Source organism: Paenibacillus sp. 1-18, from assembly GCF_000520755.1.
GTDB lineage: Bacteria > Bacillota > Bacilli > Paenibacillales > Paenibacillaceae > Paenibacillus > Paenibacillus brasilensis.
Genome location: NZ_ASSB01000197.1, coordinates 1 through 51,027, shown reverse-complemented (window position 1 = coordinate 51,027; position 51,027 = coordinate 1). Strand labels below are relative to the sequence as shown.

Here is a 51,027-nt window from a genome sequence, read left to right as displayed (position 1 = left end):
TTAGGTGTTCTACGGAGTGATATTTTCAGGATAGACGATAGTTTGTCTTGATGGATATAAATCGTCTTAAAGCCGGTTTTAATGATCTTTTCTTTGACAAGCCCCTGTAGAGCAGTAGTTACAGTCTCACGGGTGGCCCCGACCAGATTCGCGATTTCCTGATGAGACAGGGGGAAATCAATTTTGTAATACTCACCATGACTTTGTAGGGTAAATTGATCGCTTAATTTTTGAAGAACATATAAAATTTTATCCTGTAAATTTCCCAAAGCCAGATGCTGGGCCAAACTGCTCATACCTGAGATTCGATCGCTTAACACCTTGATCATATTCATCATGAATCGAGGATGTTGGATTAAAAAATGCTCGAATCGGTCTTTGTCCATCCGGCAGATATCACATTCTTCGATGGTTTCTATGTACATATCCCGTGTCCCTAGTGAAATCATATCCATTTCACCAAATACATTTCCCTCGCTGAGGATATCCAAAGTAAATTGCTTCCCGTCGGCATTCAGCTTGTAAAGACGTACCTTCCCCTTTTTCACAAAATAAAGCCCGAAGGAGAAGGTATCGGGGGTTTGAATAAATGTGTTTTTCGGTAGGGTCGTAATGGAGGTCATTTGATCCATTTCAACCAAATCTTCTAATGAGAGATTATGAAGCAAATTAAATTGGGATAGATACTGAATGCTATTCATATATTCTCCTTTTCGTCGCTTGTGGCGTATAGAATCATAAAACAATTATAGCTTTTCCAGGGAGCTTTGACCTTATGGTGCTGACCTGCTTGGATAAAAGTGTACATGAATTTTAGGGAATCAGGCGGATTTATGTAAAGGAGAGGTTGGTATAAAATAGAGATCATGAATATTAGATACATAAAGAGCGAGGGAATGGCAATGATCTGCGAATTGTTCGCAACAGCTTTTAGTCATGGTAAAATGGTGCGGGTCCTTTCAGAATGTTTATGAATGTTTATTGCTGAATTCCTATGTAAGAAGAATGAATTTACATAAAAATGGATGAGCCTTCCTTACAATGTAAACGCAACCATGATGATCAGGGCAGGAATTCACCATTTTGTAAAAAAATGAACTTGAGGTGAAGTTTTTTGAATTATTTTGAATAAAAATGATTGTTTTTTACGAGGTTTGTGGTACGATATGAACAGTTGGGGGAATGAAAATGCTGACGGAAGAAAGATACAATTTAATAATACAGCGCTTACAAAAATGTGGTGTTGTAAAATTGCAGGAATTAGCTGATCTGTTGGGGGCTTCTGAGTCAACGATTCGGCGCGATTTGATAGATCTTGAAGGCCGTCAGTTGCTAAAGCGGATTCATGGCGGGGCAACCTTGCTGAATCAAAAAAGTCAGGAACCTGGCATGGAAGAAAAAACGTTCAAAAACGTTCAACAAAAAAATCTAGTCGCCCGTATAGCTGCCAAAGAAATTTTGGATGGCGAATGTATTTATCTGGATGCGGGAACAACAACGATGGCGATGATTCCTTACATTGAAGCTAAAGACGTGACGGTCGTGACTAATGGCCTATCCCACGTAGAAGCACTGGTAAGCAAGCGAATCAGAAGCTATCTACTGGGAGGGATGATGAAAATTCATACCAAAGCCGTAATCGGGAGTATTGCTCTGCAGAATTTGGACAATTTTCGATTCGACAAGTGCTTTCTGGGAACGAACGGGGTAGATGTGGAAATGGGGTTTACCACTCCTGATCCTGAAGAGGCGTTGATTAAGCGACGAGCCCATCAGCTGTCCGGCAAAACTTATGTGTTGGCGGATTCCAGTAAAATTGGAGAAGTTACCTTCGCCAAGCTGTTCGAACTCAAGGAAGCTATTCTTATTACCGAATCGGTGCCTGAACGCTCACGCCGATCCATTGCTCAGAAAACTAAGATAATCGAGGGATAACAATGATATATACAGTAACGCTGAACCCTTCTATTGATTATATCGTGGAAGTTGACGATTTGAAGCTTGGTGATTTGAACCGGATGAAACGAGATTTGAAATTGCCGGGTGGCAAGGGTATTAATGTATCCCGGATACTGAACCAATTGGGAGCAGACAGCACGGCGATTGGCTTTCTCGGCGGATTCACAGGCAGGTTTATCAACGATACATTACGGGAAGAATCCATTAAAACTGATTTTGTAATCATCGAGGATGACACACGGATCAACATTAAACTCAAGCATGGCGATGAGACGGAAATTAACGGCTTGGGACCTGAGATTTGTGAGCATGAGGCGGATGCGTTGGTGCAAAAGCTGTCGGGTCTCCAGAAAAATGACATTGTTGTCTTGTCGGGAAGTATTCCGCCGTCACTTGGAGGAGACTTTTATGATCGACTGATTAGCGTATGCCAGCAAACCGGGGCTGAATTCGTCATCGACACCACAGGTGAAGCGCTGATGAAGGCACTGGTCCATAAGCCGCTGCTCGTCAAGCCGAATCACCATGAGCTGGCTGAATTGTTTGGCGTAACCATTCAATCAAAGGAGGAGATCGTTACTTACGGCCGTAAGCTGCTGGAAGCAGGTGCAAAAAATGTACTGATTTCCATGGCAGGAGAAGGGGCATTGTTCATTACGGCAGAGGAAGTGTATCACGCAAATGTACCAGCAGGAACGGTTAAAAATTCTGTAGGCGCAGGTGATTCAATGATTGCTGGATTCGTGGGTACGCTGGCTCTTCTTGGCGATCCGATCGAAGCATTCCGTGCAGGAGTGGCATCCGGAAGCGCAACCGCGTTCTCCGATGATCTGGCTACTAGAGAGAAAATTGAACAATTACGGCCGCAAGTTACGATTTCAAATTGGTAATCCCGCTACATCATGAGCTTATTATGCGTGTGTCCACACGCTGACCGAACTTAGGAGAGTGTGAAAAATGAGAATAACAGACCTGATGATTAAAGAAACGATGATCATGGATTTGCAGGCAACAACAAAAGACGGAGCGATTGAGGAACTCATCACCAGTCTTGAAGCAAGTGGCCGCATCAATGACCGGGTATTGTTCAAAGAAATGATTTACAAACGCGAAGCAGAATCCAGCACAGGAATTGGTGGCGGCATTGCGATGCCGCATGCCAAGACCAAAGCTGTAAATGAAGCGACTGTAGTGTTCGCCAAGAGCAGCCAAGGCGTAGAATTTGAATCGCTGGATGGCGAGCCTGCGAAAGTGTTTTTCATGATTGCAGCTCCAGAGGGTGCAGCTAATACACATCTTCGTACACTCGCAGCTCTTTCCCGGCTGCTAATTGATACCGATTTCATCGACAAGCTGATGAAAACGCAAACACCGGAAGAAGTATCAGGGTTGTTTGATGCGAAGCAAGCGGAAGAGGAAGCAGCTAAAGAAGCAAAAGAGGCGAAGAAAGAGGCTGCCAAAGCACAGCAAACGCCGGGCGTTATCGTTGGTAACCCGAATTCAGACGAGTTTGTTGTTGCGGTGACTGCCTGTCCTACAGGTATTGCGCATACGTTTATGGCTGAAGACGCTCTCATTAAGAAAGCAACAGAGATGGGTGTAAACATCCGGGTAGAAACGAATGGCTCGGAAGGTGCGCAAAATGTACTGACAGCGGATGAAATTCGTCGTGCCAAAGGTGTAATCGTTGCTGCTGACAAAAAGGTTGAAATGGCCAGATTTGACGGTAAGCCTGTATTGCAAAGACCGGTAAGTGACGGTATTCGTAAACCTGAAGAGCTGATCCGCAAAGCGCTCAATGGCGATGCTCCAATCTATCGTAGTGAAGGTAAGGGGAACGCAGAGGAGACGAAAGCAGAAAAAATCAGTGTCGGCAGTAAAATTTACAAGGATCTAATGAACGGCATCTCTCATATGCTACCGTTCGTTGTAGGCGGCGGGATTTTGCTGGCCATCTCCTTCCTGTTCGAACAGATGGCGGGCGCAGAGAATCCAATCGTTAAGCTGCTGCAAACGATTGGCGGCGGAACAGGTGCGTTCCACTTTCTGATTCCGATACTGGCCGGATTTATTGCGATGAGTATTGGGGATCGTCCGGCACTGATGCCAGGTATGGTTGGTGGTCTGATGGCTGTAAACTCTAATGCAGGCTTCCTTGGCGGTCTGGCAGCAGGTTTCATGGCTGGTTATGTGGTTATTCTTCTGCGTAAAGCTTTGTCAGGTCTGCCGAAGGCGCTGGATGGTTTAAAACCAATCTTGTTATACCCGGTATTCGGACTTCTAATTACTGGTGCAATTATGTTCTACCTGTTCGATCCGATTTTCGGTGGTATTAATACATGGCTTGTCAATGTTCTGAACAATTTGGGTACGGGCAATGCAGTTATTTTGGGTCTGATTCTGGGTGGAATGATGTCGATTGACATGGGAGGACCTTTCAACAAAGCGGCTTATGCATTTTCAATCGGTGTCTTTACTTCCAGTGGTAACACGAACGGAGCTATGATGGCTGCTGTTATGGCGGGCGGTATGGTACCTCCGCTGGCGATCGCTTTGGCTTCGACGTTCTTCAAAAATAAATTTACGGAGCAAGAGCGCAAATCTGGTTTGACGAACTATGTACTCGGTTTATCCTTTATTACAGAAGGAGCAATTCCATTCGCAGCTGCTGACCCTTTGCGTGTCTTAACCTCTTGTATTGTGGGTTCAGCGATTGCTGGTGGTCTGACGCAGTTCTGGAAAATCAATCTCCCAGCTCCACATGGCGGCATTTTTGTAGCAGCGCTTGCCAATCATGCTTTGCTGTTCTTGCTTGCAGTGGCGATTGGCTCCGTGATATCTGCACTCATTCTGGGACTGTGGAAAAAAACGCTCGAAGCGAAATAACTGGCATCAACACATTTCCCTCTTCATAAACGTAAAACCGCTAAACACATGTAAACGATGTGTTTAGCGGTTTTTTTGATGTTGATTTGGGTTCGGGAACTGGCTTGTATCCCCCATAAAAAATCCGGTTTAATTAGACCTGGGCAGTCTGGACTGACCATTGCTCCTTAACCAGCTGCATAAACAGCTTTCGGGCTGAAGACATATATTGCTGATCCTGGTTGTTCTGTAATATTCCAATGGGAATATTCGGGTCTTTTAGTTGGAGGGGGATGGTGACCAGTTCATTCGGCAAAGGTAGTGACGATAAAACCACTCCAACTGAAGAGATTGTTTTTACGAATGAGGGTATAGACGAAATTTGGCTGATGGTATACAAAAACGGCATCGACGGGAAGCGGGAAAACTCTTTTTCCAGCCGCATAGAGTACAGGCAACTTCTACCTCCAGCTATAAGCGGGTATTCATACAAATCCTCCAGATGAAGCTCACTTTTTGCTGCGAAGGGATGATTACGGGACACGATAAAAGCGATTTGTTCGTGATAAATGGGTTCAAAGTGTAAAGAGGGAATCGAGTGAGGTTCCCCGCAGATTGCAAAATCCAGCGTATGGTCCATCAGAGCGTTCGAGAGCGTATCCGTGTTTCCAACTGTAAAATGGCACGTAATATTCGGCTTATGCTCCCGAAACCGCTGTAGAACCAAGGGGAGTATGGTAGCCGCTACCGTTTCAATCACACCGATATGGAGCGTGCCGACTTCCTCCTTTTTCAGAGATTTGGCCTGGTCCAGCACATAATTCCAATGCTGAATAAGCCCATCTACCTCTTCTGCATACACTTTGCCTGAGGCCGTTAATTCCGCATCCCAACCTCTTTTAAAAAGCTGAAATCCCAGCTCTTTCTCGAGCCTCTGGATTTGGTTTGTGACTGTAGACTGCGCGTAGTTTAATTTGGCAGCAGCTTTTGAGAAAGTTCCTTCTTCGATAATGGTACGAAATGTAGTTAGCTCCTTCAGATCCATGCATATCCATCTCCATCGACAAAAATGAATTTAATTATGATTATTTTCAATTATACAGATAAAGATAGAAGGAGTACAATCATCTTATTCCAATGGATAGGAGAGATGAACATGCCATTTGTACGCGTAGGTTACATGGAGCAGCAATACACAGAGCAAGAGCTGCCCTGCATTAGCTGCTGTATTTTGAAGGCCCTGATTGAGCATTTTCAGGTACCGGAAAAGGATTACTTTCAGGTTTTTCATGCTCATAAGCAAAGCGAGTTTTATTATAGCCCGGATTATTTGAATGTACCCAGAACAGACAAGCTGTTGTATATCCAAATTACAATGGGATCGGGTAGAACTACGGAGCAAAAAAAGAGTTTTTACCACAGGCTAGCCGAGCTCTTATCTATTGAATGTAAGATTAGGCAGGAGGATGTATTTGTAACACTGGTGGAGACTGAATTTGAAAATTGGTCCTTTGGCAACGGACTTGCCCAGATGATTTTATAGCTGAAAACTGCACACTGCACAATTAGGAAGGAAAGGAAGCGTTGAACAAATGAAGCACAAACTAATCACATCGAGCGCTCGGGAAACGCTAGGAGATTTAGCGCCTGCATTTGCAGACTATACGGAGAAGGTTCTTTTTGGGGATGTTTGGAGGAGAGAAGCATTGTCTCTCAGAGAACGGAGTCTCATTACAGTTGCCGCTTTGGTAGCGGGTGAGCATGTGAATCAGCTTCCCTATCATCTGTTTCTAGCCAAGCAGAACGGTATTTCCGAGGAAGAACTGGTTGAGGTCATGACACACCTAGCCTTTTATGTGGGGTGGCCCCGCGCAGCTTCAGCTATTCAGGTTGCCAAAGACGTATTTTGCAAAGAAAAAGAGGCTGACGCATAAGCCTAAAAAAATCTTTATTTAATCGGACACCGTCCAAGGGTGTATTCGATCAGAGCCTATAAAAAGCCACTTTTTCGAAAGTGGTTTCTTTTATTTTTTGACGGGTGCTCAAGTGTTATATAATAAAGAAAACACAAATCGAGAGGACATCAAGCATTGACCTTACAACAATTAAAATATGTCATCGAGATTGCCAATCGTGGCTCCATGAATGAGGCGGCGAAGCGGTTGTTTATTTCCCAACCCAGTCTGTCGAACGCGATTCGGGATCTGGAGGAAGAAATTCATATTACTATTTTTGAACGAACCAATAAAGGAATCTCTTTGTCCAAGGAGGGCGTAGAGTTTCTCGGTTATGCGCGTCAGGTTGTTGAACAGGCGGAGTTATTGGAAAGTCGCTATCTGGATGCCAAGCCTTCACCGCAGCATTTTGCCGTGTCTACACAGCACTATGCTTTTGCTGTAAATGCATTCGTAAATCTGGTGAATGAATATGGACAGGATGAATATGAGCTGGCTTTGCGGGAGTCGAAGACTCATGAAATCATACAGGATGTCAAAAGCTTGCGCAGTGAGATTGGAATCCTGTATCTGAACGAGTTTAACGCGAAGGTCATTAATAAGCTGCTAAAAGATGCGAACCTGCAATTTAACAGCCTGTTTACGGCGAAGCCGCATATTTTTATCAGCAGCAAAAGCCCATTATCCTGCCAATCCATTGTAACGATCGACCAGCTTCACCCCTATCCGTATTTGTCCTTTGAGCAAGGGGAGTATAATTCCTTTCACTTTTCTGAGGAAATTCTCAGCACGTTGTCGCATCCCAAAAGCATCCGTGTCAATGACCGGGCGACCCTCTTTAACCTGCTGATTGGCTTGAACGGGTATACTATTTCTACTGGGGTAATCAGTGCGGATCTGAATGGTAACGAGATTATTTCCGTGCCTTTGGAATGTGATGAGTCTATTAATGTGGGATGGATTTGTCATAAAAACGCTGCACTCTCCAAGCTGGCCACCGTTTATGTAGAAGCGCTGCATGAGGCGATAGGGGAATAAAAGGCTGGGTATAGCTTTAGACTATAACTAGCTATAGTTTATTGGAGTTACCTTATAGCTGAAAATGTATGCTATCTTTTTTGCAAGAACTTCATTACCGAAGTAAAAAGGAGATAACCCTAATGAGCAGCATCCTTGACAATGCATCCCAACGTAAAGTGACCCCTTTTAGACATGATATCGTCGGCAGCTTTCTGCGCCCGCAAGCGATTAAAGATGCCAGAATTCAATTTCAAAATAATGAAATCTCTGCGGACGAATTGAGAAAGATTGAAGACAACGAAATTATTAAGCTGGTAGAAAAACAAAAATCAGTAGGGTTGAAAGCCGTGACAGATGGCGAATTCAGACGTTCGTGGTGGCATCTTGATTTTATGTGGGGCCTGGACGGCGTGGAAAAGGTACAGCTTGCGAACGGCTACCAATTTCAAGGCGTAGAAACAAGAGCGGAAACCGCACGCCTGTCCGGTAAAATCGGTCATTCCCGTCACCCTTTTATTGAAGATTTCAAATTCCTGAAGCAAGTAGCAGGTAAGGATGCTATTGCACGCCAAGCGATCCCTGCACCGGCACAATTTTTGGCCGAGCTGTTGCGTGGAGAGAATAAAGAAACCACCGATACCTATTACAGCAACCTGGATGAGCTGGTTACCGATATTGCCAAGGCTTATAAATCCGTGATCCAAGCGTTATATAATGAAGGCTGCCGCAGCTTGCAACTGGATGATTGCACATGGGGCATGCTCTGCGATAAAAACTATTGGGAAGCCAGACAGCATGCGGATGAGAATATAGAAGAAACCAAAAAGCTGTTCGCTCGCGTGAATCAGGAAACTGTAAATGAACTTCCAGCCGATTTGGTCGTTACAACCCACGTATGCCGTGGTAACTACCATTCGACCTGGGCTTCCTCAGGCGGCTACGAGCCTGTTGCCGAAACCCTGTTCGGCATCGACAACATTGATGGCTACTATCTCGAATTCGATACTGACCGTGCAGGCGATTTTACACCACTCAAGCATCTGAAAGACCAGCAGCAGGTCGTATTGGGTCTCGTTTCCTCCAAAACGGGTGAGCTGGAAGACAAGCAGACGGTCATTAACCGCATTAAGGAAGCAACCCAATTCGTCGACATCAACCATATCTGCCTGAGTCCGCAATGCGGCTTTGCCTCCACGGAAGAGGGCAATATTTTGACGGAAGAGCAGCAGTGGAAAAAGCTTGCCTTCATTAAAGAGATTGCGGACGAGATTTGGAAGTAAGGGTTTAAAAGGAAACACGCCATTTGTGGGCGTGTTTTTTGTTTGAGAGTCTACCTATAGCATTTATTTGCAATCTTTATTGCTAATATGTAGCTAGCGCTGTAATATCTTCTTCAGAAATACCAGATATACATTTTGCTCTAAATCATCCTTAATATATAAAATTGTGAAGAAGGGGCAATCCAAATGTTATTTAGCTTTTTTATAATCCGATGGACTGAAACTTCAGCAGGCAGCGTTAACCATAGAAAAAGACCTTGCTTGGGAACATGAAAGGATAATCCAGTTGGGTTATGGTGCCTTGGAATAATTAGAACGCCTTAATAGGTTCCTTTTTAAAAATAGTTTCCAGTTCATCCAGATTAATTCCGTGAGCACTTCTTTGTATCCCTTTGCAATCAATATTAAGACTTTTAGCTATATCCAGAGCCAAATTATAGGTTGGCACTTCTATTAAAAGCTTGGGGCAGGAAATAAAGCCTTCAATGTTATATAAATTCCTTGTTGTGCTCCATGAGTGTTCAGGATTTGTGAACTTGATGTATATACACCATTTTATTCATAATCCCAATCTCCCAATACCATATATTTTTATTACCTGTAGTAGTACAGAATTAAAATCGGATGTTTGGACTATTTTTTCCGTTATTGTATATTAAAATGTAAAATTAATCTAATTATTTATTCTCTGGTTCTCTTGGCTGGATGAAATAATTTAGAAAGGAAGATTAAATAAGATGAAATTGTTGGATAGTCGGAATTATAAAAAAGTAATACCCATCATTCAATCTGCAGGTATAAATACCATGTTTGCTCTATCTGTTTTGGAAAGAAAGGTGGAAGGAAAGGTATTTATTGATGAAGAAGCTTCTCCTGTTTCATTTTATATCCAGCATCCTTATGGAATGGCTTTGCTTTACGGAGAAACTAACAAGGAAGATTTTTATGTACAGCTGGCATCCTATATGCTTAATGTCCAAAATGTCAGGAATGAATTTGAATGGCTGCAAGTATATCCTGCTTCATTATATTCAAAAATGGAAGCTATTTTGGGAAGCAATCTAATCAAAAAGAACCCGAATGAACCCTATAAAAAATCATTGTTAGTGGAAGAAGATAACAAAGTTCTGGAATATCAGAGAATAAATTTTGGTTTTAATAAGGAAAAGTTTTTAGCGGTTAAAAAAAGACAAACGAATATGAACTACAAAATTGTAACAACATCAGAAGCTATTTTTAATCAATTGGATGGGAGCGTAGTGCCAAAGTACTTCTGGAATAATTACAATGATTTCATGAAAAACGGAATAGGCTTTACTATATTTTCGGAGAATGACCATCCTGCTTCTACTGCATTTGCAGCATTTATAATAGATGATCAGCTTGAAATAGGAATTGAAACCTGTGAAAGAAATCAAGGTTCAGGTTTCGGATCTATCGTATGTACAGAATTAATTGATTATTGCATGGCTAATGGCTATAAACCGGTTTGGTCATGTCATTCCGGAAATATAGGATCTAGGAAGCTTGCCCACAAACTAGGGTTTGAGGAAGCAACAAGAGTGCCCTATTACCGTTTGCCAAAATAGTGTTAAAATAAGGTTTGAATAATGTATGAATTGATATTCATTTTGTTGATCAGTGATGCTAGATTTTTATTACAAGGGAAATACGGAGGAGAAATCAGTGAGCTACTTTTTATTAATTACTACACGAACAAACAAGTTCGATTCTAATGATATCCAAGGGCATTATGACCATCTGGAAAAGCTAAAAAAAGAGGAGCTTCTCGAAATGTATGGTCCGTTTGGCGATGCAACGGGAGGAGCCTATTTAATTAAGGCAGCGTCAATTGATGAGGCGACAAAGATTGGGAATTTAGATCCGCTCATTCAAAATGGCTCTTCCACATTGACGATAAAGGAATGGCTATTGCGTTAAATGCCCATCGGGGAAGAGTGATCAATGTCTTTCTGATATTGAATAAAAAATGAGGACTATGATTTTCTGAAAATGAAAAGCATGGCCCTTTTTTTATTTCCCAAGAGATTGCCCACAGATCTGCTTCACAAGGAATAGCGGCAGGAGAAATAATGACGGCTGTCTCCCCTTGGTCTTTGGTTAATTTGAATACTGGTCTCTTTCATTTCTTGAAATCTGGCTCTTTTGTAAAAGACAGTTTACATGATTTGATATAAGTATCACGTGCACGGATAAATATATGTTGGAGGTTCTGGCAATGAGTAATAATGAATTACCCTTGAGAGTAGGCATATTTTTGTTTGATGGTGCTGATACAACCGATTATATTGGCCCTTATGAGGCATTTTCCGCTGTGGATTACGTCTCGGCCAAAAAGCAGACAATGTATCAGACACCGCGTACAATGTATAACGTGTTCACTGTCAGTGAGACTAAAAAAGATCTGCACGCTATGGCGGGGGGATTAGTTGGGGGATTAGTTGTTAAGGCAGAATACGATTTTAATGATTGCCCCGAGATCGACATCTTAGTTATTCCCGGCGGCGCAATAACAGAGGAACTTTTAGCCAATGCCAATGTAATTAGCTGGCTGGAGGATCGGAGTAAAAACGCGGCTATTACCTTATCCGTGTGTACTGGGGCTGTATTACTGGCCAAGACAGGGCTCCTTAGCGGGCTGTCGGCGACAACACATCATCTGGCTTTTGATAAATTATTGGCTATTGAACCCACAATAATGCTGAAGAAAGATGAGCGGTTTGTTGACAACGGCCATATTATCACGGCAGCCGGGGCTACAGCCGGATACGATGCAGCAATGCATATCGTCTATAAAACAGCCGGAGGCTATGCTCTTTTAAAAGCAGGCGAGGTGCTAGAATATGGCAATGCCTGGAAAAGTGTGCAAAGAAAACTGGCCGGTCTGCCTGTACATCGTACAATTACCAATAGATGCATCAAATGCGGCAAGTGCGCGAAAAATTGCCCATTCAGTGCGGTTGTGGAAGGCGAAACACAGTTTCATATTCAAGTGGAACGATGTGTTGGCATAGGTCCGTGTGCCGGGCTATGTCCGGTAGGGGCTATTGAGTCATCATTCCTAGTTGGGCATTAGTGATCAGCAAAATGATAGTTTAATCTTGCTGAGCCAAAACTTATATAAATACTGCTCCAACAATATAAATCCACGCCTAATGTAAATAGTGCCAAGTGCAGAAGACCATAAAAAAATACGGTTGTTTGACGTGGCACAAAACTGTGGCGGCAAGCCTGTGATTTGGATCAACTATAATTCAAGCCAGGCCTGGCGCAACAGGCGGACAGCCGGGTCGATATCCTCGTTTGCAATGGCGCCGAAGCCCAAAAGAACACGGGCTGTTTTACCGGGTGAGGATTCCACCCAGAGATTGTCGCCGTGGATATATACACCGGCCTGGACCGCCTTGACTACTAGGTTCCGTGAGGACACCGGCTGATTTAGGTGCAGCAGGATATGAAGACCGGCATTTACCCCGGATATTGTAACGGTGTCGCCGAAGTGCTCCTGTAGCGCCCGCAGTAAAATCTCTCTCTTTTTTTTAAAGTGACGGAGCATTTTCCGCAAGTGACTTTCAAAAAAATTTTCCTGTAAGAACTGTTCCAGAGGTTTTTGGATGAGCAGGGGCACTGAGCAGGCATAGTTTTTGGTTTTCTGCTGCAGGCGCTGCACCAAGTTTTTCGGCAACACCGCATACGCAACCCTAAGGGAAGGCGAAAGGATTTTAGAAAAGCTGCCAATGTAGATTACTTTATCTGGCGCTAATCCCTGCAGAGCCGGTGCTGGTTTTACGTCATAGAGCAGGTGGCAGTCATAGTCATCTTCAATAATCAGAGAATCCTGTTCATAGGCCCAGTCGATAAGCTCTAGGCGCCTGGTTATGGACATAATGTGGCCTGTAGGGAATTGATGCGAGGGTGTCACATAGACAGCCTGGGCGGTGGTGGTCCGTAATGCTTTGACATTGAGACCGTGGCTGTTAACCGGAATGAGTGGTACCTGAAAGCCGTAATTGGTAAAAGTCAAGTAGGCGGCGGCAAAACCCGGATCTTCCATGGCAATGGTGTTTGCCTCAGTTCGTAGGATCTGACAGATAACCATAAGACAATGGATAGTTCCAGAAGTAATCAATATTTGATCGGCTGTACACCGGACATCCCGGTATTCATGCAAATACTTCACCAGTTCATTGCGTAGTCCGGGTTCACCCATGAAGTCACTGTAGTTCAAGAATTGTTCTTTGTCCTGTCGCAGACAGAGGTTAGTTAACCGCTGCCATTGCGGAAACGGAAAGGTCTGCGGGCTCAAATTGCCGTACCGGAAATCGTATAAAATTCCATCCGGCTGCGATTGACTAGGAGGCGTGTCCGGAACATTTTCTGTATACGCGGAGAATTTAGTGTTATGGAGTGTTTCTACGTAATAGCCGCTACGGCTTTTGCCAACAATATAGCCTTCGGATAAGAGTTGCTGATAGGTGGTGTCCACCGTATTTCTACTGATATGAAGCTCGGTCGCGAGGCGGCGGCTGGAAGGCAGTTTGGCCTGCGCGCTGAGTTCACCGCTTAGAATTTTGGTGCGCATTTGTTGGTAGAGTTGTTGGTAGAGCGGTTTTTTACTTTTTGCATCCAGTAAGTACATTATGGGCCTCCTTATAGAAAATGCCGCCTGACGGCAAGGGTAAAAGCCTGTGTGTAGACACAAAGTCGTTGGGAAAAATGTCCTTTCTTATAGAAAAATACATGAGGTTGCCCATTTTACATTGGGTTTATTTTGCTTCCATAATTTTTGGAAAATCTCCTTAGTTGATAATTTCCCTTATCACGTTCCTCGCCAAGCGTACTTTCTCTGGACTCGATTTTTCAAGTATTTCTACGATCTCTTGTATATCAGTTTCATGCTTTGTAACCTTAATATCCTCATTTACGTAAGCAAATAGCTGAATCAAATTAACATCCAGTGCGTCAGCAATTTTAGCTATGTTCAATAATGATACGTTCTTTTCCCCACGTTCAATCTGCCCTATGTATGAAAAATGAAATCCGCCTTTTTCCCCAAGCGATTCCTGAGATAATCCTTTTTCTTTTCGTAAAGCACGTATTCTGGCACCCACTAATTTTAGAATTTCTTTATCATCCATCATCTACACCTCACTATTCTAAGAGTGTAGACAAGATATCTAAAGGAAAACATCAAATGATGAATATAATAAATATTAATGATATCTATAAGTATTATTTTGATGTATAATAAGACCCATATTGAAATTCTCTGGAGGAATAGGTATGACAAGAAATCCTTCTACTCTTAACCAAAGCCGCACTCAGCCATCCAGATCCACACAACACCTACATAATTCAACAACCGATTTTCACAGCCTAGCCCAATACCACATGAAACTGGCCCGAATCCTGCAAAAACATAATCAGTCTCATTGCTGCATTATCCTATGTGACTGGGCGTTGACCTCGATGCTGAAAGCTCTATATATGAAAGAAAACAACACCCATTTTCCTCCAAGATTCCTGTCCATGGCTGACCTACTGCATTTAATACATACAGATACTAACCCGGGATTGGATGTTGTTGTGTTTACAGGCACCACCCAGTTTTTATCATCCCAATTAGAAACTCCACTCCTACATAATATGAAACATAAGGATGTGAACAGGCTGCTGCGTAGAACCGACGACATCCTCTGCCAGTTATCGCCAAGAGTCATAACTGATCCCTCCGAAACGTACCAGTCCATTTTCTAAAAAGTCCTATTATTTTCAATAAACTTTCCAATGTGCCCTGTCGCAAATCGTTTTTTTTCATACCATAAGAGTATGCTTTGAGTAAGGAGGGATTAGACATGGGTGAAGTTGGCTACGGTGGTGGCTGTGGAGTATGGACATCCACAGGCGCGATTCTGGTATTGTTCATTTTGCTGGTGATTATCACAAAATCTTTTTGGATCTAACAGTAGGTTAGTATTGATTACTTCCACAACGTGGCCTTCTTTCACTACAGTGAGGAAAGGCTCTTTTTGGTGCAGAATAGATGGTACCCCAATCATGATGTCTGGTCTAACAGGACAGTCTGTGGTGCTTCAGATGGTCATTGTGGTGATAAAACATTATGATAAGCATGATCCTGTAAAACAAACGGGCAAATACATATGAAGGATGGAGGAAATCGAATGAGTGGGTTGAAGCAGAAACTGGCCGCAGAGTGGCGACAGGAAGGGAAAAGGTATCCCACCTACCGGGCTGGCAGTTACACAAGATAAAGAAATATTAGCGGTTGGAACGTCGGATCGTTGGATCAACTGCATAAGCAGGAGCTATTGCGCTGGTAATACTAATATTCCGCAAATGATGATAATAGCAAATTCTGATAAGCTGAACTTAAAAACAAATAGTAGCACATCATATACTGTTAATAGAGAGGAAAGAGGTGCAAGGACATGGACAAGAAAGCGGATATTCGCACATCCATGAAGGAGTTATTTGCACAGATGGATGAAGCATTTTTTATGGAAGTGGTAGAAAATGTACCTTTCGAAATGCGTGACGGGGTCGTTGATAAGGAAGGGTGGATCAAGTGGAAGCCTCTTCCTTCAAAGATTACAGAAAAAGAGGTTCGAGAGCTGGAACAAACCTATCGTTTTGAGCTGCCTCCTCTGCTGAGAAGCTTCATCATGTCCTACCATTATGTATCTTTACAATTCGATAATGAAGCCATACCGGGGGTATACTGGAGCGACTGCACTTTTGTAGAATTTCCACGCCTGCCTGTGGGCCAAGGGCTAAAGGCATTTTATGATTTGATCAATCAATGGTCACCTCTGCTGTCAGCAGGCTACATTCCATTTGCGATTGCAGAGGATGATCAGGGTCCTGTTTGCTTGAATGCAGGCAGTAGACATAAGGACGGCGATTATCCTATTGTTTGGTTCTTTCACGAGGACTTGCAGCATTTGGACGAGGACGAGCTGCGGATCAGAAGAAACTTGCTCCCCCATGTGCAAGGATTGTTCCCGTCTTCTGTCGAAATGTTTAACATTATGTTTAAGCAGATCAGACACTAACCATTCCCTGCAATGGAATTTTACTGTATACCTAACTATGATATTGACATAAAAAATGAGGGATGTTATAAAAAAAGGTAGGCTGGCACTCAAATGGTGGGAGTGCTAACAAATTTGAATCGTTTGCATAGCTCATACCAGCTGGCCCTACATAGGTTCATATCTGAAAGGAGATATCAGAATGGAGAAAAAACAGTTTCAGGCTGAGTCCAAGCGTCTGCTCGAAATGATGATTAACTCGATTTACACGCAAAAGGAAATTTTCCTAAGAGAGCTGATCTCCAATGCAAGTGATGCGATTGACAAAATTTATTACAAAGCACTGACAGATGATCAACTGGTGTTTGACAAGGAAAATTACTATATCAAAGTCACTGCCGATAAGGAAAATAGAACGCTAACTCTACGTGATACCGGGATTGGTATGACTCAGGAGGAGCTGGAAAATAACCTGGGCGTCATTGCTAAAAGCGGCTCACTGGCATTCAAAAATGAAAATGAATCCAAGGACGGGCATGCTATCATTGGTCAATTCGGTGTCGGCTTCTATTCGGCTTTCATGGTCGCGGATGTTGTTACAGTGACCACAAAGGCCCTGGGTAGCGATACTGCTTACAAGTGGGAATCCACAGGTGCTGACGGATACACTATAGAGCAGGCTGAGAAGGACGAGGTTGGAACCGAGATTGTTTTGAAGATCAAAGCAAACACCGAGGATGAGTCCTATGATGAATATTTGGACGAGTATCGTTTAAAGGCCTTGATTAAGAAATACTCCGACTTTATCCGCTATCCGATCAAAATGGATGTTACAGGCAAACGTCTGAAAGAAGGCAGTGATAACGAGTTCGAGGATTACGAAGAAGAACAGCGTATTAACAGTATGGTTCCCATCTGGAGAAAGAACAAAAGCGAGCTGACCGACGAGGATTATCAAAATTTCTACGCGGAAAAACGCTATGGCTACGACAAGCCGCTCCAGCATATCCATGTTAGTGCGGACGGCGCGGTGGTGTACCAGGCTATTCTGTTTATTCCCGAAAATATCCCGTTTGACTTTTATTCCAAGGAATATGAAAAAGGACTGGAGCTGTACGCCAACGGCGTGCTGATTATGGAAAAATGTCCTGACCTGCTGCCGGATTATTTTAGCTTTGTTAAAGGTATGGTGGATTCCGAAAGCTTGTCGCTCAACATTTCCAGAGAAATGCTGCAGCATGACCGTCAGCTGAAGCTGATTGCCAAAAATATCGAAAGCAAAATTAAAGGCCAGCTGCTGACCCTGCTCAAAAATGACCGCGAAAAATATGATCAATTCTATAAATCATTTGGCAGACAATTGAAATTCGGTGTCTACAATGACTATGGCCGCCATAAGGAGACACTTCAGGACCTGCTAATGTTCTACTCTTCTACAGAGAAAAAGCAGGTTACACTGGACGAGTATGTATCTCGCATGCCTGAGGTTCAGAAGTATATTTATTATGCTTCCGGGGAGTCCAACCAGCGTATTGAAAAGCTGCCACAGACCGAAATGGTAGCCGACAAAGGCTACGAAATCTTGTACTTTACCGACGACATTGATGAGTTCGCTATTAAAATGCTCTTGAGCTACAAAGAGAAGGAATTCAAATCCGTATCAAGTGGCGATTTGGGCATTGAGACTGACGAGAACGAGAAAGAAACAGAAACGGAGCAAAACGACAATAAGGAGCTGTTCGAGTACATGAAGAGCTTACTGGAGGGCAAGGTATCCAGTGTCAAAGCCTCCAAGCGCTTGAAGACGCATCCGGTATGTCTGTCCGCAGACGGCGAAGTGACGATTGAGATGGAGAAGATCTTGAACGCCATGCCGAATAACGCCGATGTCAAAGCAAATAAAGTGCTGGAAATCAACGTAAACCATGCGGTGTTTAACTCTTTGAAAGAGGCTTTTGCCGAGGACAAGGAGAAGGTCAATCTCTATACGGCATTGCTGTATAATCAGGCCCTGTTAATCGAGGGCTTGCCGCTGCAAGATCCGGTAGAATTCACGAACGATATTTGCAAAATCATGGTTTAACAAATTTTTGTTCTGCACCAAGCCGTTCCCGTATCGGGGGCGGCTTTATTTATGATGGTAACACTTGGTTACACTATTCGGCCAATCATTTTGCCTCCTCATGCCTTCTTTATAAAATGGGGAGAGGGTGGTCTTTTATCTAGAAATAAGTTAATATTAACTTTTTAAGGCTTGGAGCTTTATAGCCAAAAAACTTCCGATAAATGTGCGCTGACTTCCCTTGGAGTGCATGGGAAAATGTTCTCTGTTTCCTTACTTACGGAATTTTTATTCCTGATTCTGGGGTTTGTAAAATTTTTGTGACATACTGGTGTGAAATTTAACACAGCAAATTGTCGTTTTTCTTGATTATTTGGTGGGATGTCTTTATAATCATTTTGTTTGCAAGAATGATTAGCGATTAGCGTATGGAATAAGGAGGTTATTTATTTTGGGAAAAGCATTGATTATTGGCGCCGGTGGCGTGGCCAGCGTTGTGGTGCATAAATGTTGCCAAAACCCAGATGTATTTGAAGAAATTTGTATCGCAAGCAGAACTGTTGAGAAATGCGATGCGCTTAAAGAGAAGCTGGGTGGAGGTCGTACTAAGATACAAACGGCTCAGCTGGATGCTGACAACACCGACATGGTCATTGACTTGATTCGAAGCTTTCAACCGGATGTAGTTATCAATGTGGCTCTCCCTTATCAGGATTTGACGATAATGGATGCTTGCCTTGAGACAGGTGTTCATTACGTTGATACGGCGAACTATGAACCGCCGGATACGCCGAAGTTTGAATACAGCTGGCAATGGGCCTACAAAGAAAGATTCGAAAAAGCGGGAATCACAGCTCTGCTGGGAAGCGGTTTTGATCCAGGCGTGACTGGAGTATTTACGGCTTATGCTCAAAAGCACTATTTTGATGAAATTCATACGATTGATATTGTGGATGCGAATGCAGGGGATCACGGATATCCTTTTGCAACTAATTTTAATCCGGAAATCAATATTCGCGAAATTACAGCGAAGGGCCGTTACTTTGAAAATGGAGAGTGGATTGAAACTGAGCCGCTGTCTGAGAAAAAGGTATACGATCTTCCTGAAATTGGACCGAAAAACATATATCTTTTGTACCATGAGGAACTGGAATCTCTTGCAGTGAACATTAAAGGCGTGAAAAAAATCCGCTTCTGGATGACGTTCTCGGACAATTATCTGAATCATTTGAATGTACTGCAAAACGTCGGCATGACTTCGATCGAGCCTATTGATTATGAAGGACAACAAATCATTCCACTGCAATTCTTGAAAGCTATTTTGCCGGACCCGGCTTCTCTGGGACCAAGAACAAAAGGCAAAACAAACATTGGCTGCATCATCCAAGGCGTGAAAGATGGAAAGCCAAAAACCTATTATGTTTACAACGTTTGTGATCATGAGGAATGTTATGCAGAGGTTGGCTCCCAAGCCATTTCTTACACAACAGGTGTCCCAGCTATGATCGGTGCAATGCTTATCATCAAAGGCCTCTGGAAAAAACCAGGCGTTTACAACGTTGAAGAATTTGATCCAGATCCATTCATGGAAGCACTAAATAAACACGGATTGCCATGGCAAGAGAGCTTTACGCCAACGTTGCTTGATTGAGGTCTGCGATGAATATTGATATTACCGGACTCCCATCACCTTGTTATCTTGTTGACGAAAGACTCCTTGTCAAAAACCTTGAGGTTTTAAATTCTGTTCAAGAGCGCACAGGCTGTAGTATTCTGCTCGCTCTTAAGGGATTTTCCATGTTTTCGACCTTTCCTCTGGTTGGGAAATACCTAAAAGGCGTAACCTCCAGTTCGTTGTTCGAGGCAAGACTCGGTCGCGAAAAAATGGATAAGGAGGTTCATGTATATGCACCTGCTTATGTTGACAGTGAATTTGACGAGCTGCTGGAGTATGTTGACCATATCGTTTTTAACTCCTTTGATCAACTGAAACGCTTCAAAAGCAGAGTTCAGGGCGTAACTTCCAAAAAAATCGACATCGGAATTCGGGTTAATCCGGAATATTCGGAAATTGAAACTCCGTTGTATGATCCTTGCTACAACAACTCCAGAATGGGTGTGACTTTGGCTAACTTTAGACCTGAGGACCTGGATGGCGTGGACGGTATTCATTTTCATACGATGTGTGAACAGAATTCAGATACGCTGGAGCGCACCATTAAAGTTGTAGACGAGAAATTTGGGCCATACATTAAGCAAATGAAATGGCTCAATTTCGGCGGTGGCCACCATGTTACCAGAGAAGACTATGATGTGGACACGCTGGTACGCTGTATTCAATATTTTCAGGATAAATACGGTGTGCAGGTTTACCTAGAGCCGGGTGAAGCTATTGCTCTGAATACCGGATATCTGGTTGCTACGGTCCTGGATACGATGAAGAATGGAATGGATATTGCCATTCTGGATACGTCGGCCGAATGCCATATGCCTGATGTACTGGCTATGCCTTACCGTCCGAATATCATTGGTGCAGGTAAGCCTGGTGAGTATGCACATACTTACAGACTCGGTGGACTTACTTGCCTGGCCGGAGACGTGATTGGAGACTATTCCTTCAAAGAGCCATTGAAGCCTGGAGACAAACTTGTATTCTGCGATATGGCCCATTACACGATGGTCAAAAACCACATGTTCAACGGAGTCAACCTGCCAGCTATCGCCAGCTACAACGACGAAGAAGGCATTAAGGTGATCCGACAGTTCTCCTACGAGGACTTTAGCTCGCGTTTGTCGTAAGGAATAAAGAGTGGGAAATAGTTGAGTATCATGATTGAACAATCAAAAGCCGTGCCCCTTAGGATAGGGACGCGGCTTTTCGATGTAGTTATTTTTTGAATTTTTTACGTGCCTTTGTATGTATCAAGTACAACATCAGGCATTAAATGATGATTTAACTACTTGGTGAGTGAGATGAATTTCATTTGCCTACCTTACAACTTGAGAAAGGACTTTATAGTCAAACATTTTTCCTCCGTATTGAAGCCCATACGCATTGACGACTAGGTAGTAATCTTTACCTTGTTCAAGAGTTGCATTTAAAAAATATTGACCATTTCTTGATCTTTTAACCCTTTGACCATTACTATCGTAAAGGGTTAGTTCCAACCAAGAATCAGGATATTTGTGGCCCTGAATTGTAAAGTGAACTTCGTTTGATTTATTATCAGCCATTATTTTATATACATCGTTGTTTTCCCACATCCCCTGCTTCTCTTCACCGAGGGTTCCAATTACAGCATCGCCTATAAAATAATAGTTAGCTTGTTCAAAACTATCATTTGGCTCTTGTTCATTATATTCAAGTAAAGGGGCAAGAGTTGATTCCTTGGCGGCTGGTACGGAATTTGCTTCTTCCGCTAAAGCGACACTAGCAGAAGTACTTAGCAGAAGTGTAAGACCTAATGAAGGAAAAACGGTTGAAACCTTTGAAACGAGGCATGTATGATATACTTATTTAATTGGGAATATATTTAAAGATGGATTTGATGAATGTAGTGCAACGATAGGTGGAGGTGAAAAATACATGTTCGACCCGACCGTTTTTGATAATTTAAAAGTTGCTATGGAAAATGCGGTTTACGATCTAGATAATCTGGATTCACGTATTGACATTACGCAACGAATCGATAGATTGGAAATGTCCGTGATGTCGCGTGAATTTGCTGTACAGTTCAGACTGAGGGAACACCCGAGTGTAACGGCAGAAATTCACCTAAAAGCGGATCTAAGCAATCTGGCAGCAGAAATTTTAGAAATCGAAGATCAAATTCCGGGGTGTAGCTTATTACTGCGTTTTAATAAGGAGATTCATGAGATTGAGACACAATGTAGCCGAATAGAGGATATACTGACCGAAATTTGGAAGCCCGATCTTCGGCCAGTACAAACACTTAGTTTAATTTATGGAGAAAAGGCTTCTACATATCACAACAGGATTGAACTCCGGTTTTCCAGACAAATTAACGAAGATCAGATGGAGGATATTCCAGAGTTGCTGGAACATATTTTGCTGACGCTTGTGGAATTGAACAAGGTCTAAAATGCTAGACTTCCTCGTAACAGGACATGGGCTTTACTATTGAGGAATTAGGCGGAAAGGAGTCTGGAGGTCATAAAATGAATGAACACGATTTCTCTGAAATATATGCGATCATGGAAGTTTCTTTTCCAGAATCAGAATGCAGGACATTTGATTCACAAAAAGCTTTATTGAAACATCCTGGCTATCGCATCATTACTGAGAAGAATGAGCAAGGCAATACGGTTGCTTTTTTGGCAGGCTGGGATTTTACGCAGTTTCGGTTTGTAGAGCATATTGCGGTGGATTCGAGTATACGTGGTGGCGGGTTAGGTAAAAAGCTCATGAGCAGGTTTATCTCAGAGTCTGATAAACCGGTGGTGCTGGAGGTTGAACCGCCAGTGGATGAATGGACTCGGAGAAGAATCGGTTTTTATGAACGTTTGGGGTTCCATTTGAACCATTTTGAGTATGTGCAGCCTCCTTTAAGAGAAGGACAGGCCGATTTGAGGCTTCAAATTATGAGTTATCCAGTTGAACTGTCAGAACAGGAGTTTGCTCCGTATAAACAGCTTTTATATACCGAGGTTTATGGGCTTAAATAAGAGACTATATAGTCAGTTATATTATATAAAAGTAAAAGGCTCTGCTTATGCCGTATTTCTACGGGAGCAGAGCCTTTTACTTTATTGGGCTGGAGATGCTCGATTATGTTAGTGTCTTGACCAAGTCATAACAAACTCTTTTTCACCCGTTTCTGAATCAACAGCTTCTTCTTGAATGATAAATCCATTTTTAGTATAGAAGTTGAATGCTTTTGTGTTCGACTGGTATACCTTTAATTGAATCTCGTCATGTTGCTGCTTGACCCAGTTCAGTAGCAGCTTACCATAGCCGTTTCTTTGAGAACCAACACGTACAAACAGAGCCGCTAAATATCCATCGATCATGGAAATGAAGCCGCCAATGGTATGAACATCCTGTATGATAACGTAGTTTTGGGCGAGAGGCAGGTATCTGTTCTCCATCTCGGTAACTTGTGATGTCCAATATTGCGGAGCAATAAAACAATGGGCTTCTATAGAAGCATCCAGCCAGATGGCTGCCAGTTCCTTGAATTCTTCCACTTTCGCTAGTCTAATAGACATGGCATCGCCTCTTTTCACAGTATGTATCTTATCGATCATTAAGTATGCTGTTGAAAATAAAAAAGACCGTCCGTGGACGGCCTTTCTACCCGTGGCGCTTGCTAAAGCCTTGATCCGTATCCCGCGCCTCCGCCAACCCTGAGAATTAGAGAATGACAGGTCGGGTAAGGGATACGCTCAACATATGATTACTAATGTTGACGCACCTCCTTTCCTGATGTATTCATCTTACCATATATGGTGTGTATTATCCAGTTCTTTTGTATATTTTCAGGGATCATTTATAAAAAATATAATATAAAAATCACTTGATTTTATAGTCTATGAGAGATATAATCTTAATTACGGTGATTGAAAATATCATCATGAATACACAATATGCGGTCGTGGCGGAATTGGCAGACGCGCACGGTTCAGGTCCGTGTGGGCTAACCCCCCGTGGAGGTTCGAGTCCTCTCGACCGCATCATTTTATTGATGACAGGTTTCTGATCTGCTTTTTCTGGCAGAGCAGGAACCTTTTTATTATTTAATATCTTTAAGCTAAGTGCTCATCACCTGGACAGAAGAAAGCTTGGAACTGTAATCCAAATGAGCGTAGACATTAGTTGTAATTCCTACCATCGACACTTTAATTATAACAGGAGGAAACAGGGCTATCTCGTCGTTGACGAGCCTTGATTGGGGTGCATTCATTTTCGCCCCAATGTAGGCGATTCCGCAGCCCTTCATTATTCCGGATGATTCGCAAGCATCTTTCCCACGAAGTTTCTCTCCAAGAATGTCCCGAACATACCCCCTCTCTCTAGCAGACTAAGCCTTTGCATGGGAGAGGGGCTTTACATTCTTCAAACCATAGATGAATCCTATTGAAATGATAATAATTATTGGATTGAACGATACCATTGATCAGATTATTCTAAATAGAAATAGAATTCAATATTCGCAAGGAATTGAGTGTCATTAACGATCACTGCCAAGCGAATTCGGATCCCATTTCATATTCCCGGTTGCAAGAAAGGAGCAGGGATGTTACATCTTGCAACACATGGAAGTCGGCCTTCCCATTAAAGGCATGGAAGGTTTAATTGCTCGGAACGTTAAAGTCGTCGTTGAGACGAAAAGCGATAAGCTAAAGGGGGCGTCAGAATGAATCATTTAGATCAACAAGATCCTGCAATAGCCGAAGCGATCCGGCAGGAGCTGGAACGGCAACACAATAAAATCGAATTGATCGCTTCTGAGAATTTTGTAAGCCGAGCGGTCATGGAGACAATGAGCACGGTCCTGACCAACAAATATGCGGAAGGCTATCCCGGAAAAAGGTATTACGGGGGTTGTGAATACGTAGATCTCGTTGAAGATCTGGCCAGGAATAGGGTCAAGGAGCTGTTCGGCGCAGAGCATGCCAATGTTCAGCCTCATTCGGGAGCCCAGGCTAACATGGCCGTTTATTTCGCTTCGGTAAAATCGGGAGATACGATTCTCGGTATGAACCTGGCACACGGCGGCCACTTGACGCATGGAAGCCCCGTGAACGCTTCCGGAATGATGTATAACTTTGTCCCTTATGGGGTTAATGCTCAAACCTTCCGCATCGATTTTGATGAAGTTCGAAAGCTTGCTCATCGGCATAAGCCCAGAATGATTGTCGTAGGCGCAAGCGCTTATCCTCGCACGATCGAGTTTGAGCCATTTGCCCAAATTGCCGAGGAGGTAGGCGCATTATTTCTCGTGGATATGGCCCATATTGCGGGCATCGTAGCCGCTGGTCTACACCCGAATCCTGTTCCACACGCTCACTTTGTCACGACAACCACTCACAAAACCTTGCGTGGGCCGAGAGGAGGAGTTATCTTATGTCGTAATTCCTGGGCGCAAGCGATCGACAAAGCGGTATTTCCAACTACCCAAGGCGGTCCGTTTATGCATATCATCGCGGCTAAGGCCGTGGCATTCGGCGAGAACGCCCAGCCTGAATACAAGCTATATATGCAACGCGTTATTCAGAACGCCAGACTGCTCGCGGAAAAGTTAATGGAGGCAGGTTTGCAAGTCGTCTCGGGCGGCACGGACAATCATCTAATCCTTCTGGATTTGCGCAATATCGGACTGACCGGACAAGCGGCCCAGCAATTGCTGGACGATATCGGAATCACGGTCAATAAGAACGCGATTCCTTTTGATCCGACAAGTCCTCGCGTCACGAGCGGCATTCGACTAGGAACACCCGCAGCGACCACCAGGGGGATGGGAGCTGAAGAAATGAACGAAATTGCCGTCATTATTGCGGAGACCTTAAAACAATCTCAACGTTCAGACATAAGGGAACAAATGAGAGGCAAGGTGAAAGACATTACGTCTCGATTCCCTTTATACAAGAACGAAATGATCAGGAATTAGGGAGGAGCTCCTATGAAGCGTAACACTTCTTGCGCCCAAGAAGCATTTTTGGAAGCAAATCGGGTGATTCCGGGCGGGGTGAACAGCCCGGTTCGCGCGTTTACTAGCGTTGGTACGACGCCTGTATTTGTGAGCCGGGGTCAGGGGGCTCGTGTTTGGGACATCGATGGGAACGAATATATCGATTACATCGGCTCATGGGGGCCGTTAATTCTGGGTCACGCTCATCCGAAGGTGGTCGAGTCTATTCAAATGGCGGCGATTCAAGGGACAAGCTTCGGTTTGCCCACGCAAATCGAAACGAAGATGGCAATGCAGATTTGCAATAGCCTTCCATCCGTCGAAATGGTCCGCATGGTCAACTCAGGTACGGAAGCCGCCATGAGCGCAATTCGCTTGGCCAGGGGGTACACCAAGCGGCAAAAAATCGTAAAATTTCAAGGGAACTATCACGGACATGCGGATGCTTTATTGATCAAATCAGGGTCAGGCGTGGCAACGTTGGGTTTGCCGGACAGCCCGGGAGTGCCCGATAACGTTACCATGAATACGATCACGATTCCTTATAACAGTCTGGAGAGTATCCGTCTTGCATTCGAACGGTATGGCGAACAAATCGCCGCCGTCATGGTCGAGCCGGTTGCCGGGAACATGGGTGTCGTTACGCCATTGCCGGGGTTTCTTCAGGAACTGAGAGAAATTACAGCGAAATACGGAAGTCTCCTGATCTTCGACGAGGTGATGACGGGATTTCGTGTAGGCTATCAGGGGGCGCAAGGATTGTACGGAATCGAACCGGATCTCACTTGTCTCGGCAAAGTGATCGGAGGAGGGCTCCCTGTCGGCGCATACGGCGGTAAACGCGAAATCATGGAGCAAATTGCTCCCGTCGGCCCCATTTATCAAGCGGGCACGTTATCGGGCAATCCACTCGCCATGTCGGCTGGATATCGAACGTTGCGACTGCTCGAAAAGCCCGGAATCTATGAAGAGTTGGATCGAAAAACGGCGAAACTGGCGGAAGGTTTTTTGCAAAATGCAAGGAGGGTCGGCGTGCCCTTAAAAGTGAATCGCGTCGGCTCCATGCTTTCTCCTTATTTTACGGAGCAAGACGTTGTGAATTATGAAACCGCGCAACGATCAAATATGCATCGGTTTAAGAGATACCATGCCGCGATGTTGGACCTCGGAATCTTAACTGCGCCCACACCCTACGAAGTTATGTTCGTATCGACCGCGCACTCGGACGAAGATATCGAAAATACGATAGAGGCCCATTATCAAGCCTTAAATACGATAAAGAAGGAAAGCGGGGATTGACCATGAATGCCGCTGAAATCCGTGAGTTATTTCCGATTTTAGACCAGAAGGTACACGATTGTCCTCTCGTTTATTTGGATAGTGCCGCCTCGGCGCAGAAGCCGATTCAGGTGATCGAGGCGGTGAAGCGATATTACGAATGGGACAATGCGAACGTTCACCGCGGCGTTCACACACTAGGCATGCGTGCCACGGAAGCTTATGAGGCAGCGAGAGTCGCAGTGGCTCGGTTTATTGGCGCTAGTTCGGAACGGGAAATCGTTTTTACCCGCGGAGCGACGTCGTCCCTAAATCTTGTCGCGAGCAGCTATGCACGAACGGTATGCTCAGAGGGGGATGAGATTGTCCTTTCGGAGATGGAGCATCACAGCAACCTGATTCCCTGGCAACAAGCGGCAAAAGCTTCGGGAGCCGTATTAAAATATATCCCTCTTAAATCGGACGGGACGTTTTCAATAGAAGATGTAGAGCAAACAGTCACGAACCGTACGAAAGTGGTGACGGTCTCGCAAGTCTCAAATGTACTGGGTATCGCTAATCCGGTGAAGCAAATGGCTGACATCGCCCACAAGAAAGGAGCCGTCCTGGTTGTTGATGGAGCGCAGAGCGCGCCTCATCTCAAGGTCAACGTCCGAGAGATGGATTGCGACTTCTATGCCTTCTCGGGTCATAAGATGTGCGCGCCGACTGGAATTGGTGCCCTGTATGGGAGAAAAGGTCTCCTTGAGCAAATGGAGCCGATTGAATTCGGAGGAGAAATGATCGATCGTGTCGGGCTGCAGGATGCGTCATGGAAAGAGGCGCCTTGGAAATTTGAAGGGGGAACCCCGATCATCGCGGGTGCAATCGGGCTGAGTGCGGCTATCCATTTTCTGGAGCAAATCGGATTAGACGCGATCGCGGAGCACGATAGGCAACTGACCCGCTATGCGGAAGAACAAATGAAGCGCATGGAGCATTTGACGATCTATGGCCCGACGGAAGGACGGGTGGGACTCGTTACCTTTAATTTGGACCGAATTCACTCGCATGATGTCGCTACAGTACTTGATACTTACGGCGTGGCCATCCGTGCGGGTCACCACTGCTGTCAGCCGTTAATGAATCTTTTAAATGTCGGTTCTACGGCTAGGGCCAGCTTTTATTTGTACAATACCGAAGAGGATGTTGATCGGCTGCTGTTCGCTTTGCAAAAAACTAAAGAGTACTTTAAGGAGTGATCCAATATGGATGTATCGGAGAGCGATCCACTCTTTCCGACGTACACGAAGTATCCCATAACGCTGCTGAAAGGTGAGGGAAGCCGCGTATGGGACGATCAAGGCAAAGAGTATCTTGATTGCATGTCAGGTATCGCGGTGTGTAATTTAGGACATGTCCCCGTGAAGGTGAAACAGCGAATTCAAGAACAGCTTGAGCAATTGTGGCATGTCTCCAATCTCTTTCATATCCCCAATCAGCAAAAACTGGCGCAAATGCTTGCCGCTCATAGCTGCATGGATCATGTATTCTTTTGCAACAGCGGGGCGGAGGCAAATGAAGCCGCGATCAAATGCGCCAGAAGATACCAACAGCGAGTGCTTGGGAACGATAAATACGAGATTATTACTTTCGAAAAGTCGTTTCATGGGCGAACGATGGCCACATTAACTGCGACGGGGCAGGATAAAGTCAAGGATGGATTTTTTCCTCTACCGGCTGGTTTTACGTATGCGCCTTATAACGAAATCGAGGGCGTAAAAGACAAAATCACCGATCGAACCGCGGCCGTCCTGTTAGAGCTCGTGCAAGCAGAGGGGGGCGTTTATCCTGCAAATCCCGGGTTCGTGACCGAGCTTTCCGCTTTATGCCGGGAGCACGGTCTGCTTCTCATAATCGACGAAGTCCAGACGGGAATGGGGCGAACGGGGAAATTGTTTGCCTACGAGCACTATGGGATCGAACCGGATATCGTTACGCTTGCGAAAGGACTTGCCAGCGGATTCCCAATCGGCGCGATGATGGGGAAGAAGAAGCTCCGGAACGCTTTTTCCGCTGGTACACATGCCTCGACGTTCGGGGGTGCCCCTCTTGCGGCCGCTGCTGGGTTAGCTACGCTTGAGACGATCCTGGAGGAGCGTTTGTGCTCGCGTGCCGAAGAGATGGGGGAATATGCCTTACGAAGACTGTCGGATCGGCTTTGCCATTATTCTGTCGTGCGTGCCATTCGCGGCATCGGCTTATTGCTGGGAATTGAATGCCGCGTACCTGTTGCTCCCATCATTCAAGAACTGCTTCACCAGGGCTTATTGGTACTGGCTGCAGGCACCAACGTCATCCGATTTATCCCGAATCTTTATATCACCGAAGAAGAAATCGACCAAGCAGTCGCCATCCTTACTGCGGTGCTTGAGCGGTATTAATCAAAGTGTTCGTTTTTTATCGTCGCGATTAATTGTTCCATAAACACTCGGCTAGCCGCGCATAAATATTTGTTTTTCCGATACACAATACCGATTTGCGTCGTCAGCGTCGGGTTTTGGATCGGGATCGTCCGAATTCCCTCATGTGCGATATAGTCAAGGTATGCCTTAGGCAGAATGGTTACGCCGACGCCTTGATTAACCATATTGATGATCGATTCCATCGTCGACAATTCCAATACCGGGTGAGGCGCGAAATCAAAGGAACGGCACGCCTCGTTAATCAATTGCCGCATATAATAAGTGCTCGGCAATAAAACGGAGGGGACGTCTTTCAACACGCCGAGGTGCACAAACTTTTCCTTGGCAATGGGGTGGTCTACGGGCGCCGCAAGGGCAAGATTCTGTTTGTAGAGCGGAATCATCTCCATATCTTCATGCTTCATCGGCAGATAGACGATTCCTAAATCCAGTTTGTTTTGCAGAAGTCTTTCATAAATATCGCCTGTCCGCAATCCGAGTACCGATAGCTCTACATTGGGATAGCTGTGATGGAACCCAATCACCGTCGGAGGCAGTAAGTAATTGACGACGGTTAGAAGCGCGCCTATCTTTAACGTGCCACGTTTTAAACCTTGAAGCTCGCTGATCGCCGCCTTTGCTTGCGAGAGTTCATGGAACACATTATAGCTATGGTCCAACAAGATTTTTCCCGCATCGGTTATCAACGTTTTCTTGCCGACGCGATCAAAGAGGGGGGTTCCCATTTCGTGCTCAAGCAAACGAATTTGTTGGCTCAGGGAAGGTTGAGCGATGCCGAGTTTCTCGGCGGCACGGGTAAAGTGCAGTTCCCGGCATACGGCCATAAAATACTCCAATTGCTTCAGTTCCATCGTGATCACTACTTTCCTTATAATGATAGGAGATTCCTATCATTATATACAGAATCATTATAAAAATCTAACTGGATGGAGATGAGACCAATCTATAATTTCAATGCAGGCCCGGCAGCCCTGCCTTCGGAAGTTCTGCTGCAAATACAGGAGGAACTTCTTGACTTACAGGGAACCGGCTTATCCATTCTGGAAATCTCGCATAGAAGTAAAGAATATGAGAAGATCAACAGCGAGACGCAGCAGTTGCTGAAGGAACTGCTGCATATTCCTCTCGATTACGAGGTGTTGTTCCTGCAAGGCGGTGCAAGTACGCAATTTGCCATGGTTCCAATGAATTTTTTGAGAGCCGGAAACGTGGCCAGTTATGTTTATAGCGGCACATGGGCAGGCAAAGCGATTGCGGAAGCGCAAAAGTTCGGCCAAGTTGCCATTGTGGCAAGCTCGGAATCCTCACATTTTAAGAAGCTTCCCGCTCTTGATAACATGAAGGTTCCTCCGGGAACGGCCTACATTCATCTCACTTCCAATGAAACGATTGCAGGCACTCAATACAAAAATTTTGTGGACACGGGCAGTATACCGCTCATCGCGGATATGTCCAGCGATATTTTATCCCGATCGATCAATGTTTCCGACTTTTCGCTGATTTATGCCGGCGCGCAAAAAAATCTGGGGCCTTCGGGCGTAACGGTCGTGATCGTCCAACGCGAGCTTCTGCAAAGAATCTCTACACCTATTCCGGATATTATGAATTATCGGATTCATGCGGATAGTCGCTCTCTCTATCACACGCCGCCCGTATTCGCGGTGTACATCGTTAATCTGGTGCTAAAATGGATTCAAGCAAACGGCGGGGTGCGCGGGGTAGAAAATCGGAATCGCGCGAAAGCCGATTTGATCTATTACGCAATCGACGACAGCGACGGTTTTTACAGCGGATTGGCTGATCGGGATAGTCGATCCCTGATGAACGTTACTTTTCGAATTTCTGACGAGGAGTTGGAAAAACACTTTCTTCTGGAGTCGGAGCGTAACGGTTTTGTAGGATTGAAAGGTCACCGGGATGCCGGTCATCTGCGAGCTTCGATCTATAATGCCGTTACTTATGAACATTGTAAAGCGCTAAAGGAATTTATGATAGACTTTCAGAAACGATTCGGATAAGGGAGGAGTCAGTATTGATTTCACTCTTGCGATGTGGGGAGTCAAGCATCCTCTGCATACAGTGACAAATATTATTTGTACTGTCCCGACGAAATAATTTGTATGTTGCACGCCGAGAATCGATAGGAATTCACTATGGTTTCTATATAAATAATATAATTGTTTTAGGTTGAAGTCGCTATTACACTCAATCATATACGTCGAAAATTCGCAAATAGCGTATGGAGGAATGTGAAATGGAAACGGGAACGAACAGAGTCAAAAGAGGAATGGCCGAAATGCAAAAAGGCGGCGTCATCATGGACGTGATGAATGCGGAGCAGGCAAAAGTCGCGGAAGCCGCTGGAGCCACCGCGGTCATGGCGCTGGAGAAAGTGCCAGCGGATATCCGCGCGGCGGGCGGAGTCGCCCGGATGGCTGATCCGGTTATTGTAGAGCAGGTGATGAAAGCCGTTACCATACCCGTGATGGCGAAAGCGCGCATTGGTCATTATGTTGAAGCTAGAGTCCTTGAAGCACTCGGGGTAGACTATATCGACGAAAGCGAAGTATTAACGCCAGCCGACGACAATTTCCATATCGACAAACAAGTATTTACGATTCCATTCGTATGCGGGGCAAGGGATTTGGGAGAAGCGTTGCGTCGGATCGGGGAAGGCGCATCCATGATTCGCACCAAGGGGGAGCCGGGAACAGGCAATATCATCGAGGCCGTGCGCCACATGCGCATGTTGCTGGGCCAAATCCGCAAAGTGCAAGGATTGAGCAAAGACGAATTAATGGTCGAGGCTAAGCAACTCGGCGCTCCTTACGATTTATTGCTCCAGGTCAAAGAAACCGGCAGATTGCCCGTAGTCAACTTTGCCGCAGGGGGCGTTGCTACGCCGGCCGATGCTGCGTTGATGATGCACTTGGGGGCGGATGGCGTTTTTGTCGGGTCAGGCATATTCAAATCCGACCAACCGGAGAAGTTTGCCCGAGCCATCGTGGAAGCGACGACGCATTATACGGACTTCGGGTATATTGCGGATATCTCCAAAAACCTGGGGACCCCGATGAAAGGGATTGAAATCTCCTCACTTCAGGCGAGCGAACGAATGCAGGAACGCGGTATGTAGACACATCTAGCGAACTCGTTAATTAAAATTTGGAGCGGGAGTGATCCGAATGGCATCTATCGAAATCCTTTCACTTAATGTCGGCATGCCCAAGCAGGTCCGGTTTAATCAGAAGGACGTTTCTACGGGGATATTCAAGTCGGCCACAGATGAATCTCTGTATTTATCTTCTCTAAACCTCGAAGGGGATGGACAGGGCGATTTGGTTCATCACGGAGGCAAAGAGAAGGCTGTATGCGTCTATCCCTACGAGCATTACCCGTTCTGGGAAAATGAATTGCGGAGACCGCTCGACTACGGCGCGTTCGGGGAAAATTTAACGACAAAAGGTTTGCTGGAATCCGACGTTTGCATTGGAGACGTCTTTAAGCTTGGCAAAGCAATCGTTCAAGTTAGCCAGCCCAGACAGCCTTGTTACAAGTTATCCATCAAGTACGGCGTACCGGACATGCCCTTGAAGGTACAACAAACAGGCTACACGGGATTCTACTTCCGCGTTCTGGAAGAGGGAGTTGCCTCTAAAACCGACGGACTGTCCCTCCTTCATCGTCATCCGAAAGCAATTACGGTTTCATTCGCCAATCGTATTATGCATCAAGAGAAGAATCATATCGAGGGCATTAAACAAATCCTCGAAGTGGAAGAATTGTCTATAAACTGGAGAAATACGCTTCTAAAACGTTTGGCGGGAACCGAGGCGGATTCTCGCGAAAGACTAACAGGCAACTCATAAGGTGGGAGTGATTCAATGAGTCTGCAAGATCGTCTGTCCGCAGTCGAACATCGCATCCGCCAAGCTTGCGGGCGATGCGGCAGAAGCGAAGAGGAAATCCAGATCATAGCCGTGACGAAATATACAACGGCGAAAGCAACGGAGCAAGTGTTGCTATCCGGATTAACCCATGTTGGTGAAAGTCGCGCCCAAGAAGCGCAGTCCAAATGGGAGGCCCTTCAGCCACGAGGAACGTGGCACTTTATCGGTCATTTGCAAACCAATAAAGTAAAAGAGGTTATCGGCAAATTCGAGTATATTCATTCGCTTGACCGCTTATCCTTGATGAAAGAAATAGAGCAGAAGGCTGCCCGACTCAATGTCGTCGTGAATTGTTTTATTCAAGTCAACGTTTCGGGGGAGAAAAGCAAACAAGGACTTTCTCCGGAAGCTTTATTTTCATTTGCGCAGGAAGTTTCGCGGATGAAGCAGATCCGGGTGGTGGGGCTGATGACGATGGCTCCACACGAATCCGACGCCGAAGCGACCAGACCGGTCTTTAGAGAATTAAAACGATTGCGCGATGAACTTAATACAAGAGAAATCTTTGCTTATCCCGTACCGCATCTTTCTATGGGGATGTCCAACGATTTTGAAGTCGCGATCGAAGAAGGGGCAACTTGGTTGAGGCTTGGATCGATCTTAGTCGGAAGGGGAGCGATTTAGGGAAAACGTGCACTAACCGATTGGAGTTATTGTTGCTATCTGTCTGATCTGGTCGTTGACAAAGAAGCTCAGAAATCCGGAGTAGGACGGGATCTTATTGCCAAGGTGCGAGAAGAAATTGGGGAAGAAGTCGCACTGATTTTGTTAGCTGCACCAAGTGCAGTGGCGTACTACCCTAAAGTTGGCTTTGAAAAAATTGAGAATGGTTTTATGATCAGACGCAAGAAATAAGGGCGGATGAACTGTGGAGGCCAGTGTTCATTAACATGATGAATTTATATACTGATAAGATATGCTGAAGAAGTCGGATTTTATTGTGTACTGACCCCGCTAAATGAAAATACGAGGGGCATTGGGAAAAACGCAGTTTTCAGTAATGATAAAAGGTTGTATTTTTGTTAATGTTGCAAGAACAAGAAATGGTAGGGGAATAGGTATTTGTAACTGTAATCCAGGTTGAGCCGCAGGCTATTTTACTATATAGTTATGACTGAACAACCATACTATCTATATTAAATGAATGCCTAAGTAGGGGGACCCTTGCAATGATTATTAAACCGAAAATCCGTGGTTTTATATGTACGACTGCTCATCCTGAAGGGTGTGCGGCTCATGTCAATCGTCAAATCGATTACATCAAAGACAACACAGCAATACAAGGAGCTAAAAAGGTACTCGTGATCGGAGCGTCTACAGGCTATGGGCTGGCTTCCCGCATTGCTGCAAGCTTCGGTATGGGAGCTGATACCATAGGTGTATCCTATGAACGTCCCGCTTCAGAGGGGCGTACGGCTTCGGCAGGCTGGTACAACACTGTGGCCTTTGAAAGAGCGGCCAGAGCGGCTGGCTACATAGCGGAAAGCATTAATGGAGATGCTTTTTCCCATGAAATTAAGCAGGAGACGTTGAAGCTGGTTAAGGAAAAGCTGGGCAAGGTAGACCTGATTGTGTATAGTGTCGCCTCACCGCGGCGGACCCATCCAGATACGGGTGAAACCTTCAATTCCGTTCTCAAACCAATCGGACAGCCGTTTACGAATAAAACGGTGAATACGAATACGGGTGTCGTATCGGAAATTACGCTGGAACCGGCTACGCAGGAGGAGATTGAGAACACCATCACGGTCATGGGGGGCGAAGATTGGTCCTTATGGCTCAAGGCGCTGGAGGAAGCCGATTTGCTGGCTGATGGGGTAACCACACTGGCTTACTCGTACATTGGTCCGGAGATCACGGAGGCCATTTACCGTAAAGGAACCATTGGGCAAGCCAAAAACGATTTGGAGGCCACAGCGCATACGTTAACGAAACAACTGGAGCGTTATCATGGTAAAGCCTACGTTTCTGTAAATAAAGCGCTGGTCACACAATCGAGTTCGGCTATTCCTGTTGTGCCTCTGTATATTTCCTTACTGTTTAAGGTTATGAAAGAAAAGGGATTGCATGAAGGATGCATTGAGCAGGCGCAGCGTCTGTTCGAGAAGCTGTATAGCGGGTCAACTGTGGAAACGGACGAGGAAGGGCGCATTCGTCTGGATAACTGGGAAATGAGAGAGGATGTGCAGGAGGCTGTCAAAGCTGCCTGGTCCGAGATCACTACGGAAAACGTGTCTGAACGGGGCGATCTTGAACAATACCGTCTGGACTTCCTTCAATTATTTGGATTCGGGTTTGATGAAATCGATTATGAGCTGGATGTCGATCCAGAGGTTCACACAAATTAAGAAACAAATAGGAGTCAAATAAAAACGGGTACTCTCAAGCGATGCAAATGGCTTGTGAGACCCGTTTTTTTACATATGCAAGGCAGAGATGCTTCACCCGCTTAATTTATCGGGAATTGGAGGCAGAAAGCGACTTTCGGTGCAGCAAGCGAAAAACGGCAATGGTAATGATAATTCCAGCAATACCAAAGACGGTGACAGAGGTCAGAGCTTGGTAGGCTTGCCAGCCGAACAAAAAAGCAATACCGCTGCCAAACGTAGTACCTGCCAGTAATCCAAGTGAGCAGGCAATGTCCGTTCTATATTTCATAATCATATTCCTTTCTAATGTATGAATTAAACAGCAACTTGTACTTTTCTCTGGACTTGGACATGAACTTGTGCGTACAATTGAGTGGTAATCGTTTTCAAACTGAATTTTTTATCATTATGGGTCATTCTTATGCAAATTATTCCTTTTCAGGAGGCTGATGAAATGAATATGAATGAGCAGATCAAGCAGTGGAACGCAGAGGCGCAGGCAAGCAACGCTGATCACCCTCATCGAAAGGTTGAACTGTTGATCGAGGTTCGGGATGGAGCGCTTGAAGCTGTCGTCCCTTATTTGAACCGACAAAATTATCGTCATGTAACCCTGGTAGAGGATGAGTATACCTCGGCAGCGGCAGGCCAAAGAGTGGCTAAGCTGATACATGAGGCAGGGTTGACGGTTGATGTGGTCCAGCTGCCTCCAAATGCTGTGGGAGATGTCATTGCTGATGAAACCTACATTATGAAGGTGCTGCTGGGCGTGAAAGATAAGAGTCAGGCTGTACTGGCTGTAGGCTCCGGCACGATTCACGATCTGGTCCGCTTCGTATGCTATAAAATGAATCGTCCGTTCTTGTCCATACCGACGGCCGCTTCTGTAGATGGGTTTACCTCGGCAGGTGCGCCGCTGATCGTAGACGGCAGCAAGCAGACGTTTCAGGCGGTTCCACCGGAAGCCATCTTTGCGGATCTATCCGTGCTGGCGAATGCACCACAGACGATGACTGCCGCAGGCTTTGGCGATATGCTCGGTAAATTCACCTCATTAGCGGACTGGCAGGGATCCAGAGATTTGGGAAATGAGCCGTATTCACCTGTGGCTAACCGGATTACCGAGGAGGCTTTACATGCTTGTGTAGAGCATGTCGATGAGATTGCGGCAGGCAGCAAGGCAGGCGTCGAGGTGCTGATGAATGCACTGATTGCATCCGGTATTTCAATGCTGATGATTGATCATTCGCGTCCGGCATCGGGGGGAGAACACCATATTTCCCACCGAATTGAAATGGATTTTATTGCAGAGGGACGCAAGCAGGTTTTGCATGGTGCCAAAGTGGGCGTAGCTTCCGCTTTGCTGTCTGGCATGTACAGGGAATTGGCTGCCAGCCAGGATGTGGAGGCTTTTAAAGTGTATCGGACTTTGCCTACATCGGAACAGATGCGTGCATGGCTGGTTAAGGTCGGTGGTCCGTCCACTATTGCCGAGCTTGGGGTGACGGAGGAACAGCTTGCTCGTGCTTTGCGCACGGCCCATACTTTGCGTGACCGCTATACGGGGCTTAAGTATATGAACGAACATCGACTGCTTCGTTCATAATATGCAGCATGAATACCAATCGTCTATAGATAGTTAGCCAAGCATATGTAGCAAGGAAGGGATTAGCGAATGGATTTCGGCTCCGGCAGCTATACATCGATGTCCTGCTCCCATAACATTTGTATGTACAAATGAACGATATGCTATAATCGTGGAATACGAACGGGTACACGATATTGCAAGTACGGAGGACACTATGGCGCCCAAATATATACAAGTTAAACAGGAAATTTTATCATGGATTCATTCATCCAAACTGGAGCCTCAAAGCCAGCTTCCATCTGAACATGAAATGTCTGAGCAATTTGCGGTTAGTCGGCAAACGGTGCGTCAGGCGCTCGGCGAGCTGGTACAGGAAGGCTGGCTGTTTCGCATGCAGGGCAAGGGAACCTTTGTTGCGACACGGGATCGTAAGCAACCTGAAGATCCACGGACGATTGGGGTGGTTACGACCTATATATCGGATTATATTTTCCCCTCTATCGTACAGGGAATTGAATCCAAATTAAGTCGTCAGGGCTACAAGCTGCTGCTGTCCAGCACAGGGAATGACCTCGAGCAGGAACGCCAGTGTCTGGAAATGCTGCTGAGTCAGCCACTGAGCGGAATTATTATTGAACCGACCAAAAGCGGGGAACGCAATCCCAATTTGAATTACTACTTGACGGTGGAGAATCGCCAAATCCCTTATTTGATGATCAATGCCCGTTATGAGGAGATGGATGCGCCTTGTCTGCGTGTAGATGATGAAAAGGGTGGTTTCCTGGCGGCTGAGCATTTGATCAAGCTGGGACACCGACGGTTGGCCGGTTTTTTCAAAACCGACGATATGCAGGGAATATTGCGAATGAAGGGGTTTGTGGCTGCTCACCGCAAATATGGGGTGACATTACACCCGAATGCAGTCACTACTTACCGAACCGAAGAAAAAAATGAGCTTCCGTTACAACGTGCATCAGAGCTGCTGGCGATGGAAGCAGAGGAGCGCCCGACCGGATGGGTGACATATAATGATGAGCTGGCTGTTCGATTACTGGATATTGTACGTTCAACGGGTCTGAGCATCCCCAATGATTTATCGCTGGTTGGATTTGATGACTCATTTTTGGCGACAGCAACGGAAACCAAGCTAACGACTATTCGGCATCCCAAAGAAGAACTGGGGCTGCGTGCTGCCGAAACGATGCTGTCGATGATTGAAGAGAAGGGCTATCGTGAAGAGGATCGTCAGTGGATTATACCGCCTGAGCTCATTATTCGCGAATCCACCGGGCCAGCTCCAGAAAATACCTAGGGACATGTAAGGACAAGTCAGTGGATATACAGCTTCAAACCTGCATATTTTATCATATGGTTCTCGCCATACTTCTCGTTACACCAAACAGCCTGTTTTCTGGATTGCAGAAAACAGGCTGTTTTTGCTGTGTTTTTTCTGGAAATAAGCGTAGAAATTGATCTGAAAAAGAGATAAAAAAGGCTGGCTAAGTTGTACGTACAAATGTATAATGAAAGCGGAACCAAGGATGAAGGGTCGTTATGACCCTCCTGTCATTTTCCATTTGAAGTTGGGTTCAGTCACTTCCATTGCAGATTTCAGAAATGAGAGTAAAAGGAGTGTCTTATACATGTTAGAACAATTGAAAAAGGAAGTATGGGAGGCCAATCTGGCGCTTCCAAAGCATGGTCTGGTTACTTTCACGTGGGGAAATGTAAGCGGTATCGACCGCGGGCAGGGACTGGTTGTTATCAAGCCAAGCGGTGTGGCCTATGAAGATCTGAAAGCCGAGCAATTGGTTGTGCTTAATCTTCAAGGCGATGTTGTTGAAGGTGACCTTCGTCCTTCATCCGATACGCCTACACATTTGGCATTGTACCGTGCTTTCCCGCAAATTGGGGGCATTGTGCACACCCACTCTTCCTGGGCTACAAGCTGGGCGCAAGCAGGGCGCGCGATTCCGGCATTAGGCACAACTCAAGGTGACTATTTTTACGGCACGGTTCCATGTACTCGTGCGATGACTTCGGAGGAGATTGCCGGGGAATATGAGCTGGAGACAGGACATGTAATCATTGAGACATTTAAGGATATTAGTCCAACAAATATTCCAGGTGTGCTTGTGAATCAACACGCGCCGTTCACTTGGGGTAAAAATGCCAATGATGCTGTTCATAATGCAGTTGTGCTGGAGGAAGTGGCCAAAATGGCGTACCGTTCCCTCATCCTGAACCCGGAATTAACCTCGATGGATCAGGCGTTGCTGGATAAGCATTTTCTGCGCAAGCATGGGGCAAATGCCTATTATGGGCAAACGAAAAAGGAGGAGGCACACAAATGAGCAAGTATACCATTGGTGTCGATTATGGAACAGAGTCCGGCCGTGCGGTCATTGTTGACCTGTCGAACGGAGCTGAAATAGCTACGCATGTAACACCTTATCGCCATGGGGTTATTGATGAAGTACTGCCTGGTAGCGGACGCAAACTGGAAATGGATTGGGCGCTGGAGCATCCGGCCGATTATATTGAGGTGCTAACCACTTCTGTACCTGCTGTCATGAAGGAAACAGGAATTTCTCCAGACGACATCATCGGGATCGGAATTGATTTTACGGCCTGTACGATGCTGCCGATCGACGTACAAGGGCAACCGCTGTGCTTTGACGAGAAGCTGAAGGATAACCCACACAGTTGGGTAAAGCTGTGGAAGCACCATGCCGCACAGGATGAAGCGGATCGTTTGAATGAAATTGCTTCGCAGCGCGGAGAGACGTTTCAACCCCGCTATGGAGGGAAAATTTCGTCCGAATGGATGATCGCAAAAATTTGGCAAATTCTGAATGAGGCACCTGACATTTATGATCAAATCGATCGTTTTGTGGAAGCGACCGATTGGGTTATTTCTCAGCTCAGTGGGGAGCTGAAACGTAATCAATGTACAGCTGGCTACAAGTCCATTTACCATCACCGCGATGGTTATCCGGACCGTGAATTTTTTAAGGCGCTTGATCCGCGTCTGGAAAATCTGACAGATACGAAGCTGCGTGGCGAGATTTATGACTTGGGTAGCCGGGCGGGCGGACTGACAGAAGAAATGGCCGCGAAATTAGGGTTGAATCCGGGAACAGCGGTAGCAGTAGGTAATGTGGATGCACATGCGGCTGTTCCAGCAGTAGGCGTAGTTACACCAGGCAAGCTGGTGATGGCGATGGGAACTTCCATTTGCCATATGCTGCTCGGTGAGGAAGAAAAAGAAGTAGAAGGTATGTGTGGCGTCGTAGAGAACGGAATTATCCCGGGCTACTACGGATATGAGGCTGGACAATCGGCAGTAGGAGATATTTTTGCATGGTTCGTGGAGCGTGCGGTTCCGGCTGAGGTGAAGGAGCAGGCTGCTGCAGAAGGCGTAAATGTCCATGTATGGCTGGAGCGTAAAGCGGCTGAATATAAACCGGGTGAAACCGGGTTGCTGGCGCTGGACTGGTGGAACGGTAACCGTTCTGTGCTGGTGGACACCAACCTGACAGGGCTGATTGTCGGGTATACGCTGCTGACGAAGCCAGAGGAAGTGTACCGTACATTACTGGAAGCAACCGCGTTTGGAACACGTAAAATTGTCGATGCGTTCCATCATAACGGTGTACCGGTAGACGTATTATACGCGTGCGGTGGATTGCCGCAGAAAAACCGTCTGTTGATGCAAATTTATGCTGACGTAACCGGACGTGAGATTAAGGTGGCAGCATCTACCCAAACTCCTGCGCTGGGCGCGGCAATGTTCGCAGCAGTGGCTGCGGGAGCTGAAGCTGGGGGATACGATGATATTGTCGAAGCAGCACGCCATATGGCACGTGTACGGGACGAGAGCTTTAAGCCGATCCCTGAGAACGCGGCCGTCTATGATAAGCTGTACGAGGAATACAGCCGTCTTCACGACTACTTTGGACGTGGAGGCAACCCGGTCATGAAAAAGCTGAAGGCTATCAAGGAAGAAGCCGGACATTCATCTGAAGCGGCAAGCACTCATTCTTAAGAAGCTAAGAACATATAAGACAGAAGCTTGTAGGGCTGTTGTATCTAAAAAAGCACAGTACGCCGACAAATCGGCAGACTGTGCTTTTTTGCTTTTTTATATTGTGTGAATAACATGATGTGAAAGTCTCATTGGATGAAAGATGGTAATGCGTTCCTTTCAAAGACTTTCATGAGAAGTACAATTGTTAGTTTTTAGGGGACATTTTTACTTTTTCAGCATGGCATCAGCAAACAAAATGGATTTTGGAATACGGAAAAACTGTTCCGCCTGGTCCTGGAAGGTTTGAGAAGGAACTGTACCCTGGTGCAACCATTTTCGGAATGTGCCGGGATGAACGCCAATCCAATGACTGACATCGGTCACTGAAATATCATGAACCATGCATAGACCCGCCAAGATCCGATTTTTGACCGGAGAACGAGTTACAGTCCGTTTCATAAAACGGGACGGCGCTGGTTGACAGATAAGCGGTGAACGCCGAACAACCTCTTCGTTAAACAGAATATGGTGCGGATAACCAAGTGTGTTACACGTCTTTTCCAGATTGGTGTTGCCGGGAATACGGCCCTCATATACCCACGCGCTGACGCTGCGAGAGGAGATGGAAAGCTCTTCGGCAAGTTGGGACAGTTTAATGTCATTAGCCATCAAAACGGCAAGCAAAACGCGATTGCGCACTTGACAGCGTGTTGGCTTGCGAAAACGTTTGACACGCACACCTTTTCCCAAATATTTGCGATTGATCAGAGACCACGCCTGAATGGAATGTTTATCTTGTTGTTTAGGCATATACCCTCCGATTTTTTTAACCACATACTACTATACCCGGAGGGGGCTTTGCAAGTGACTCTTCTCCTGATTTTCTTTTAATCCCATGGGCTTAACCGGTTTATGGAAAATAAGGTCCATTTGACCTATGAAAATGGTAGTTTAAGGTGACGATATATTAAATTTTGACAATATTTTTGGAAATAGAGGTAATATGTTCTTCCCTTATGATTGTAAGAATGTACAGAGAGAAAAATGGGTCTTTGCAATGTAAAATGCAATTTTCCCGATGAGAAAAAGGAGGTTATACGGCTAGATGGTTTGTAAAAAGGTAATGGTATGGTTTCTGACGGCCTTTTGGCAACAAACACTTTGCTGTGCTTGCCTGGTGTGGCAGGTGCAGAAAAACAAGATGCAAGGAATGGAATGCAACTGGATCAAGCGGATACGAAACAGGAGGAACAGGGGCTTTCAGATGGAACTTTAGTCGCATCGAATCTTAATAGTATTGCTCACCCTACTTTGGCGGATGACGAAGAGATGGTTATTACAGGCTCAACTGCAAACGCGGTTAGCTTCGGTTTTCCGTATGGAAAATACAGTATAGAAAACACTGGGGAGCCGGCTTATGCGCGGGTTCCCTTAAATCAAGGGGAAAGTTACCAGTTTATCAATGTGGGAACCAGATTGGACACGATTGAGAGCGATGGGACAACCAAGGATAAGCTTGACTTCGTTGTTTACCTGGCAAATGGAACAGAGTCTTCACGCGGTAGTGGCACCTCGGGGCAGATTGGTGTGGACAGATACGCGGTAATTACTCAGGTCACTGCCAATCCGGTTACATACGGCGCTCCTTATCGTAACTTTATTGCCCGTCCTGTGGGTGGATATGCGATCAGTCGCGTCGAGTCTGAGGCAGGCAAAAGCTACATTTTCCATAATAACGGCACGCTGATGAATCCGATCTACAATAACTCCAGAAAGGCTGGAAATTTGTTCGATTATGTTATCTATAAGTCGGATGGAACGGTATACTCCTATGGTTTTAACAGCCAGGCAGGTCCTATGATCCCGGCTTCGGGATATGCCATTGTGACTGTGATTGGCCCGAGTCCCATTATCTTTGACTATACGGACGATTTTTCCTGGGAACCGAGTAGTGAACCTGCATTTTTACGCGTAACACTGTCGAAAGGTGAAAGTTACACGTATACGAATATCAGTAATCGTTTAAGGAATCTGCACAGCACCGCCAAAACCGTTAAAGGTAAATTTGATGCGGTCCTGTATAAAGCGGATGGTACAGAGCAATCCAGACGCAATGACACAAGTACAGCCCCTCAGGTCGGTGCTGGAAAGAAAGCACTTATTACGGTAACAAGTGATACGCCGATTACATTTCTATCCGGCGGTGAGCAGGGAACATGGATCTATCGCGGAAGTCAGGAGGCCCCTGTCTTGACGAATGCGAAGGAAACTGGTGGAACGTATCAGTTCATCGTTGCGGATCAAACAGGAAAAGTGATTCGTGAACATAAAGAGGCGAAAGACAATCAGCAGCAAGTGCCAGCTAACGCCAATATTCATCTTGCCGTAACAGCAGCTACTCCTGCTGTTAACTTTGGAGCGCCTTATCGTGTGTTTGCTGTAAAAAATAAAGATGACAGCAAGCTGGACGAGCTAATTGAGCTTATAGAAAAGGAGGCTGACTTTACAGCAGGCCAGCAAGGGAAATATTGGTTTACGCCCAAAGAAGACGGAATTTATCGTTTTGCAGTGAAAGAAAAATCCAACTTTGCTGAACAGCAACCGATTGTAGCCTTGTTTACGGACCCTGATTTTAGTAATCAACTGGTCTCTTCAACAGAGCAAGCGCAAATATATGGTTGGGATTATACGGTCTTAGAGTATGAGATGAAGGAAGGACAAACCGTTTGTGTGAAGCTGACTGAAACCAATAGTAGCGCATTACAAACCGTAATTATGGCAGCACATATGGCGCTCGGTAAGGATACCTCGTATGAATATGGGAAAGGGAACCGACTGAATAAAGTTATTTTGTTCACCGGTGATCAAATTCAACTGGATTATGACTTAAACGGAAACGTCATTAAACGGACGAAAAAAGTATTTCCTTTTACAGATTAAAAAGGTGTCTTTCCTTTGACAGCAAAACAGAGAGCCAGATTTACAGGTAATTATTAAATAGGGGTGAGCGAGTATTTAAACGTTATATTTGTAGTCTACTATGTATGGCAATGTTGCTGGGTCCATGGAGTACATGGGCATATGGAGAAGAAGGGAACGGTGAGGCAGCAGCTTCTCAGTCTTCCTCGTCTTCAACTCCACAGATTATTACCAGAGCTTGGCTTGCACAGCAAACGGGTAAGGATCAGACTTGGATCAATGCACAGTTATCCAAAGGCTATACTTTATATGATATTTATAAAGCATGGCAAAAAGATGGGGCGAATGATACTCCTATTCATTTCTTCCGGTAGTTCTAGTTCCACCAAAAGAATTTATTAATCGCTTGTATTCTTCTTAACTCAGTCGATTTATTCACAACTTTGTAACTTCTCTGGCAAGAGGAGTTGCGAGATTGTTTTCAAATTGTTTTACTATGTTTACTTACTATAGTCTGGTAATCTATTAATATATATGGGGGACGAAAAGACGTTCGGATTCAGTCGGTTGAGATGCGTTTATGTCATTTGAGTGAATGTCTATATTGTCATGTCTATATCGTCATGTCTGTATAACTTCATAGACAAGCTAGAGATAGCTCCCACACATTATAAAATACAGTACAGGATGGTGTAATGAATGAAGCTTTTAAAAGTAAGATGGATGGCTGTATGCTTGATGGCAATCTGTTGTTTGGGTTTGCTAGGTATACATACGAATACAGCGAGCGCGCAAGCAAAGGCTCCTTTGCTGGGGGTCAATGATGTGTTACTTGATTCCAATACGATTCAGCCAGTGATGAAAAATGATAAGCTGTATGTACCTATCGTTATATTAGGGCAAAAGATGGGCATTTCTGCTTCGGCTAGCGGGAACACACTGATATTGACGGGACATAACCGCAGCTTTACGTTGAGTTTGACCGAGGGTGATGTTTTTGAACGTGGAGGACGTACGATGGTGCCAATCCGCACTTTGACGGATGCGTTTGGCTTTACTATTACGCTTCCATCAAGTAATTTGTATCGAATTCAGAACGTAAATACAAGCTTGTCCGATGCACAATTTGTGGAAAAGTTTGCGGCAGAAATTAAGCAGCAGACAGCTGCCAAGCCAAGTAACGCAGGCAATAAAGGGAATGTTTCCTCATCCAGCCGTACGATTTATTTGAGCTTCGATGATGGTCCTACAGCGCATACTTCGCAGCTACTGGATATTCTGGACAAATATAATGCCAAGGCTACTTTCTTCATGCTAGGACCGGAAATTCGTCAACATACTGCGGTGATGAAGAGAATGGTAGAAGAGGGGCACGCTCTAGGTTTACACGGAATGAGTCATCAGGTAAAGAAAATCTATGCATCTCCTGCAGCAGCACTTGCAGAAATGAATCAAGATAACGAAATTTTATTTCAGGCAACTGGGAAACGCACTTCTTTAATTCGTACGCCTTATGGCAGCAAACCGTACTTGAAGAAAGCTTACCGCGACCAACTGACGGGTGCGGGCTATCATATTTGGGATTGGAATATAGATTCTAATGATTGGCGTTATACCAAAAATCCCGAGCATTTTGTAAAAACCGTTCTAAGTGATATTCGAAGATTGAAAAACCAAGGCAGAACACCAGTCGTTTTGATGCATGATAAGCCATCCACAATCAAGGTGCTTCCACAAATCATGGCTGCTTTGCAGAAAGAAGGCTATTCGTTCGAGCCGTTGAATAACAACCTGACTCCGCTTAATTTTTGGAATGATCATCGTTAATTAAACAAGCGTTATGTTGCCCAACAGCAAGTCAAGGCACCTTTAAAACCATGTATTTAGGGTTTTAAGGGTGTTTTTTTGTTATGTCTACCTGGCGAGTCCATGATGTTCATAGCTTGTTTCATATGAATCTATGATTTCATATCCTGCTCAGGTCATATGACTTTACGGGTTGCTGCGTCACTGCATATATTACAGTAACCGCCCCGAGAAGGAGGAGCAGGTATGAATATTAATCCAAGTATGTTTAGTGTGTTTTGTGCTACCACCGGAGCCATTATTACGTTTGCTTTTGGGGGCTGGAATCAGCTGATGGTGCTATTCACAGTTGCCATGGCTGTGGATTATGTGACAGGAGTTGCCGCAGCGATTAAGACCGGACAAGGTCTGAGCAGCAAAGCTGGTTTTTGGGGGTTGACGAGAAAGGCTTTAATGCTCATGGTGATTTCTTTGGCACATCATGTGGATCTCATGATGGGTACTGAAATCATGAAAGGCGCGGCGACGTATTTTTATTTATCCAACGAACTAATCTCTATTACGGAAAACTGTTCACGAATGGGTCTGCCGCTCCCACCGAAGCTCAAGAATTTTTTTGCCCTGCTGAAGGACAAGGAGTCTGACGGAAAAGATAGCGGAAAAGATCGCTAGAATTACAAAGCTTCTTTCCGTATGTGGGGCGTTATGATAAAATTTTCAAGAGAACATTTTTAAGACAAGGAGCCTATATGTATGATTAAACATATTGTTTTGTTCAAATTGAAAGACCGCTCCCCTGAAAGCATTGAGCATACGGCATCCATTTTGCGTAGCATGAATGGCAAAATCAAAGAATTGCTGTCGCTCGAAATAGGTACGGATGTGATTCGTTCTGAACGATCTTATGATATTTCCCTTACAGCTGTTGTCGAAACACTGGAGGACCTGCAAACGTATCAGGTACACCCTGTACATCAGGAAATCATTGCACACATGAATGAAGTGAAGGATGTTTCAATCGCAGTTGATTATGAAATCTAGAGCGATGAATGGAGGTGCAGTAACTTGTATTATGTCAACCGGGAACAAATTGAGCTTCGCCTAGAAGCCGTTCCCGACATTGCCGCAGGGCTCCGCCAAATATCTGCCACTTGGAATGGTGATTTGTTGCAAGGGTTGGTGCAGGAGCGCTGCCTTCATTTGGCGATTGAGACGGTAACGGACGTAGGAAGCTATATCATTGACGGTTTTATTATGCGCGACGCAAGTAGTTATGAGGATATTATCGGTATCATTCATGAAGAAGGCGTACTGGATGATATCGTATTTCATTCGCTGTTGGAGCTGGTATCCTTACGTAAACCCTTAGTTCAGGAGTACTTCCATTGGGACCGGACAAGCCTTCACCCGCTTACACCTAAGCTGCCTGAGTTGCTGGAGCATTTCGTATTCAGCGTGCACGACTATTTAAATAAGGAATTGGGTCCGCAGCCCGAGGGAGTGTAACGGCAAAAGTGACGGATAAGTATATCGTACCCGAAATGCCCACCAGGCGCATGATCTTGACACTATTGAAAACCCAGGGACCCGTGGGCGTCGGAAGCTTGGCAGCTCAATTAGGCATTACAGAAATGGGGGTGCGCAGGCATCTCAAATTGATGGAGCAGGATGGGTTGATCGTTGCTACGATTGTGAGACAGGCGATGGGACGTCCAACGTTTTTATACAGCTTGAGCGAGCAGGGAAGTGAGCAGTTTCCTCGCAATTATGATCATCTGCTGCTGGAACTGCTAGAGGAGCTGGATGAAGAGCAGGGAATGGAAGCCGTCCACTCTCTGTTTGATGGTAGAAAACGCAAAATGATGAAGCGTTACTCCCCACACATTAAAAGTGAGACTACCCTGGCTTCACGTGTGGAAAAGCTTTCAGGCATTCAGAACGCTTCCGGCTATATGGCAGAGTGGCGCGAGGAGAAGGATGGCAGTTACTCTCTTGTGGAATACAATTGTCCCATCTCTCAAATTGCAGGCCGCTACCGCAAGGCTTGCGAATGTGAACAGCAAATGTTCGAGGAACTGCTTGATGCTGAGGTGGTCCGTGAGGATTGTTTGGCGGATGGAGGCCGTTGCTGCCTGTACCGTATCCGTGCCCGAAAAAAGTAAAAGTTTTTCTGGCTTGTTCCCTGTATCATGACAAGCTCTCCGTGCTTATAATGCACTAACAGATGGGCATTCGCCCGGGCACAAGGGAGAGATGATGATGAAGGAGAACTACAAAAGCTTTATCCGTGGCGCGTTGGCAGGTAGTCTTGCTGGTTCGCTTGCTGCGTTGCTATTAGCCCCCAAGTCAGGTCGCGAGCTGCGTCAGGATATTACAGATCAGGCGCGTCACGTGAGCGACAAGGGACAGGAACTTGCAGGGAAAATTTCAGATACCTCAATTGAGTATACCGACAAGATTAAGGAAGCCGTTTCAGCCGTCATTCATGAAATTGGGCAATGGCGTAAAAAAGATAGCGGAAATATTCAGGAGGTCAGCGTTTCATCTACTCCTGTTCAAGAGGATACAGAAGAAGATGCTCTGTAATGGTCTGTATGTGGTAGGAAAAAATAACTGAATATCGTTAGGTTTATGGCTTCTCCCGTTGGGGGGGAGCCTTTTTATTGCTCACTTCATCGTTTTAGGGTAATCTTTTGGGGTACCTTTTACATGACTGCGACATAAGGTATGTAGCAACGGATAGCTTCTCGAGAGGGAACAACTTAATTTGAACAAAAAGGAAGCGGTGTGTACGTGCAGCAAGCGATTGCAATATTGGATTCCGGTGTAGGAGGTCTGACGGTTGTCAAAGAAGTCATGCGTCAGCTTCCGCGTGAAAAAATCATTTATTTTGGAGACACTGCGCGCACCCCGTATGGCCCCCGACCATCGGAAGAGGTTAAGAAATTTACGGAGCAAATGGTTGATTTTCTGATTCAGTTTGATCCGAAAGTCATTATTATTGCTTGCAACACGGCAACAGCCGCGGCATTGGATTATATAAGCCAAAAGGTGTCCATTCCGGTGATCGGAGTCATCCATCCCGGGGCTCGTGCTGCGATCAGCGCCACCGTCACCGGACATGTCGGGGTGATTGGGACTGTGGGTACCATCCGAAGCGGGGCCTATACGACTGCGCTCAAGCAGTTATCTCCCTATGTTGAAGTAGTGAGCCACGCTTGTCCTGCGCTTGTTCCTTTGGTGGAACAAGGACAATTCCGTTCGAAGCTGACATCGCAGATTGTAGAGGAGTCGCTGAAGCCCATTCAATCGTATCCAATTGATTGCCTGATTCTAGGTTGTACGCATTATCCTTTTCTAAAAGAAACGATTCAGGAAGTGATGGGCCCTGCGGTGAAGCTGATTAGCTCGGCAGACGAAACGGCCCGTGAGACGAGTACCATTTTGTACAACAAGGGCAGGTTGGAGGCAGGGGATGAAACGCCGGTGCATCAGCTTTTCTGCTCCGGCGATCCGGAGCTGTTTCAGCGTATAGCCGCCCAGTGGCTCGGGGAGCAAATTCGGCAAACGCCTGTTGTCTGGCAAGTGACCAATCTGGATTGACGAGACAACCGTCTTTTTTGTCATTGGACAAAAGAAGACGGTTGTTTTGCTTTTCGCTACATCAAGACACGCAGCATCTGCATAACATGCATTAAGGCAGATGGAAGGGGCGTAGAAGATGAGGGAATATATCGTTCAAAAAGGAGATACATTACACCGGGTCGCCTCGGCTTTTAAACTGACGGCGGATACTTTGATTGCAGATAATCCGTGGGCCGCCGCTCAACCCTATCTGATTTGTGGTCAGGTGCTATATATTCGTCCGTCAATGGATCGTAAATACGTAATTCAGCCCGATGAGAACGCAAGACAGATTGCCAAGCAGTTTGGTGTGGAGCTTAATGAGCTGCGGCTGGCCAATCCCGGACTTGCGGAGTTTGAGTTTGTGGAGGGACAAACAATTGTTATCCCTGATGGCCATCAGGATCAGATTGTACGGTTGCGTGGAGAGTATGGATATGAGGATTTGCAGGAAGACCTTGCGGCCTTGGTCCGCAGGTATCCGTTTATTGAAGTTGGCAGCATCGGCACGAGTGTCATGGGGAAGGATATCCCCTATGTACGTATTGGGAGAGGAACGCGGAAAATTCATGCCAACGCCTCTGTACATGCTAATGAATGGCTGACGACGCCCTGTTTGCTGCGTTTTATAGAGCAATATGCACGAGGAATTAGTGCTGCTGGGGAACAGGAAGAAAGGGAGCTTCGGAGTGAACGAGCGAAGCGAGCGGGGACTTCATCATGGGTGTATGGTGGCTCCCCGCAGGACTTGCTGGAGCACACCTCGTTATGGGTGGTGCCGATGGTCAACCCGGACGGGGTTGAGCTGGTGCAGCAGGGTGTGCTTCCGACTCACCCGATGTATCAAGACCTCCGAAAATGGAATGAAGGCCGCGCTGATTATCGGGGGTGGAAGGCGAATATTCGTGGTGTCGACCTCAACGATCAATTTCCGGCGTATTGGGAAGAGGAGGTACGCAGACGTGGCAAAACAGGACCGTCTCGAAGAGACTATGCTGGGCCTGCACCTTTGTCTGAGCCAGAGTCCAGGGCGCTTGTCGATCTGACCGAACGCGAACAGTTTGATATGGTGTTATCCATCCACAGTCAGGGACAGGAAATCTATTGGAATTATCGGGATCTGGAGCCCAAG

At 45.5% G+C, this 51,027-nt stretch carries 49 protein-coding genes, 1 tRNA gene and 1 pseudogene; 42 read left to right on the top strand and 9 right to left on the bottom strand.

Annotated elements, in window-relative coordinates; genetic code table 11:
- Positions 1 to 701 (bottom strand): Crp/Fnr family transcriptional regulator (locus L693_RS0112410; RefSeq protein ID WP_025717522.1); only part of this gene is annotated, 701 nt, incomplete at its 3' end.
- A gap of 487 nt (positions 702 to 1,188) precedes the next feature.
- On the opposite strand from L693_RS0112410, the gene L693_RS0112405 reads away from it, so the two are divergent.
- From L693_RS0112405 to L693_RS0112395, 3 genes are all read left to right on the top strand, one after another.
- Positions 1,189 to 1,935: a DeoR/GlpR family DNA-binding transcription regulator gene (locus tag L693_RS0112405; RefSeq protein ID WP_025717521.1), complete on the top strand. Its 747-nt coding sequence runs from the start codon at positions 1,189 to 1,191 to the stop codon at positions 1,933 to 1,935.
- 2 nt (positions 1,936 to 1,937) lie between these two features.
- On the top strand, positions 1,938 to 2,849 hold the full coding sequence (gene pfkB, locus L693_RS0112400) for a 1-phosphofructokinase (protein ID WP_025717520.1): 912 nt from the start codon (positions 1,938 to 1,940) through the stop codon (positions 2,847 to 2,849).
- A 67-nt stretch (positions 2,850 to 2,916) separates the two neighbouring features.
- The gene (locus L693_RS0112395) at positions 2,917 to 4,845 is read left to right on the top strand and encodes a PTS fructose transporter subunit IIABC (protein WP_025717519.1); all 1,929 of its coding nucleotides are present in this window, start codon (positions 2,917 to 2,919) and stop codon (positions 4,843 to 4,845) included.
- 133 nt (positions 4,846 to 4,978) lie between these two features.
- Here L693_RS0112395 and L693_RS0112390 read toward each other — a convergent pair whose 3' ends face one another.
- Complete coding sequence (locus tag L693_RS0112390; RefSeq protein WP_025717518.1) at positions 4,979 to 5,869, bottom strand: LysR family transcriptional regulator; 891 nt, start codon at positions 5,867 to 5,869, stop codon at positions 4,979 to 4,981.
- Positions 5,870 to 5,980: 111 nt separating this feature from the next.
- Here L693_RS0112390 and L693_RS0112385 point away from each other — a divergent pair, with 111 nt between their 5' ends.
- The 7 genes from L693_RS0112385 to L693_RS0112355 all read left to right on the top strand — a co-directional run bounded on the left by L693_RS0112385 (position 5,981) and on the right by L693_RS0112355 (position 12,176).
- Entirely contained in the window at positions 5,981 to 6,367 is a 387-nt protein-coding gene (locus tag L693_RS0112385; RefSeq protein WP_025717517.1) for a tautomerase family protein, read from the top strand.
- Positions 6,368 to 6,416: 49 nt separating this feature from the next.
- Entirely contained in the window at positions 6,417 to 6,758 is a 342-nt protein-coding gene (locus L693_RS0112380; RefSeq protein WP_025717516.1) for a carboxymuconolactone decarboxylase family protein, read from the top strand.
- Between the two features lie 156 nt (positions 6,759 to 6,914).
- Positions 6,915 to 7,817 (top strand): LysR family transcriptional regulator, encoded by a 903-nt coding sequence (locus L693_RS0112375; RefSeq protein ID WP_025717515.1) that lies wholly within the window; start codon positions 6,915 to 6,917, stop codon positions 7,815 to 7,817.
- Positions 7,818 to 7,939: 122 nt separating this feature from the next.
- The gene (locus tag L693_RS0112370) at positions 7,940 to 9,079 is read left to right on the top strand and encodes a 5-methyltetrahydropteroyltriglutamate--homocysteine S-methyltransferase (protein ID WP_025717514.1); all 1,140 of its coding nucleotides are present in this window, start codon (positions 7,940 to 7,942) and stop codon (positions 9,077 to 9,079) included.
- A 737-nt stretch (positions 9,080 to 9,816) separates the two neighbouring features.
- Complete coding sequence (locus L693_RS0112365) at positions 9,817 to 10,668, top strand: GNAT family N-acetyltransferase (protein ID WP_025717513.1); 852 nt, start codon at positions 9,817 to 9,819, stop codon at positions 10,666 to 10,668.
- Between the two features lie 97 nt (positions 10,669 to 10,765).
- Entirely contained in the window at positions 10,766 to 11,020 is a 255-nt protein-coding gene (locus L693_RS0112360) for a YciI family protein (RefSeq protein ID WP_025717512.1), read from the top strand.
- 298 nt (positions 11,021 to 11,318) lie between these two features.
- On the top strand, positions 11,319 to 12,176 hold the full coding sequence (locus L693_RS0112355; protein WP_025717511.1) for a DJ-1/PfpI family protein: 858 nt from the start codon (positions 11,319 to 11,321) through the stop codon (positions 12,174 to 12,176).
- A 171-nt stretch (positions 12,177 to 12,347) separates the two neighbouring features.
- Here L693_RS0112355 and pdxR read toward each other — a convergent pair whose 3' ends face one another.
- Positions 12,348 to 13,739 (bottom strand): MocR-like pyridoxine biosynthesis transcription factor PdxR, encoded by a 1,392-nt coding sequence (pdxR, locus tag L693_RS0112350; protein ID WP_025717510.1) that lies wholly within the window; start codon positions 13,737 to 13,739, stop codon positions 12,348 to 12,350.
- Positions 13,740 to 13,899: 160 nt separating this feature from the next.
- The gene (locus L693_RS0112345; protein ID WP_025717509.1) at positions 13,900 to 14,238 is read right to left on the bottom strand and encodes a helix-turn-helix domain-containing protein; all 339 of its coding nucleotides are present in this window, start codon (positions 14,236 to 14,238) and stop codon (positions 13,900 to 13,902) included.
- Positions 14,239 to 14,955: 717 nt separating this feature from the next.
- On the opposite strand from L693_RS0112345, the gene L693_RS31410 reads away from it, so the two are divergent.
- The 5 genes from L693_RS31410 to nspC all read left to right on the top strand — a co-directional run bounded on the left by L693_RS31410 (position 14,956) and on the right by nspC (position 21,013).
- Positions 14,956 to 15,063 (top strand): YjcZ family sporulation protein, encoded by a 108-nt coding sequence (locus L693_RS31410; protein WP_231503633.1) that lies wholly within the window; start codon positions 14,956 to 14,958, stop codon positions 15,061 to 15,063.
- Between the two features lie 486 nt (positions 15,064 to 15,549).
- Complete coding sequence (locus L693_RS0112325; protein WP_025717507.1) at positions 15,550 to 16,173, top strand: SMI1/KNR4 family protein; 624 nt, start codon at positions 15,550 to 15,552, stop codon at positions 16,171 to 16,173.
- Positions 16,174 to 16,354: 181 nt separating this feature from the next.
- A complete protein-coding gene (htpG, locus tag L693_RS0112320; RefSeq protein ID WP_025717506.1) occupies positions 16,355 to 18,235 on the top strand; it encodes a molecular chaperone HtpG in 1,881 nt (626 codons plus the stop codon).
- Between the two features lie 430 nt (positions 18,236 to 18,665).
- Positions 18,666 to 19,865: a saccharopine dehydrogenase family protein gene (locus L693_RS0112315; protein ID WP_025717505.1), complete on the top strand. Its 1,200-nt coding sequence runs from the start codon at positions 18,666 to 18,668 to the stop codon at positions 19,863 to 19,865.
- 8 nt (positions 19,866 to 19,873) lie between these two features.
- Complete coding sequence (gene nspC / locus L693_RS0112310) at positions 19,874 to 21,013, top strand: carboxynorspermidine decarboxylase (protein ID WP_025717504.1); 1,140 nt, start codon at positions 19,874 to 19,876, stop codon at positions 21,011 to 21,013.
- Positions 21,014 to 21,202: 189 nt separating this feature from the next.
- On the opposite strand, the gene L693_RS31405 is transcribed toward nspC, so the two are convergent.
- A complete protein-coding gene (locus tag L693_RS31405; protein WP_025717503.1) occupies positions 21,203 to 21,478 on the bottom strand; it encodes a hypothetical protein in 276 nt (91 codons plus the stop codon).
- 322 nt (positions 21,479 to 21,800) lie between these two features.
- On the opposite strand from L693_RS31405, the gene L693_RS0112300 reads away from it, so the two are divergent.
- Together L693_RS0112300 and L693_RS0112295 are read left to right on the top strand one after the other, a co-directional pair.
- Positions 21,801 to 22,316: a hypothetical protein gene (locus L693_RS0112300; protein WP_025717502.1), complete on the top strand. Its 516-nt coding sequence runs from the start codon at positions 21,801 to 21,803 to the stop codon at positions 22,314 to 22,316.
- Between the two features lie 77 nt (positions 22,317 to 22,393).
- On the top strand, positions 22,394 to 22,900 hold the full coding sequence (locus tag L693_RS0112295; protein ID WP_025717501.1) for a GNAT family N-acetyltransferase: 507 nt from the start codon (positions 22,394 to 22,396) through the stop codon (positions 22,898 to 22,900).
- A gap of 108 nt (positions 22,901 to 23,008) precedes the next feature.
- Here the strand turns inward: L693_RS0112295 and L693_RS0112290 are convergent, their stop codons facing one another.
- Positions 23,009 to 23,443, bottom strand: coding sequence for an N-acetyltransferase (locus L693_RS0112290; RefSeq protein WP_025717500.1), 435 nt, complete (start codon positions 23,441 to 23,443; stop codon positions 23,009 to 23,011).
- A gap of 380 nt (positions 23,444 to 23,823) precedes the next feature.
- Here L693_RS0112290 and L693_RS0112285 point away from each other — a divergent pair.
- The 5 genes from L693_RS0112285 (at position 23,824) to L693_RS0112260 (ending at position 29,567) form a co-directional block, all read left to right on the top strand.
- A tRNA-Leu gene (locus L693_RS0112285) sits at positions 23,824 to 23,908 on the top strand.
- 683 nt (positions 23,909 to 24,591) lie between these two features.
- Positions 24,592 to 25,845 (top strand): serine hydroxymethyltransferase, encoded by a 1,254-nt coding sequence (gene glyA / locus L693_RS0112275; RefSeq protein ID WP_025717499.1) that lies wholly within the window; start codon positions 24,592 to 24,594, stop codon positions 25,843 to 25,845.
- Positions 25,846 to 25,857: 12 nt separating this feature from the next.
- Positions 25,858 to 27,165 carry a glutamate-1-semialdehyde 2,1-aminomutase gene (hemL, locus tag L693_RS0112270; protein ID WP_025717498.1) on the top strand — a complete coding sequence of 436 codons (1,308 nt, stop codon included), beginning with the start codon at positions 25,858 to 25,860 and terminating at the stop codon, positions 27,163 to 27,165.
- Between the two features lie 2 nt (positions 27,166 to 27,167).
- The gene (locus L693_RS0112265; protein ID WP_025717497.1) at positions 27,168 to 28,385 is read left to right on the top strand and encodes a cysteine desulfurase; all 1,218 of its coding nucleotides are present in this window, start codon (positions 27,168 to 27,170) and stop codon (positions 28,383 to 28,385) included.
- Between the two features lie 6 nt (positions 28,386 to 28,391).
- Positions 28,392 to 29,567, top strand: coding sequence for an acetylornithine transaminase (locus L693_RS0112260; RefSeq protein WP_025717496.1), 1,176 nt, complete (start codon positions 28,392 to 28,394; stop codon positions 29,565 to 29,567).
- On the opposite strand, the gene L693_RS0112255 is transcribed toward L693_RS0112260, so the two are convergent.
- Entirely contained in the window at positions 29,564 to 30,460 is an 897-nt protein-coding gene (locus tag L693_RS0112255; protein WP_025717495.1) for a LysR family transcriptional regulator, read from the bottom strand. The two genes, L693_RS0112260 and L693_RS0112255, sit on opposite strands and share 4 nt — an antisense overlap.
- An 81-nt stretch (positions 30,461 to 30,541) precedes the next feature.
- On the opposite strand from L693_RS0112255, the gene serC reads away from it, so the two are divergent.
- The 6 genes and pseudogenes from serC to fabV all read left to right on the top strand — a co-directional run bounded on the left by serC (position 30,542) and on the right by fabV (position 35,907).
- Positions 30,542 to 31,627: a 3-phosphoserine/phosphohydroxythreonine transaminase gene (gene serC / locus L693_RS0112250; RefSeq protein ID WP_197029915.1), complete on the top strand. Its 1,086-nt coding sequence runs from the start codon at positions 30,542 to 30,544 to the stop codon at positions 31,625 to 31,627.
- A gap of 236 nt (positions 31,628 to 31,863) precedes the next feature.
- Complete coding sequence (gene pdxS, locus L693_RS0112245) at positions 31,864 to 32,745, top strand: pyridoxal 5'-phosphate synthase lyase subunit PdxS (RefSeq protein ID WP_025717493.1); 882 nt, start codon at positions 31,864 to 31,866, stop codon at positions 32,743 to 32,745.
- A 49-nt stretch (positions 32,746 to 32,794) separates the two neighbouring features.
- Entirely contained in the window at positions 32,795 to 33,478 is a 684-nt protein-coding gene (locus L693_RS0112240; RefSeq protein ID WP_025717492.1) for an MOSC domain-containing protein, read from the top strand.
- A 15-nt stretch (positions 33,479 to 33,493) separates the two neighbouring features.
- The gene (locus L693_RS0112235; protein WP_025717491.1) at positions 33,494 to 34,183 is read left to right on the top strand and encodes a YggS family pyridoxal phosphate-dependent enzyme; all 690 of its coding nucleotides are present in this window, start codon (positions 33,494 to 33,496) and stop codon (positions 34,181 to 34,183) included.
- Between the two features lie 6 nt (positions 34,184 to 34,189).
- Positions 34,190 to 34,414: pseudogene (locus L693_RS29215) on the top strand (GNAT family N-acetyltransferase); the annotation flags it as partial.
- Between the two features lie 314 nt (positions 34,415 to 34,728).
- Positions 34,729 to 35,907 (top strand): enoyl-ACP reductase FabV, encoded by a 1,179-nt coding sequence (gene fabV, locus L693_RS0112230; RefSeq protein WP_025717490.1) that lies wholly within the window; start codon positions 34,729 to 34,731, stop codon positions 35,905 to 35,907.
- A 106-nt stretch (positions 35,908 to 36,013) separates the two neighbouring features.
- On the opposite strand, the gene L693_RS0112225 is transcribed toward fabV, so the two are convergent.
- Positions 36,014 to 36,217 carry a hypothetical protein gene (locus tag L693_RS0112225; protein ID WP_025717489.1) on the bottom strand — a complete coding sequence of 68 codons (204 nt, stop codon included), beginning with the start codon at positions 36,215 to 36,217 and terminating at the stop codon, positions 36,014 to 36,016.
- Positions 36,218 to 36,382: 165 nt separating this feature from the next.
- On the opposite strand from L693_RS0112225, the gene L693_RS0112220 reads away from it, so the two are divergent.
- The 4 genes from L693_RS0112220 to L693_RS0112205 all read left to right on the top strand — a co-directional run bounded on the left by L693_RS0112220 (position 36,383) and on the right by L693_RS0112205 (position 41,564).
- On the top strand, positions 36,383 to 37,534 hold the full coding sequence (locus L693_RS0112220) for a sn-glycerol-1-phosphate dehydrogenase (RefSeq protein WP_025717488.1): 1,152 nt from the start codon (positions 36,383 to 36,385) through the stop codon (positions 37,532 to 37,534).
- Between the two features lie 196 nt (positions 37,535 to 37,730).
- On the top strand, positions 37,731 to 38,828 hold the full coding sequence (locus L693_RS0112215) for a GntR family transcriptional regulator (protein ID WP_025717487.1): 1,098 nt from the start codon (positions 37,731 to 37,733) through the stop codon (positions 38,826 to 38,828).
- A 331-nt stretch (positions 38,829 to 39,159) separates the two neighbouring features.
- Positions 39,160 to 39,870 carry an L-ribulose-5-phosphate 4-epimerase gene (gene araD, locus L693_RS0112210; RefSeq protein WP_025717486.1) on the top strand — a complete coding sequence of 237 codons (711 nt, stop codon included), beginning with the start codon at positions 39,160 to 39,162 and terminating at the stop codon, positions 39,868 to 39,870.
- A complete protein-coding gene (locus L693_RS0112205) occupies positions 39,867 to 41,564 on the top strand; it encodes a ribulokinase (RefSeq protein ID WP_025717485.1) in 1,698 nt (565 codons plus the stop codon). The genes araD and L693_RS0112205 overlap by 4 nt, the downstream gene beginning before the upstream one ends.
- A gap of 207 nt (positions 41,565 to 41,771) precedes the next feature.
- Here the strand turns inward: L693_RS0112205 and L693_RS0112200 are convergent, their stop codons facing one another.
- Positions 41,772 to 42,356: a helix-turn-helix domain-containing protein gene (locus L693_RS0112200; protein ID WP_007429779.1), complete on the bottom strand. Its 585-nt coding sequence runs from the start codon at positions 42,354 to 42,356 to the stop codon at positions 41,772 to 41,774.
- Positions 42,357 to 42,674: 318 nt separating this feature from the next.
- Between L693_RS0112200 and L693_RS0112195 the strand changes: the two genes are divergently transcribed.
- The 10 genes from L693_RS0112195 to L693_RS0112150 form a co-directional block, all read left to right on the top strand.
- Positions 42,675 to 44,486 (top strand): hypothetical protein, encoded by a 1,812-nt coding sequence (locus tag L693_RS0112195; RefSeq protein ID WP_025717484.1) that lies wholly within the window; start codon positions 42,675 to 42,677, stop codon positions 44,484 to 44,486.
- A 104-nt stretch (positions 44,487 to 44,590) separates the two neighbouring features.
- Positions 44,591 to 44,839, top strand: coding sequence for a hypothetical protein (locus L693_RS0112190; RefSeq protein ID WP_025717483.1), 249 nt, complete (start codon positions 44,591 to 44,593; stop codon positions 44,837 to 44,839).
- Between the two features lie 325 nt (positions 44,840 to 45,164).
- The gene (locus tag L693_RS0112185) at positions 45,165 to 46,292 is read left to right on the top strand and encodes a polysaccharide deacetylase (RefSeq protein ID WP_025717482.1); all 1,128 of its coding nucleotides are present in this window, start codon (positions 45,165 to 45,167) and stop codon (positions 46,290 to 46,292) included.
- Positions 46,293 to 46,517: 225 nt separating this feature from the next.
- Complete coding sequence (locus L693_RS0112180; protein WP_025717481.1) at positions 46,518 to 46,943, top strand: phage holin family protein; 426 nt, start codon at positions 46,518 to 46,520, stop codon at positions 46,941 to 46,943.
- Positions 46,944 to 47,024: 81 nt separating this feature from the next.
- Positions 47,025 to 47,312, top strand: a complete 288-nt coding sequence (locus L693_RS0112175; RefSeq protein WP_025717480.1) for a Dabb family protein — start codon at positions 47,025 to 47,027, stop codon at positions 47,310 to 47,312.
- Positions 47,313 to 47,336: 24 nt separating this feature from the next.
- Complete coding sequence (locus L693_RS0112170) at positions 47,337 to 47,777, top strand: DUF86 domain-containing protein (RefSeq protein ID WP_025717479.1); 441 nt, start codon at positions 47,337 to 47,339, stop codon at positions 47,775 to 47,777.
- 8 nt (positions 47,778 to 47,785) lie between these two features.
- Complete coding sequence (locus tag L693_RS0112165) at positions 47,786 to 48,433, top strand: helix-turn-helix transcriptional regulator (protein ID WP_025717478.1); 648 nt, start codon at positions 47,786 to 47,788, stop codon at positions 48,431 to 48,433.
- Between the two features lie 97 nt (positions 48,434 to 48,530).
- Positions 48,531 to 48,857, top strand: a complete 327-nt coding sequence (locus L693_RS0112160) for a YtxH domain-containing protein (protein WP_025717477.1) — start codon at positions 48,531 to 48,533, stop codon at positions 48,855 to 48,857.
- 207 nt (positions 48,858 to 49,064) lie between these two features.
- Positions 49,065 to 49,874, top strand: coding sequence for a glutamate racemase (racE, locus tag L693_RS0112155; protein WP_025717476.1), 810 nt, complete (start codon positions 49,065 to 49,067; stop codon positions 49,872 to 49,874).
- 118 nt (positions 49,875 to 49,992) lie between these two features.
- A partial coding sequence (locus L693_RS0112150; RefSeq protein WP_025717475.1) for a M14 family zinc carboxypeptidase occupies positions 49,993 to 51,027 on the top strand: 1,035 nt, incomplete at its 3' end.

Bases quoted from the DNA above. Each gene is read 5' to 3' on its own strand.
- L693_RS0112260 (WP_025717496.1), top strand. From the start codon at position 28,392: ATGGATGTATCGGAGAGCGATCCACTCTTTCCGACGTACACGAAGTAT.
- L693_RS0112370 (WP_025717514.1), top strand. From the start codon at position 7,940: ATGAGCAGCATCCTTGACAATGCATCCCAACGTAAAGTGACCCCTTTT.
- L693_RS0112265 (WP_025717497.1), top strand. From the start codon at position 27,168: ATGAATGCCGCTGAAATCCGTGAGTTATTTCCGATTTTAGACCAGAAG.
- L693_RS0112180 (WP_025717481.1), top strand. From the start codon at position 46,518: ATGAATATTAATCCAAGTATGTTTAGTGTGTTTTGTGCTACCACCGGA.
- L693_RS0112225 (WP_025717489.1), bottom strand. From the start codon at position 36,217: ATGAAATATAGAACGGACATTGCCTGCTCACTTGGATTACTGGCAGGT.
- nspC (WP_025717504.1), top strand. From the start codon at position 19,874: ATGAATATTGATATTACCGGACTCCCATCACCTTGTTATCTTGTTGAC.
- pdxS (WP_025717493.1), top strand. From the start codon at position 31,864: ATGGAAACGGGAACGAACAGAGTCAAAAGAGGAATGGCCGAAATGCAA.
- L693_RS0112345 (WP_025717509.1), bottom strand. From the start codon at position 14,238: ATGGATGATAAAGAAATTCTAAAATTAGTGGGTGCCAGAATACGTGCT.
- L693_RS0112240 (WP_025717492.1), top strand. From the start codon at position 32,795: ATGGCATCTATCGAAATCCTTTCACTTAATGTCGGCATGCCCAAGCAG.
- L693_RS0112175 (WP_025717480.1), top strand. From the start codon at position 47,025: ATGATTAAACATATTGTTTTGTTCAAATTGAAAGACCGCTCCCCTGAA.
- L693_RS0112220 (WP_025717488.1), top strand. From the start codon at position 36,383: ATGAATATGAATGAGCAGATCAAGCAGTGGAACGCAGAGGCGCAGGCA.
- pfkB (WP_025717520.1), top strand. From the start codon at position 1,938: ATGATATATACAGTAACGCTGAACCCTTCTATTGATTATATCGTGGAA.
- L693_RS0112190 (WP_025717483.1), top strand. From the start codon at position 44,591: ATGGCAATGTTGCTGGGTCCATGGAGTACATGGGCATATGGAGAAGAA.
- glyA (WP_025717499.1), top strand. From the start codon at position 24,592: ATGAATCATTTAGATCAACAAGATCCTGCAATAGCCGAAGCGATCCGG.
- hemL (WP_025717498.1), top strand. From the start codon at position 25,858: ATGAAGCGTAACACTTCTTGCGCCCAAGAAGCATTTTTGGAAGCAAAT.
- L693_RS0112200 (WP_007429779.1), bottom strand. From the start codon at position 42,356: ATGCCTAAACAACAAGATAAACATTCCATTCAGGCGTGGTCTCTGATC.
- L693_RS0112365 (WP_025717513.1), top strand. From the start codon at position 9,817: ATGAAATTGTTGGATAGTCGGAATTATAAAAAAGTAATACCCATCATT.
- htpG (WP_025717506.1), top strand. From the start codon at position 16,355: ATGGAGAAAAAACAGTTTCAGGCTGAGTCCAAGCGTCTGCTCGAAATG.
- L693_RS0112355 (WP_025717511.1), top strand. From the start codon at position 11,319: ATGAGTAATAATGAATTACCCTTGAGAGTAGGCATATTTTTGTTTGAT.
- L693_RS31405 (WP_025717503.1), bottom strand. From the start codon at position 21,478: ATGTGGGAAAACAACGATGTATATAAAATAATGGCTGATAATAAATCA.
- L693_RS0112295 (WP_025717501.1), top strand. From the start codon at position 22,394: ATGAATGAACACGATTTCTCTGAAATATATGCGATCATGGAAGTTTCT.
- L693_RS0112255 (WP_025717495.1), bottom strand. From the start codon at position 30,460: ATGGAACTGAAGCAATTGGAGTATTTTATGGCCGTATGCCGGGAACTG.
- pdxR (WP_025717510.1), bottom strand. From the start codon at position 13,739: ATGTACTTACTGGATGCAAAAAGTAAAAAACCGCTCTACCAACAACTC.
- L693_RS0112405 (WP_025717521.1), top strand. From the start codon at position 1,189: ATGCTGACGGAAGAAAGATACAATTTAATAATACAGCGCTTACAAAAA.
- L693_RS0112395 (WP_025717519.1), top strand. From the start codon at position 2,917: ATGAGAATAACAGACCTGATGATTAAAGAAACGATGATCATGGATTTG.
- serC (WP_197029915.1), top strand. From the start codon at position 30,542: ATGAGACCAATCTATAATTTCAATGCAGGCCCGGCAGCCCTGCCTTCG.
- araD (WP_025717486.1), top strand. From the start codon at position 39,160: ATGTTAGAACAATTGAAAAAGGAAGTATGGGAGGCCAATCTGGCGCTT.
- L693_RS0112380 (WP_025717516.1), top strand. From the start codon at position 6,417: ATGAAGCACAAACTAATCACATCGAGCGCTCGGGAAACGCTAGGAGAT.
- L693_RS0112300 (WP_025717502.1), top strand. From the start codon at position 21,801: ATGTTCGACCCGACCGTTTTTGATAATTTAAAAGTTGCTATGGAAAAT.
- L693_RS0112325 (WP_025717507.1), top strand. From the start codon at position 15,550: ATGGACAAGAAAGCGGATATTCGCACATCCATGAAGGAGTTATTTGCA.
- L693_RS0112235 (WP_025717491.1), top strand. From the start codon at position 33,494: ATGAGTCTGCAAGATCGTCTGTCCGCAGTCGAACATCGCATCCGCCAA.
- L693_RS0112390 (WP_025717518.1), bottom strand. From the start codon at position 5,869: ATGGATCTGAAGGAGCTAACTACATTTCGTACCATTATCGAAGAAGGA.
- L693_RS31410 (WP_231503633.1), top strand. From the start codon at position 14,956: ATGGGTGAAGTTGGCTACGGTGGTGGCTGTGGAGTATGGACATCCACA.
- fabV (WP_025717490.1), top strand. From the start codon at position 34,729: ATGATTATTAAACCGAAAATCCGTGGTTTTATATGTACGACTGCTCAT.
- L693_RS0112290 (WP_025717500.1), bottom strand. From the start codon at position 23,443: ATGTCTATTAGACTAGCGAAAGTGGAAGAATTCAAGGAACTGGCAGCC.
- L693_RS0112195 (WP_025717484.1), top strand. From the start codon at position 42,675: ATGGTTTCTGACGGCCTTTTGGCAACAAACACTTTGCTGTGCTTGCCT.
- L693_RS0112185 (WP_025717482.1), top strand. From the start codon at position 45,165: ATGAAGCTTTTAAAAGTAAGATGGATGGCTGTATGCTTGATGGCAATC.
- L693_RS0112215 (WP_025717487.1), top strand. From the start codon at position 37,731: ATGGCGCCCAAATATATACAAGTTAAACAGGAAATTTTATCATGGATT.
- L693_RS0112160 (WP_025717477.1), top strand. From the start codon at position 48,531: ATGAAGGAGAACTACAAAAGCTTTATCCGTGGCGCGTTGGCAGGTAGT.
- L693_RS0112205 (WP_025717485.1), top strand. From the start codon at position 39,867: ATGAGCAAGTATACCATTGGTGTCGATTATGGAACAGAGTCCGGCCGT.
- L693_RS0112385 (WP_025717517.1), top strand. From the start codon at position 5,981: ATGCCATTTGTACGCGTAGGTTACATGGAGCAGCAATACACAGAGCAA.